At 69.0% G+C, this 48230-nt stretch carries 49 protein-coding genes and 2 pseudogenes; 12 read left to right on the forward strand and 39 right to left on the reverse strand.

All coding sequences use genetic code 11. The features are described from left to right. Positions 1–72: 72 nt before the first annotated feature. Positions 73–873: a BTAD domain-containing putative transcriptional regulator gene (locus ACFWX1_RS11185; RefSeq protein WP_378386191.1), complete on the reverse strand. Its 801-nt coding sequence runs from the start codon at positions 871–873 to the stop codon at positions 73–75. 662 nt (positions 874–1535) lie between these two features. On the opposite strand from ACFWX1_RS11185, the gene ACFWX1_RS11190 reads away from it, so the two are divergent. From ACFWX1_RS11190 to ACFWX1_RS11205, 4 genes are all read left to right on the forward strand, one after another. Then, positions 1536–2018 carry a MarR family winged helix-turn-helix transcriptional regulator gene (locus ACFWX1_RS11190; RefSeq protein ID WP_378386193.1) on the forward strand — a complete coding sequence of 161 codons (483 nt, stop codon included), beginning with the start codon at positions 1536–1538 and terminating at the stop codon, positions 2016–2018. A gap of 195 nt (positions 2019–2213) precedes the next feature. Further along, on the forward strand, positions 2214–2666 hold the full coding sequence (locus tag ACFWX1_RS11195) for a MarR family winged helix-turn-helix transcriptional regulator (protein ID WP_378386195.1): 453 nt from the start codon (positions 2214–2216) through the stop codon (positions 2664–2666). Between the two features lie 91 nt (positions 2667–2757). Beyond that, positions 2758–3312: a hypothetical protein gene (locus ACFWX1_RS11200; RefSeq protein ID WP_378386197.1), complete on the forward strand. Its 555-nt coding sequence runs from the start codon at positions 2758–2760 to the stop codon at positions 3310–3312. After that, complete coding sequence (locus ACFWX1_RS11205; RefSeq protein WP_378386198.1) at positions 3309–4406, forward strand: MAB_1171c family putative transporter; 1098 nt, start codon at positions 3309–3311, stop codon at positions 4404–4406. The genes ACFWX1_RS11200 and ACFWX1_RS11205 overlap by 4 nt, the downstream gene beginning before the upstream one ends. 6 nt (positions 4407–4412) lie before the next feature. Here the strand turns inward: ACFWX1_RS11205 and ACFWX1_RS11210 are convergent. The 6 genes and pseudogenes from ACFWX1_RS11210 to rlmN all read right to left on the reverse strand — a co-directional run. Beyond that, positions 4413–4769: pseudogene (locus ACFWX1_RS11210) on the reverse strand (23S rRNA (adenine(2503)-C(2))-methyltransferase RlmN); the annotation flags it as partial. Beyond that, positions 4766–7189 (reverse strand): hypothetical protein, encoded by a 2424-nt coding sequence (locus ACFWX1_RS11215; RefSeq protein ID WP_378386200.1) that lies wholly within the window; start codon positions 7187–7189, stop codon positions 4766–4768. The gene ACFWX1_RS11215 and the pseudogene ACFWX1_RS11210, both read right to left, overlap by 4 nt. Before the next feature lie 252 nt (positions 7190–7441). Then, positions 7442–7737 (reverse strand): annotated as a pseudogene (locus ACFWX1_RS11220) (transposase); the annotation flags it as partial. Between the two features lie 339 nt (positions 7738–8076). Beyond that, positions 8077–8295, reverse strand: coding sequence for a hypothetical protein (locus tag ACFWX1_RS11225; protein WP_378386202.1), 219 nt, complete (start codon positions 8293–8295; stop codon positions 8077–8079). A gap of 48 nt (positions 8296–8343) precedes the next feature. Further along, entirely contained in the window at positions 8344–11586 is a 3243-nt protein-coding gene (locus ACFWX1_RS11230) for a hypothetical protein (protein WP_378386204.1), read from the reverse strand. 92 nt (positions 11587–11678) lie between these two features. Further along, positions 11679–12785, reverse strand: coding sequence for a 23S rRNA (adenine(2503)-C(2))-methyltransferase RlmN (gene rlmN, locus ACFWX1_RS11235; RefSeq protein ID WP_378386206.1), 1107 nt, complete (start codon positions 12783–12785; stop codon positions 11679–11681). A 118-nt stretch (positions 12786–12903) separates the two neighbouring features. Here rlmN and ACFWX1_RS11240 point away from each other — a divergent pair, with 118 nt between their 5' ends. Next, on the forward strand, positions 12904–13506 hold the full coding sequence (locus tag ACFWX1_RS11240; RefSeq protein ID WP_378386208.1) for a PadR family transcriptional regulator: 603 nt from the start codon (positions 12904–12906) through the stop codon (positions 13504–13506). Here ACFWX1_RS11240 and ACFWX1_RS11245 read toward each other — a convergent pair. Beyond that, a complete protein-coding gene (locus tag ACFWX1_RS11245; protein ID WP_378386210.1) occupies positions 13446–14285 on the reverse strand; it encodes a class I SAM-dependent methyltransferase in 840 nt (279 codons plus the stop codon). The two genes, ACFWX1_RS11240 and ACFWX1_RS11245, sit on opposite strands and share 61 nt — an antisense overlap. 120 nt (positions 14286–14405) lie before the next feature. Here ACFWX1_RS11245 and ACFWX1_RS11250 point away from each other — a divergent pair, with 120 nt between their 5' ends. Then, on the forward strand, positions 14406–15251 hold the full coding sequence (locus ACFWX1_RS11250; protein ID WP_378386212.1) for a VOC family protein: 846 nt from the start codon (positions 14406–14408) through the stop codon (positions 15249–15251). Positions 15252–15280: 29 nt separating this feature from the next. Here ACFWX1_RS11250 and ACFWX1_RS11255 read toward each other — a convergent pair whose 3' ends face one another. From ACFWX1_RS11255 to rpsB, 6 genes are all read right to left on the reverse strand, one after another. Beyond that, positions 15281–16606: an MFS transporter gene (locus ACFWX1_RS11255; protein ID WP_378386214.1), complete on the reverse strand. Its 1326-nt coding sequence runs from the start codon at positions 16604–16606 to the stop codon at positions 15281–15283. Between the two features lie 71 nt (positions 16607–16677). Then, positions 16678–17574: a phosphatidate cytidylyltransferase gene (locus tag ACFWX1_RS11260; protein WP_378386215.1), complete on the reverse strand. Its 897-nt coding sequence runs from the start codon at positions 17572–17574 to the stop codon at positions 16678–16680. Beyond that, positions 17574–18131: a ribosome recycling factor gene (gene frr, locus ACFWX1_RS11265; protein WP_378327313.1), complete on the reverse strand. Its 558-nt coding sequence runs from the start codon at positions 18129–18131 to the stop codon at positions 17574–17576. The genes ACFWX1_RS11260 and frr overlap by 1 nt, the downstream gene beginning before the upstream one ends. Positions 18132–18182: 51 nt before the next feature. Then, entirely contained in the window at positions 18183–18926 is a 744-nt protein-coding gene (gene pyrH / locus ACFWX1_RS11270) for a UMP kinase (protein ID WP_378327367.1), read from the reverse strand. 164 nt (positions 18927–19090) lie between these two features. Beyond that, the gene (gene tsf / locus ACFWX1_RS11275; RefSeq protein ID WP_378386217.1) at positions 19091–19906 is read right to left on the reverse strand and encodes a translation elongation factor Ts; all 816 of its coding nucleotides are present in this window, start codon (positions 19904–19906) and stop codon (positions 19091–19093) included. A 97-nt stretch (positions 19907–20003) separates the two neighbouring features. Continuing rightward, positions 20004–20876, reverse strand: a complete 873-nt coding sequence (gene rpsB / locus ACFWX1_RS11280) for a 30S ribosomal protein S2 (RefSeq protein WP_378386219.1) — start codon at positions 20874–20876, stop codon at positions 20004–20006. Between the two features lie 371 nt (positions 20877–21247). Here rpsB and ACFWX1_RS11285 point away from each other — a divergent pair, with 371 nt between their 5' ends. After that, the gene (locus ACFWX1_RS11285; protein WP_378386220.1) at positions 21248–21826 is read left to right on the forward strand and encodes a murein hydrolase activator EnvC family protein; all 579 of its coding nucleotides are present in this window, start codon (positions 21248–21250) and stop codon (positions 21824–21826) included. On the opposite strand, the gene ACFWX1_RS11290 is transcribed toward ACFWX1_RS11285, so the two are convergent. The 18 genes from ACFWX1_RS11290 to ffh all read right to left on the reverse strand — a co-directional run bounded on the left by ACFWX1_RS11290 (position 21823) and on the right by ffh (position 37411). Next, entirely contained in the window at positions 21823–22671 is an 849-nt protein-coding gene (locus ACFWX1_RS11290; RefSeq protein ID WP_378386222.1) for a FliA/WhiG family RNA polymerase sigma factor, read from the reverse strand. The genes ACFWX1_RS11285 and ACFWX1_RS11290 overlap by 4 nt on opposite strands. A gap of 109 nt (positions 22672–22780) precedes the next feature. Further along, complete coding sequence (locus ACFWX1_RS11295; protein ID WP_378386224.1) at positions 22781–23779, reverse strand: tyrosine recombinase XerC; 999 nt, start codon at positions 23777–23779, stop codon at positions 22781–22783. Positions 23780–23869: 90 nt separating this feature from the next. After that, positions 23870–25012, reverse strand: coding sequence for a DNA-processing protein DprA (gene dprA / locus ACFWX1_RS11300; RefSeq protein ID WP_378386226.1), 1143 nt, complete (start codon positions 25010–25012; stop codon positions 23870–23872). Positions 25013–25304: 292 nt separating this feature from the next. Beyond that, on the reverse strand, positions 25305–26819 hold the full coding sequence (locus tag ACFWX1_RS11305; protein WP_378386227.1) for a YifB family Mg chelatase-like AAA ATPase: 1515 nt from the start codon (positions 26817–26819) through the stop codon (positions 25305–25307). Beyond that, a complete protein-coding gene (locus ACFWX1_RS11310) occupies positions 26820–27215 on the reverse strand; it encodes a YraN family protein (RefSeq protein WP_378386229.1) in 396 nt (131 codons plus the stop codon). 205 nt (positions 27216–27420) lie between these two features. Continuing rightward, entirely contained in the window at positions 27421–27744 is a 324-nt protein-coding gene (locus ACFWX1_RS11315; protein ID WP_003096226.1) for a DUF2469 domain-containing protein, read from the reverse strand. Continuing rightward, complete coding sequence (locus ACFWX1_RS11320; protein ID WP_378386281.1) at positions 27741–28520, reverse strand: ribonuclease HII; 780 nt, start codon at positions 28518–28520, stop codon at positions 27741–27743. Before ACFWX1_RS11320 ends, ACFWX1_RS11315 begins: the two co-directional genes overlap by 4 nt. A gap of 78 nt (positions 28521–28598) precedes the next feature. Beyond that, positions 28599–29549, reverse strand: coding sequence for a signal peptidase I (gene lepB, locus ACFWX1_RS11325; RefSeq protein WP_378386230.1), 951 nt, complete (start codon positions 29547–29549; stop codon positions 28599–28601). A 31-nt stretch (positions 29550–29580) separates the two neighbouring features. Continuing rightward, entirely contained in the window at positions 29581–29949 is a 369-nt protein-coding gene (gene rplS / locus ACFWX1_RS11330) for a 50S ribosomal protein L19 (RefSeq protein ID WP_378386232.1), read from the reverse strand. A gap of 175 nt (positions 29950–30124) precedes the next feature. Beyond that, positions 30125–30865, reverse strand: a complete 741-nt coding sequence (gene trmD / locus ACFWX1_RS11335) for a tRNA (guanosine(37)-N1)-methyltransferase TrmD (RefSeq protein ID WP_378327369.1) — start codon at positions 30863–30865, stop codon at positions 30125–30127. Between the two features lie 5 nt (positions 30866–30870). Next, a complete protein-coding gene (locus tag ACFWX1_RS11340; RefSeq protein WP_378386233.1) occupies positions 30871–31581 on the reverse strand; it encodes a hypothetical protein in 711 nt (236 codons plus the stop codon). Between the two features lie 80 nt (positions 31582–31661). After that, positions 31662–32177 (reverse strand): ribosome maturation factor RimM, encoded by a 516-nt coding sequence (rimM, locus tag ACFWX1_RS11345; RefSeq protein WP_378386283.1) that lies wholly within the window; start codon positions 32175–32177, stop codon positions 31662–31664. A gap of 19 nt (positions 32178–32196) precedes the next feature. Further along, positions 32197–32436, reverse strand: coding sequence for an RNA-binding protein (locus ACFWX1_RS11350; protein WP_003103110.1), 240 nt, complete (start codon positions 32434–32436; stop codon positions 32197–32199). Beyond that, a complete protein-coding gene (rpsP, locus tag ACFWX1_RS11355) occupies positions 32433–32873 on the reverse strand; it encodes a 30S ribosomal protein S16 (protein WP_378327326.1) in 441 nt (146 codons plus the stop codon). The genes ACFWX1_RS11350 and rpsP overlap by 4 nt, the downstream gene beginning before the upstream one ends. 171 nt (positions 32874–33044) lie before the next feature. After that, complete coding sequence (locus ACFWX1_RS11360) at positions 33045–33833, reverse strand: CPBP family intramembrane glutamic endopeptidase (protein ID WP_378386235.1); 789 nt, start codon at positions 33831–33833, stop codon at positions 33045–33047. A gap of 154 nt (positions 33834–33987) precedes the next feature. Further along, positions 33988–34758 carry a CPBP family intramembrane glutamic endopeptidase gene (locus ACFWX1_RS11365; RefSeq protein ID WP_378386236.1) on the reverse strand — a complete coding sequence of 257 codons (771 nt, stop codon included), beginning with the start codon at positions 34756–34758 and terminating at the stop codon, positions 33988–33990. A 43-nt stretch (positions 34759–34801) separates the two neighbouring features. Continuing rightward, the gene (locus ACFWX1_RS11370) at positions 34802–35875 is read right to left on the reverse strand and encodes an amidohydrolase family protein (protein ID WP_378386237.1); all 1074 of its coding nucleotides are present in this window, start codon (positions 35873–35875) and stop codon (positions 34802–34804) included. Then, positions 35876–37411 (reverse strand): signal recognition particle protein, encoded by a 1536-nt coding sequence (gene ffh, locus ACFWX1_RS11375; RefSeq protein WP_378386239.1) that lies wholly within the window; start codon positions 37409–37411, stop codon positions 35876–35878. It lies immediately after the preceding gene. 181 nt (positions 37412–37592) lie between these two features. Here ffh and ACFWX1_RS11380 point away from each other — a divergent pair, with 181 nt between their 5' ends. Beyond that, positions 37593–38792, forward strand: a complete 1200-nt coding sequence (locus ACFWX1_RS11380) for a nucleotide disphospho-sugar-binding domain-containing protein (RefSeq protein ID WP_378386241.1) — start codon at positions 37593–37595, stop codon at positions 38790–38792. A 250-nt stretch (positions 38793–39042) separates the two neighbouring features. On the opposite strand, the gene ACFWX1_RS11385 is transcribed toward ACFWX1_RS11380, so the two are convergent. From ACFWX1_RS11385 to ACFWX1_RS11395, 3 genes are all read right to left on the reverse strand, one after another. Continuing rightward, the gene (locus tag ACFWX1_RS11385; RefSeq protein WP_378386243.1) at positions 39043–39927 is read right to left on the reverse strand and encodes a Ku protein; all 885 of its coding nucleotides are present in this window, start codon (positions 39925–39927) and stop codon (positions 39043–39045) included. A 52-nt stretch (positions 39928–39979) separates the two neighbouring features. Next, positions 39980–40363 carry a hypothetical protein gene (locus ACFWX1_RS11390; RefSeq protein WP_378386245.1) on the reverse strand — a complete coding sequence of 128 codons (384 nt, stop codon included), beginning with the start codon at positions 40361–40363 and terminating at the stop codon, positions 39980–39982. 88 nt (positions 40364–40451) lie between these two features. Beyond that, on the reverse strand, positions 40452–40871 hold the full coding sequence (locus tag ACFWX1_RS11395) for a MarR family winged helix-turn-helix transcriptional regulator (RefSeq protein WP_378386247.1): 420 nt from the start codon (positions 40869–40871) through the stop codon (positions 40452–40454). A gap of 15 nt (positions 40872–40886) precedes the next feature. Between ACFWX1_RS11395 and ACFWX1_RS11400 the strand changes: the two genes are divergently transcribed. Both ACFWX1_RS11400 and ACFWX1_RS11405 read left to right on the forward strand, forming a co-directional pair. Continuing rightward, positions 40887–41222 carry an SDR family NAD(P)-dependent oxidoreductase gene (locus tag ACFWX1_RS11400; protein WP_378386249.1) on the forward strand — a complete coding sequence of 112 codons (336 nt, stop codon included), beginning with the start codon at positions 40887–40889 and terminating at the stop codon, positions 41220–41222. Next, positions 41119–41772, forward strand: coding sequence for an SDR family NAD(P)-dependent oxidoreductase (locus ACFWX1_RS11405; RefSeq protein ID WP_378386251.1), 654 nt, complete (start codon positions 41119–41121; stop codon positions 41770–41772). The genes ACFWX1_RS11400 and ACFWX1_RS11405 overlap by 104 nt, the downstream gene beginning before the upstream one ends. 7 nt (positions 41773–41779) lie before the next feature. Here ACFWX1_RS11405 and ACFWX1_RS11410 read toward each other — a convergent pair whose 3' ends face one another. The 4 genes from ACFWX1_RS11410 to ACFWX1_RS11425 are packed head-to-tail and all read right to left on the reverse strand — an operon-like array spanning position 41780 to position 46487. Next, positions 41780–42400 carry a maleylpyruvate isomerase family mycothiol-dependent enzyme gene (locus ACFWX1_RS11410; protein ID WP_378386253.1) on the reverse strand — a complete coding sequence of 207 codons (621 nt, stop codon included), beginning with the start codon at positions 42398–42400 and terminating at the stop codon, positions 41780–41782. Between the two features lie 44 nt (positions 42401–42444). Then, positions 42445–44757: a [protein-PII] uridylyltransferase gene (locus ACFWX1_RS11415; protein ID WP_378386255.1), complete on the reverse strand. Its 2313-nt coding sequence runs from the start codon at positions 44755–44757 to the stop codon at positions 42445–42447. Between the two features lie 9 nt (positions 44758–44766). Further along, positions 44767–45105 carry a P-II family nitrogen regulator gene (locus tag ACFWX1_RS11420; protein WP_378327340.1) on the reverse strand — a complete coding sequence of 113 codons (339 nt, stop codon included), beginning with the start codon at positions 45103–45105 and terminating at the stop codon, positions 44767–44769. Then, the gene (locus ACFWX1_RS11425; RefSeq protein WP_378386257.1) at positions 45102–46487 is read right to left on the reverse strand and encodes an ammonium transporter; all 1386 of its coding nucleotides are present in this window, start codon (positions 46485–46487) and stop codon (positions 45102–45104) included. Before ACFWX1_RS11425 ends, ACFWX1_RS11420 begins: the two co-directional genes overlap by 4 nt. 174 nt (positions 46488–46661) lie before the next feature. On the opposite strand from ACFWX1_RS11425, the gene ACFWX1_RS11430 reads away from it, so the two are divergent. Together ACFWX1_RS11430 and ACFWX1_RS11435 are read left to right on the forward strand one after the other, a co-directional pair. Then, positions 46662–47522: a putative RNA methyltransferase gene (locus tag ACFWX1_RS11430; protein WP_378386259.1), complete on the forward strand. Its 861-nt coding sequence runs from the start codon at positions 46662–46664 to the stop codon at positions 47520–47522. Then, positions 47519–48148 carry a (2Fe-2S)-binding protein gene (locus ACFWX1_RS11435; protein ID WP_378386261.1) on the forward strand — a complete coding sequence of 210 codons (630 nt, stop codon included), beginning with the start codon at positions 47519–47521 and terminating at the stop codon, positions 48146–48148. Before ACFWX1_RS11430 ends, ACFWX1_RS11435 begins: the two co-directional genes overlap by 4 nt. The last annotated feature ends 82 nt before the right edge of the window (positions 48149–48230 follow it).

A 48230-nucleotide genomic window follows, 5' to 3' on the forward strand; every position in this document is an offset into this window, starting at 1 on the left:
CGGGGGCGGTGTTTGTTTTTATGCCCCCGGGGGGTTGGGGGGGCGCGGCCGGTGGCGGGGGGTCGGAGATGCCTAGCCGCGCCCGGCCCCCCCCCCCCCGCCCCCCCCCCCGCGCCCCCCCCCCCCCGACAGCACCGCTTCGTGCAGCCGCTGCAACGACGGCGACGGCTCCAGGCCGAGTTCCTTCCGCATCCGGCGGCGCAGCTGGTGATAGACGTTGGACGCCTCGTAGCGGCGTTCACACCGGGAAAGCGACACGATGAGCTGGGTGTGAAACCCTTCGTGCAGGGGATAGGAGAGCACGAGCTCCTTCAGCTCGCTGACCAGCTCACGCTGCCTGCCGTGCCGCAGGTCCGCGTCGATCCGCGACTCGAGGGCGTTCAGCCGGATCTCCTCGAGCCGCGTCACGTGTGCCGACAACAGTTCCCCGGTCTGCAGACCGCTCAGCACCGACCCCCGCCACAAGGCCAGCGCTTCACGGAAGAGCGCGCTCGCCCGTTCGGCGGCCCCGTCGGCGAGCGCGACCCGGCCTCGCCGGGCGAGCTGTTCGAACCGGAACTGGTCGACCGCCTCCGGCGGAGCCGCCAGCAGGTAGCCGTGGCTGTGGGTGTGCAACAGCCGTTCGGTGCGCCCGGCCTCGGTGATCACGAGCAGTTTCCGCAGCTTGTGCACGTAGGTCTGCAAGGTGGCCTGGGCACTGCGCGGCGGACGCTCGCCCCACAGCTCGTCGATGAGATCGTTCGTGCTGGTCACCTGGTTGTGCCGAGCGACGAACAAGGCGAGGAGCTGACACAGCTTGGGCGCGCTCGGGGTGACCGCCTGCCCTTGCACCACCACTTCCAACGGGCCGAGTACGTTGATTTCTACCTGCACTTGTCCCCCAGCTATTGACGTCAGCGCTCTCAGCCGGTGGATCCGCTGTCCCGGGGTGTGGAACACCGGCGTCCGGGCATGTCCGGACGCCGCCGAAAACCGGGTGATCCCCAGCAGAATTCACCGCCTGATGAGCAAGAAAGGTACCGAGTTACCCCGAAACTCGACACTGAGAACTCACAGCGGGCTGCGCTCGATACAATTGGCGCCAATCATGCCGATAAGCAAGCAATAAGCACCCCTCGCCCCCCATGCGAGCGCGTCACATATGACGCACGTTACCAGCGCCCACCTGAGCGCGCAACAACATCAGCACAGGCGAGACATTCTTTACCGCTCCATTACTTATGCCGGATAATGCCTGGTCAGCACGATGACGACCGTAGATCATTAGCCCCTGCGGCACTCCGGAGCGCCCCAGAAGACGTGGCTGCGCCCCGGCGATTGATCACGATCGGTTTGTTCCGGCATCCCCACCGCCGGGAACTACACGTAACGTTTCACATCACTCCACCACGCGGCCCCACGACGAAACGGAAAGCCCCTTTCCGCTTGATCCCGGTTCGAGCGAGCCGCCAGCACGTCTTGAGCGCCGAGCTATTCGATGGGCGAGAAAAGGCGACACAGCCGAGACATATGGCGCAGCCGAGACGGAGGGGCCGATGGCGGACGCCGAGGGAAGAACCTACCCGATAGCCGAGCACGAGGTCCGCCGGTTCGTCGGGATGAGCCACGAGAGCAGCACCCTGACGGTGCTGCGGCACGCGAAGATCGCCGCGCGCATGGGCCTGTCGAGCACCGACCACCGGTCGCTCGACCTCATCGGGCAGGCAGGCGAGCCGCTTTCCGCGGGCCGGATCGCCGAATTGACCGGACTGTCGACCGGCACGATCACCGGAGTGGTCGACCGATTGGAAAAGGCCGGTCTCGTCAGCCGAATTCGTGACCCCGTCGACCGGAGAAGAGTATTGGTCACGGTTGTCGCGGACGCCGCCGACCGCTACGCGCCATTCGTCCAGGAAACCACCGATCTGGTCCGTGCGGTGATCGCGCAGTTCTCTCCCGAGGAAAGACGGGCGATCGAGCGATTCCAGCAGCTGATGCTGAAATCGCTGCACACGGAAATCACGAACCGCCGCCACTGAGTGTTCCGCGGCCTTTCCTCCGGCTCCCGCTTCACGACGGAATGGCCCAGCCGCCGGACGTCAGGCCACGCGAATCCAGAATCCGCGCCCAGTCCGGGGGAACGATGTGTTGATGGACGTCGATACGTGCGGGCCATCTTCGTTGCCTAACCAAAAGTTAGCTTGGCAAATATTGTACATGCTAGGCTGACACTCATGCGGAACACGGGCATCGAGGAACTGGCGCAGGCCGCCGACCGGCTGTTCTACGCGATGCGGCGGTCCAGGGCCTCGACCGTGGGCCAAGCGGGCGACGGGCTGTCCCTGGCCCAGCTGGCACTGCTCGACCCGCTGACCGAGGCACCGGACGGGCGGGGCTTGCCGGTCGGCAGGCTCGCTTCCGCCGCCGAGGTCAGCGTGTCGACCGCCACCCGCATGCTCAAGCAGCTGGAGGTCAAGGGCGTGGTCGTCCGGCGCCGCTCCCCCGAAGACGAGCGTCAGGTGCTGATCAGCCTCACCGAGAACGGCGTCCGCCGCCTCGGCGCGATGCGCGAAAGCCTGCGTGAGCGGCAAAGCCGGGCGCTGGGCCAGTTCACCGCGGCGGAACGTCGCGCACTCACCGCGCAACTGCGCCGGCTGGCCGACGTCATCCAGGAGAGCCGCCCCTGAAGGCCCCGCTCGCCGTCGTCTACCGTGACGAACGGACCGGGCGCGGCGATACGTCGAACGACCGAGCGCAGGATCGAGAGCGGGGTGACCGGTGAAGGAACGCGAACTACGGCGCCGCTGCCGGAAGCTGCTGAACGAACTGGACATCCAGCCACCGCTCGACGTCCTCGAGCTGTGCCGCAAGGTCGGGGACCAGCGCGGCCGCCCGATCCGGCTGATCGCGCACCGGATCCCGGTGCCGGGACCGTTCGGTGCCTGGATCGCCACCGGCAAGGCCGACTACATCGTGTACCAGCAGGACACGAGCAAGGCCCACCAGTGCCACATCATCCTGCACGAACTGGGTCACATGCTGGCCGGGCACAGCACCACCGCGGAGGACGACAGCCTGGTCGCCGAGCTGACCCCGGACACCGCCCCGCCCGGCGACCTGCGTGAACGCTACCCGGACCTGGAACCGCAGTCGGTCCGGCGCGCTCTGCGGCGTACCTCCTACGACACCGACCACGAGCGGGAAGCCGAGACGGTCGCGACGATCATCCTGGAGTGGGCGTCCGTGCTGGACCGCGTCGCCCCGAAGTCGTCGGACGAGGCCACCGCGCAACGGATCGAGACCGCGCTGGGCGAAAGGCTGGGCTGGCTGTGAACGCCCACATCACACTGACCGTGATCCAAGGGGTGATCCTCTACCCCGCCCTGTTGTGGAAGATCTACCAGCTCACCCGTGCGCCGAAGGACGTGGCGCGCTGGATGGTCACCGCCTGCCTGGCCTGCTTCGCGGCCTCCTACCCGTTCGGCCTCCTGGCTGGCAACGTGAACCAGCCGGACCCCGGGCCGATCGTGCCGCTGCTGTTCCAGCACATCCTCCTCTGCGGGCTGGTCTACACCCTCGCCTGCTTCTTCCTGTTCTCGGCGCTTCCGGCCGCCCAGGCGAAGCGGCGGGCCTGGCTGGAAGCGGTGCCGCTGGGCGCCGCGATCCTGGTGATGGCGGCCGTCACGGTGCTCATGCCCGGCGTCCCGCCGGAGAAATACCCCCTCTCCGGGGTCTCGATCTTCTACCTCACCGCCGATCTGTACCTCACCTACGGCATCGCGAGCGCGTGCTTGTTCGCCCGGCGCTACGCGCGGGGCGCCTCGCCCCGGCTGGCCCGTGGGCTGCTGGTGGCGTCCGTGGGGTTCGCCATCGGCGCGGTGGGCGGGGCGACGCTGATCGCGGTGGTGCTCGTGCACTGGGCGGGCGCGGCGATCCCCTGGCTGCTGGTGCAGGCCACGGTCTTCCTGGTGTTCCCGAGCGCGATCCTGCTCGTCGTCGGCCTGTCCTATCCCGGTGTCGCCACCCGGGTGGCCGCGGCCAGGGTGTGGTGGCAGCACCTGCGGATGTACCACCGCCTCGGTCCACTGTGGACACGACTGCACGAGGCTTTCCCGGAGGACGCGCTGAGCCGGGTGCGGCTCAACCCGTGGCGGGACGCGCTGAGCCTGCGTGGCGTGCATCGCCGGTACTACCGGCGGGTCATCGAATGCCGTGACGGGCTGGTCCGGATCAGCCCGTACCTCGCCCACCTCGGCGACGACGGCTCACTGGCCGACCGGCTCACCGAGGCGCTGCACGCCCACGCCCGCCACGACCCGGTGCCGCAGGAGGGAATGCCCGTCGCCCTGCCCGACGGCGACGGCCTGGACGACGACGTCCGCGAGCTGGTCACGCTCTCCGAGTCACTGAGGACCGCCGCCGCCTGAGCGAGGTCAGCCCTCGGCTGCCAGCTGGCCGCAGGCGGCCGCGATCTCCTGGCCGCGGGTGTCGCGGACCGTGCACGCCACTCCCCCGGCGTTGACCAACCGCACGAATTCGCGCTCCACCGGCTTCGGCGACGCGTCCCACTTCGAACCCGGCGTCGGGTTCAACGGAATCACGTTCACATGCACTACCCGCCGACCCGACGTATCCGCGTAATACCGCGCAGCCTCGAGAACCTCGTCCACCGAGCACCGGTTGTTCACCGGCACCAGCGTATCCCGCAGCTCGTCATCCGGCGTGTGCAAGGAAACAGGGCGCGCGTAAACCGCCTGTTGACGAACGAGGAGCCGCAGCCGCGCCATTAACTCGGATTGAGATCTTGATCACGGCGAAGATAAGCTAATGCAGCAGTGGTCTGACCACCCAAGAGCACCAGGAAACCGACCAACGATACCACCAATAATGCATTGCTTATGGCATTTTGATTGCGCACGTGCGCATTGAGAATGCGGAGAAATCTATGCTGATGCGGCCCTCCCAGCTTTCCACTCGCCGCTTGAACAATGACACGATTTCGACGCAGCAGGCCCCGTTCATAATCTACAGTCTTTCTCGTAACAGACTTAATCTCTGAACGGGACTCAATCTCGCGGTAAACATGTCCGAGATTAGTTTCCAGCTGCCACTTGTAAGGCCTTAGGAAGTAAGTCAAGAATGGTCCTACAATGGCAAATGTGGCCACAAATCTTGCCCAAATTCCAAGACTCGAGGGTAGATGAAGAAGAGTCGTTGCGGGAATTACCAAAACTATCACATAGAGCAGCAGTGCTAAGATCCAATCTTGGACAAGGTTGTGGGTTAGACCATGTCTGGTACCGCCGCGTTCTGACGTGACAAGATGGCCCACTACCACTGCTATAGCACCATTCACTGCGAGGATTCCAACTGCAGTTGATATCCCAGCAAACCACGTGTAGACATGCGCAGAATCGGCAGCGAGAGCTACCGATGCAGCAAAGAACCCGCTGACCAGGCTGCTTACCGCGACGGCTGCCACACACGCCCACAACGGACCGTCAACTCGAGTTCCTCGCAGCGTGCCGACATTATTGATCATTGTGTTGGCCGACCATAGTGCCAGCAATGATCCACCTGCTGCCGCCACGAGCGTAACAGGATCCACCCCGTGGATACCGACAACAATTATCGAGAGAATTGGCCAGGCCACCGCCAGAACCGGAGCCACGAAACGTAGTATGCTGACCGACCAACAACTACTGAACCAGAGCAGCACCACAGCGAGCAAAGCCAACCCCGCACCAGCCACGAGGAGGCTACCGGCCTGCGGCATCATCCCCGAGTCAGTGACATACTTGCGATCGATCGCGGCTGCAAGAGTGAAGTCGAGCAGCGAGACGACGCCTGCCAATCCGAACACAAGCAGCATGCCGACCGTCGCCGTCGCGCTCAGCTTGGTTGCACCGGCCAACCCGAACGAGCCGGTATCTTCATCAGGAGGCCCCTGCTCATCCCGGATCTCGATATGCATGCGGATCTTGAGAATCGGAAAGAGCAATGAAGATATCACGATCGCTACCAGCAAACTGCTGAAGGGGGCAGCGTCCGACGCCTGCCGCCACCGTGGCACAGTCAATGCCGCAAGTGAAATCACGCAGAACAAGAGGGAAACCACCGTGATGTCAACTGCTTGGCGCATCCAAGGAAGACGGAAGCATCGAACAACTGCTCCGCAGAGGACCACGATAGCAACCAGATACGCCAGAACCCAAAGCGCAGCTTGGAGCCATCTCGAGTTGAGAATATCCGCCGATGCATGTGCCCACAACGAAGGAAGCAGGGCGACGAGAACAAAACCAACCAACGGCACTTGAACAGGATTGGGACGGTACATCAAATAGCTGTCAGCATCGAGCGCACGGCCTGGCACGAGGGTGAGCAGCGCGATACCCACGCCGACTAGCCCAGAGCTGACCTCACCCAGAATCTGCGTCCGGTCCCCAGACCAGGGCGCGTCGATGGCTACCGTTACCGCAGTTGCCGCAGAAATTGCCAGGATCATGTGGGATCCAAGCATTCTGATCGATCGTCGCAACACGACCAGCGCGAGAACAATGAACACTGCAACCGCTAAGCCGAGACTGATGAGCGAAGTTCGCGAAGCAAACGTCGAAATCGAAGAGTCGCGCGTCACCAAAACGATGTAGATAAACAAGCAAGAAAGCGCCACCGAAGGGCCTGCTCCACTCAGTACGGCGATCACAGCATTGGGTCCCACGCCTCGCAGTGCCACTGAAGCTCGGTATGCAAAGAGCACGAGCGCAAGCATCAATACCGCGGCAGTTCCGACAAAATACACCGCATGCCAGATACCTGCCACATTAAATTGATGGGGTTGCGGAAACGTCCAATTGCCCTTGGGATGCCTGTCGACCAGCCAGAGAAATTGCACACCGGTTGCCAACAGGCCGGCAATCACGGCAAAGATGGCTGCGACCGTCCGATCACGTGGCACCCGCGGGAGATGACCCGCACCTAGCAGCATGAGCACGACTGCGATCGGAAGCAGAAAACTGTCACCAATGTAGGCACTCGGAAAGTCGAAGAGTCCAGGAAGATCGACCGGAGGAGCAGCCCACCAGATACCGCGAGTGAACCACAAAACCGCCAGTATCATGAATCCACTGAACTGAATGATTCCGACCAAAACCGGCAACCGGTAACGATGAACCGCCCGCTCACGCCCTGGCGCTGACGAAACCGACATTCACGCTCCTACTGAACGATGTGGTTGTATCTTCAAAATTTGGATCTCAGTCGGTGTTTACCTTGCCTACGTACTCGCCCCAGACACAGCGATCGTTACGCAGCCACACAGCTGTGTCAAACTCGTTACCACGCGTGGAACAAGGCCAGCGTCCCGCAACCCTCGAACATGCCGAGCGAGCGTCCCGAGCCATCGCCGAGGCGGCGGTCACGATCGACTCCTATCCGCAAACTACCCCGAACATCACGACCGCTTTGCGGCGATGCGGAATTTGATGCCGCGGTCGCGGACCCATATACGCAGATCGGGTTGCTCGTAGGCCGTGTCGGCATGCAGCTTAGCTGGCTTGTGACGCCGCGGGCCGCGATGGGAACGGATCGCTGGGATCGCCATCACCAGCAATTTGAGCACGTTGGAATCGTTCGTGTTCGCGTCGGAGACCGCGACTGTGAGCAACCCGGCGCGGTCGGCAGGGCATGGATCTTCGAGCCGGGATTGCCGCGGTCGACCGGGCTGGGGCCGGCCAGAGATCCCCTTTGGCCTTGCCGATCGTCGATGTACTGGATCAACGCGTACCCGGGTTCCGCAGCAGAGCAAGAGGATCAGACCTCTAACGTTTTCACGGTCTCCCAGTGCAACGCGATCGTTGCAAGAACCCTGCGTCACGCATCGCTATTGCACGGTGACTACCGCCACTGACCATCGTGCCGCCCTGACCGTCGTCTCCCACCTCGACGGGACTTCTGAACAAGGATTCAGCCGTATCGAGATTCCATGTGTCCACCTCCTCCAAGCCGACGCGATCTGGTTGAAGGAGCTTTTCAATCGAACGTGCAGCGAGATCACGGCAGTCTCTAGCAGCCGTGCTACGTCCTGGAAGATGCGGATCACAACATTGTTGATGATCTTCCAGTCACCTTGGTGATACCAGCAGTGACACCGGCGGATAGGAGGTGGCGCCAAGCGCCACAAGCGATGCCGCCATGGAAATTACGATGAGGCATGCAGAACGAAAAATTCCCGGCTTTCTTCGACTTTTCCTTATGGGCACGCAGGGCTGGCAAGGCGGCAAGTGGTGTCACGCGGAACCGCTGTACCGCTTCCATACCACTACTTTCCTGACGTAGGAACAGTCGCGGTCTTCGCGTTGCTGGTCACTCCGTCTCGCTCATAGGTCGAGGATCGACGTCTGCGGCTTCGTGGTAGCCGAGGTCGATGAGCCGGGTGCGGAGGTGCTGGAACGCCGGGTCGGCTCGCTCAGCGAGCGCTGGGAGGCTTTTGACCGCGGTCTGGGCGACGAAGTGCTGATCCCAGGGATCCCCGTGGCCGAGCAGGAGAAGCAGGATGCGGCCGCTAAAGCCGGCCGCGGTCGCCGCCTGGCAGCGATCGGCAATTTCTGCGGGGAGGTTGATGTCGCCGCCGGTGATACGGAGTATCTGCAGTGTGAGCTGCGACCAGACGTCGTCGGCCAGGCCGGTTACGAACGCCCAGCGCCCGGATGCGTGCAGGGCCTCGGCGCCGACGACCTTCCGGTCCGCGTAGACGAGTGCTTGCCAGAACTCCGCGGCGGTCGATAGACGTGGATCATCCGCCGCGCATCCCTGCGCCAGGAAGGCCATGCTGTCGTTGGCAATGGCCAAGGCGGCGTCGTTGCCTTGCAACGCCGTGATGACGGTGTCGATGGTGCACCCGTCCTGATCGTTCACGACTCCGACGAGCAACGACTTGATCGCACGGGGGCTTCCACCTGCGGCCGCGGCAACGAGCCGATCGCGCAGATGGGTGTACAGCCAAGGAGTGGGCTGTGCGTACTGGAGTGTGAAGTCGAAGATCACCGACCCGAGTTCGTCGTCGCCGAACAGCACAGCTGAGTTCTTCATGAGCCAGTCAGGAGCGAGGACCTCGAGAGCTGCCCTGCGGTAGGCGAGGATTGCGCGGCACTCGTGTCCTTTTCGACCTGGGGCCGCAAGGATGTCACCGAGCATGCGGGTGAAGTCCGAGCGAACGGTCTTCAGGTTGCGATGCTCCCACGCGGCGAACGCGATCAGAGCAAGGATCGCCCTGCCTTCGCGGCTGTTTGTGGCGCGCCGGAAGGTATCTGGGTCATCGGAGGGGGCTTGGTCGTCGGAGTTGTCGCGCGCCAAGTCGATGGACTGGCAAGCCCAGGTCCACATGGTGTCGAGATCTTCGGACAGCTCGCCATCCCAGTTTGCCAAGGCCGCGGCGAGTTCGATGGTCATGACATCGACGTTGCGCCAATCGAGCTCGAAGTCGACACCGTCACGGCCGAGGACAACCGGGTCCCAGCGGGTGTCTCGAGCCAATCGCGTAGCGGCGATGATCTGGCGAGTCCGCCCGACGGCTAAGCGGGCTTTTTCCGCGAGAGCCTGGAAATAGTTCAGCACGTACAGTGGTTCACGTAGCGTCGTGACAACCGCTATCGGGTCCTGAGTCCATGCGGCAATGTCGTTCTTGACGACGGTCTCAAGTACGCGAGCAAGCTGACGCGCACCAACGAACTCCCGAGCGCTCGCGTCCTCCAGCCGCCACTGAGAAACCCGTCGAGCCGCATCAAGTACCGGCAACGCAGCAAGATCATCCACTCCGTAGGGCGACCGTTCGCCCTCAAACTCGAACGGGGCGCTCCGGGCATCGAGGTCGGCCAGGTCGAGTCGGCCGTAGACCGACGTGACGTGCCGGATTGCAGCGTCCCAGCCGCTGAGGACCGACGCCGGCACCACCGGCGACCAACTCCAGGCTCTCATCCACGAGCGAGGGATCTGGCCGGGAGCTTCGTCAACGGCGCCCGGAGGGGCGCCCCAGGCATCGCGCCACGGTGCGAGCATCGTCTCGTCGGGTTCGTCCGCGAGCACGGCGTCGATCAGGTCCTTGTCGTCACCGGTGGCAGTCGAGGAGGCCAGCCGCTCCGTGACGTGATCGATCTTGCCCTGCAGCGTGACATCGTCGGCTTCGGCAAGGACCCGACACAGGATGCGCTCGCCGACCTCCCCCGGAATGTCGTCGACCCACGCACGCAGATCAGACGTCGGAACTCCCAGCTCGCGGCAACGAGACAGAGCGATTGCGAAGTCGTGCGTGATCAGGGAGACGAAGTCGTGACCATCGGTGAGGTCGCTGGTGAATCTCGCGATGTCCAGTGCCACGAACTTCATGTCGGGATGGCTGGCGAGCTTACGGACCTTGATCGCTAACAGCCGAGCCCGGCCTGCGGCGTTGCCCGCGGTCAGCCCGGTAACGAGACTGTCGAGAACCGTGCTGTAGTAGTACCGCTCCCGATCGAGCGGACGCCCGTTGAGCACACGGTCGGCGACGTGAACGACGATCGGCGCAGCAGGATCCGCATCTTTCAGAACTCCGACGGCCAACGCACGAACAGCACGGTCCTCGGGGTGGAGCGAAAATATCGACTCCACTAGCGGATGGCCCACGTCTCCGAGCTGTACGGCGATGCGGAGCAGATCGAAGCGTTGCCTCCAGCGCTCCCCTTGAGGTGATTCCCTGACGTCAGCCAGTAATCGATGGAGCACGTCGGCCACTGAAGCAGGAAAGGTCTTGCACAACCCGTCCAGTAGCCCGGCCACAGCCCACGGCGCGTTCGGCTCGGGCAGCTGGATCAGGTCGGCGGTGTATAGCGGCATCAGCCAGGCGGGGTCCACGAGCGTGGCAAGGAACAGCCGCACATGGTGTGCGGTGCTGGCCAGGGCGCGCAGGCGTTCCAGCTGCACCGGGCCCTGCCAGGGCTCGGCCGCAAGGTCCTGAAGTCCACGGACGACCTGATCGGGCGGGGTGAACATGCGAATGAACCACGCGACTGTACGGTCCAGCAGAACGACGGCCTCGGACAAACCTGCTTCGTCGTGCAGGCAACCGTTGGCCATTCCTCGCAACTCGTCGTACTCGACGCGAGGATCCAGCCCAGGCAGCGGGTCAACACCAGTCTGCGCCCGAATGAAACTCAACAGCCGCGACGCGTGAACAGAGCCGCGAACGTTCTGCGCAGCAAAGGCTGTCAACGCAGCCTTCAATGCCTCGAGTGCGAGGTCCTGGTCCGATCCTCCAGACGCCGTCCTCATATAGAGATCCCACGCATCCATCACAGCGCGCAGTTCCCCACCGCCGGCCGGTGTTCGGTGCGCGACGACCGCGTCGAGAGCTTCCCGCACGTTGTAGGCGGCACTCTCCGCCAGACGCAACCCGCGATCATCCACAATCGCTTCTTCGATGAGAGCGCCCGCGGTGCGAAGGCAGCCGAGGATCTTGCCAGCGCTCTCCGGCAACTCCTCAGTCAAACGTGCGCACACGTCGACCGGCAGCTCGAGCAGCGGCTGGCCTTCCATAGGATGCATGATCGAGTAGTCGTCAGGACGACGCTTCATGTTTCTGAACAGTCCCGACCCCGACGACGCTCGCCTGCTCTACCAACGCGCTATGGGGGAACAGTGCCGTCTCCGTCCCAAGGGCATGAAGATCAGCCTTCGGCAGCGAGCTGGCCGCAGGCCGCAGCGATCTCCTGGCCGCGGGTGTCGCGGACCGTGCACGCCACTCCCCCGGCGTTGACCAGACGGACGAACTCGCGCTCCACCGGCTTCGGCGACGCGTCCCACTTCGAACCCGGCGTCGGGTTCAGCGGGATGACGTTGACGTGGACCAGCTGGCCGAGGTGCTTCCGCAGCCGCTTCGCCAAAAGCTCGGCACGCCAAGGCTGATCGTTGATGTCCCGGATCAACGCGTACTCGATCGAAACGCGACGTCCAGAAGTGTCCGCGTAGTACCGCGCGGCCTCGAGAACCTCGTCCACCGACCACCGGTTGTTCACCGGCACCAGCGTGTCCCGCAGCTCATCGTCCGGAGTGTGCAAGGAAACCGCGAGACGCACCTGCATCTTCTCGTCCGCCAGCTTCCGGATCGCCGGAGCCAGGCCGACGGTCGACACCGTCACCGAACGCTGCGAAATCCCCAGCCCCGCCGGCGCCGGATCCGTGATCCGGCGCACCGCGGCCACCACCCGCTTGTAGTTCGCGAGCGGCTCACCCATGCCCATGAAGACGATGTTCGACAGCCGGCCGGGGCCGCCGGGCATGAGACCGTCCCGCATGACCGCGGCGGCGGAGCGGACCTGGTCGACGATCTCCGCCGTCGACAGGTTGCGGTCCAGACCACCCTGGCCGGTCGCGCAGAAGGGGCAGGCCATGCCGCAGCCGGCCTGGCTCGAGATGCACAGCGTCGCGCGGTCCGGATAGCGCATCAGGACGCTCTCCAGCAGCGTGCCGTCGTGTGCGCGCCAGAGGGTCTTGCGCGTGGTGCCCTCGTCGGTGGTGAGCGCGCGGACCTCGGTCAGCAGCGGCGGCATGAGCTCGTCGACGAGCCGTTGCCGGGCGGCGGCCGGGATGTCGGTCATCGCCTCGGGGTCGACGGTGAGGCGGGCGAAGTAGTGGTTGGAGAGCTGCTTGGCGCGGAACGGCTTCTCGCCGAGCGCGGCCACGGCTTCGGCGCGTTCGGTGGCCGAGAGGTCGGCGAGGTGGCGCGGCGGGAGGCCGCGCTTGGGCGCGTCGAAGACGAGGGGGAGGGCAGTCATAGCAGGTCAAGTGTCCCATGCCGGGCGTTGCGGGCCACATCACACCATCGATATTGCCAAACGACTGTTTCCGATATATCGTGAACGTGTCGGAATACTTCGAGAAAGGACTCAACTCATGAGACGACACCAACGATTCCCTCGCGAACGTGGCCGGGCGGACTTCGGGCCATGGGCCCGCGGCGGCTTCGGCGACTTCCCCCCGGGGCGCGGGCACGGCTCGCGTGGACGGCGGGGCGGCGGACGGCGCAGCAGGCGCGGCGACGTCCGGGCCGCGATCCTGGCGCTGCTCGCCGAGCAGCCCCGGCACGGCTACGAGATCATCCGCGAAATCGGCGAACGCAGCGGCGGCTTCTGGAAGCCGAGCCCCGGCTCGGTCTATCCGACGCTGCAGATGCTGGCCGACGAAGGGCTCGTCCTGAGCAAGGACGAGCACGGCAAGAAGCTCTTCGAGCTGACCGACGAGGGCCGCGCCGCCGCCGAGCGGCAGGACTCCACGCCGCCATGGGAGCACATCGCCCACGACGTCGACCCGAACGAGGTCGGGCTCCGCAAGGCGGGCGCCGGACTGGCCGCCGCGGTCGTCCAGGTGATGCGCGCCGGTTCCGAGAGCCAGCAGGCTCGCGCGGCGGACGTGCTGAACGAAGCGCGTCGCTCGATCTACGCCATTCTGGGTGAGGTCGAAGACGACGCGCCCGAGTCCCCGGCGGCGGCCGAGTGACCGGGCAGGGCGAGGCCGGTGGGCTTGACGCGCGTATGGACGCGATAGCCCACCGGCAGCGTCATTTCCGCGCTCCCGGCGTGGAATTCCTTGGCGTTGCGGCGATGCACCTCGGCGATCGCCCGCGCTGCGACCTTCGCGCTGAACTCGATCTTCAGCACTGACTCCATCGCGGCGGCGTCTTCGAACCGCCAGCGCGTCGCCACCCGGCGGCACCGGAACCCCGCCCGGTCGAAGAACCGCTCGACGGCGGGCGGGTCGTAGTCCGGCAGATCCTCGCGCATCCAGCTCCCGTACGGATCACTGGTGACGTCGAGGTCCACGATCAGGATCGCGCCACCCGGCCGCAGCACGCGTTCGGCTTCGCGGAGCCCTGGCTCACAGCCCGGCCCGAAGAAGTACGCGGTGCGCGCGTGCACCACGTCCACGCAGGCGTCGCCGACGGGAAGCCGTTGCGCCCGGCCTTGCCGGACCTCGGCGTTCGCCAGGTCCCGCACCCGCTCGGCGGCGTCGCGGGCGAGCGGTTCGTGGGGCTCGACGCCGAGCACGGAACGGGCGTCGCGGGCGAAGTACGGCAAATGGAAACCGTCGCCGCAGCCCACGTCGAGCACGTCGCGGCCGGCCCAGTCGTACTCCTCGCGCAGCACCCGCCAGATCTCGCCGTCGACGTCCTGCGCGCGGTTCTCCACCTCGTAAGCCCGCTGGTAGTACCAGATGTTCGGGCTCGGCACGACCTCGGACCGCCGGGACGGCGCCACGGACCGGGGCAACCACCGCACTTCGGATCTCTCCCTTTCCGGGTCGTCGGCAGGAGGATCCTCGATCTTCCGGCATCGAAACTTGGCGAAAAACTTATGTGGCCCCTCTAGACTCCACCGAAGCCCGGAGGGAGACCCAGTATGCCGTCAGGTCCGCCCAGCCCACCATCCCCGGTCGCGACCGGGCTTCCCTGCTGGATCGAGCTCGGCTGCCAGGACGAGGCCGCGGCACAACGGTTCTACGGCGGTCTCTTCGGCTGGCAGTACACGACCAAACGGGATCCGGCGACCCCGGACCGGCGCTACTCCATCGCGACTTCCGGCGGGGTCCAGGCCAGTGGCCTGTACCGCGCGAGCGCCCAGAGCCCGCAGGGCTGGGTCCCGCACCTGGCGGTGCCGCACACCGCGAGCGCCGCGGAGTGGGTCGTCCATCTCGGCGGCCGGGTGACGCTCGGGCCGCTCCCCATTCCCCACCGCGGCGCGATCCTGCACGTGATCGACGCCTGCGGCGCACCGCTGGTGCTGTGGGAGGTCCCGCCGGACTGGCAGTTCGCGACCGGGCGCCCCAACACCTTCAGCGGCGCCGACCTCAACACCCACGACGGCGCGTCCGCCGATCACTTCTACTGCAAGCTGTTCACCTACTCGAGCCATCAGATCGGCGACGGCGAGTCGATGGACTACGCGGAATGGATGGTAGAGCACGAGCCCGTGCTCTACCGCTACGTCATGGGCCCGGAATACCGTCGTGATACTCCCCCGCACTGGCTCGTCTACTTCGACGTCGATCCGGTCCGCGGAAGTGACGCCGCGGCCGCCGACGCGCTCGCCCTCGGCGGCGCCGTCGTCATCGAGCCCTACGACACCCCGTTCGGCCGAGTGGCGATCCTCGCCGACCCGGACGGTTCGGTGTTCGCGGTGATCGACCACTCGCGCGCGGCCGAGACCTGGGGCAGCGCCGAGGTCGACGACCCCTACGACGACTGAGCGCGCCCGGCGGGAGCAAGGGACCTTTGCTATCGCTCGACGCGGAGAGCGAGCAGCGCGATCGTGACGTACCCGGCCGCGACCAGCCACATGGCCGTGCCCGGCAGCAGCCCGCCGACGAGCGCGACGCCGAGGGCGCCGCCGGTCTGCCGCGACGCGTTGAGCACACCGGCGGCGAGTCCTGCCTTGTCCGGCAACGCGTTCATCGCCACCGACGTCATCGCGGGCATGGCCAGCGAGCAGCACCCGTAGATCACCGAGAAGACGATCAGCACGGGCACCGACCGGCCGTCGGGCAGCAGCGCGAACCCGATCGCACCGGCGAGCCCGGCCAGCGCACCGGCGACGATCGGGAGACGCGCGCCGAACCGGCTGATGAGCCTGCCGGAGAAGAACGCGTTGATCCCGACCACGGCGGTCAGCGGCACCAGCGCCAGCCCCGCGGGCAGCACACTCAGCGTCCACACCCGTTGCAGGAACAACGCGAGACAGAACAACGCGCCGTACATGCCGAAGTTGAACAACCCGCCGATCGCCGTCGCGACCGCGAAGTTCCGTACGCGCAGCACACCCGTCGGAAGCACCGGCGCGGACACGATCCGTTCCACGACAACGAAAAGCGCACCGCATACCACCCCGGCACCCAGCAACACGAGCGTCGGCGCGGCGAGCCAACCAGCGTGGCCCGATTCGATGAACCCGGCCACGAGGCACGCCAGCACGGCCGTGCCGGAAACCTGGCCCATCCCGTCGATGCGCGTGCGCGCCCGCAGCGGCGTCTCGGTCACCGCCCGGCGCGTCAGCACGATCGCGAGCAGCCCGACCGGGACGTTGACCGCGAACACCAGCCGCCAGTCGGCCAGCCCCACCGCGAGCCCGCCCAGCAACGGTCCCGCGGCGAGCCCGATCCCGCTCATCCCGCCCCACACGCCCAGTGCCCGCGCCCGCGCGCCGGCGTCGGGGAACTGATGCGCGATGAGAGCCAGCGACGAGGGCAGCAACGCGGCCGCGCCGGCACCCTGCACCGCGCGGGCGGCGATCAGCCAGGGCAGTGAACCCGCTGCGGCACAAGCGATCGAGGCGAGGACGAACACGGCCACGCCCGCCTCGAACACCCGCCGCGAACCCCAGCGGTCCCCCGCCGCTCCCCAGGTGAGCAGGAACGCGGCGAGCGTCACCGTGTAGGCGTCGACGACCCATTGCAACGCGGCCGTGGACGGTTCGGCGTAGTCCGCGCCGATCGCCGGGAGCGCGAGGTTCACGATCGTCGCGTCCAGCGTGATCATGAAGAAGCCGAGACAGACGGCGGTGAGCGCGAGCCGGGCCGGTGCCTTCGGGGATGCCGTGGTGACCATGGGAACGAGTCAACCGCCGGAACGGTTCGGCGGTCGCCGAACGATCCCCACGCCCGGCCCGCGGAACGGGCTCAGGGAGTGGGGACGAACGCCGAAAGCAGCAGCCAGGAAACGACGGCCGAGGGCAGCAGGGAGTCGAGGCGGTCCATCAGCCCGCCGTGACCGGGCAGCATCGTGCCCATGTCCTTGATCCCGAGGTCACGTTTGATGAGCGACTCGACGAGATCGCCGAGCGTCGCGGTCAGCACGACCGCCACCCCGAACAGCATCCCCTGCCAGGCGTGGCCGTTCAGCAGCAGGCTGAGCGACAGCGCACCGGCGACCAGGCCCGCGACCATCGACCCGGCGAAGCCCTCCCAGGTCTTCTTCGGGCTGATGGACGGCGCCATCGGGTGCTTCCCGCCGAGGACACCGGCGATGTAACCGCCGGTGTCGGAGGCGACGACGCAGATCATGAAGGTGAGGACCCGGCCGACGCCGTCGCCGGGGTCCACGAGCATCGCGGCGAACGCGCCGAACAACGGGAGGTACGCGGCGGCGAACACCGAGGCACCGATGTCCCGCAGGTAACCCTGCGCGCCGCCGGGCAGCCGCCACAGCAGGCAGGCCAGCACCGTCAGCACGAACGCGGTGATCATGCCCTCGCGGCCGAACGGCCAGGCGAGCCAGATCATCGCCTGCCCGCCGACGAGCACCGGGACGAGCGCGACCCGGATGTCCGCGGCCCGGCGCAGCGCCCCGGCGAGCTCGACCGTGCCGACCGCGATCGCGATCGCCACGATGCCGATGAACAGATGACGGACGGTGAGCAAGGAAACGATGATCGCCGCGCCCAGCACGACGCCGACGGCGATGGCCGCGGGGAGGTTGCGGCCTGCTTTGGAAACCTTCTTCGGCGGTTCCGGCTGCTCGACCGGTTCCGGCTCGGGTTCCGGGGTGTCCACCCGGTCCTCGCTCACCTGTGCCATCAGACCTCGAGCAGCTCGGCTTCCTTGTGTTTCACCAGGTCGTCGACCTGGTGCACGTAGGTGTCGGTGAGGTTCTGCAGCTCCTTCTCCGCGTGCACGACCTCGTCCTCACCCGCCTCGCCGTCCTTCTTGATACGGTCCAGCTCTTCCTTCGCCTTACGACGGATGCTGCGGATGGAGACGCGGGCGTCCTCACCCTTGCCCTTGGCGACCTTCACCATCTCCTTGCGCCGCTCCTCGGTGAGCTGCGGGATGACGATGCGGATCACGTTGCCGTCGTTGCTCGGGTTGACACCGAGGTCGGACTCGCGGATCGCCTTCTCGATCGCGGCCAGCTGGGTCGTGTCGTAAGGCTTGATCAGCGCCATCCGGGCCTCGGGGACGTTCACGCTGGCGAGCTGGTTCAGCGGGGTCGGCGCACCGTAGTACTCGACGACGATGCGCGAGAACATCGACGGGGTGGCCCGGCCGGTGCGTACCGACGTCAGGTCCTCCTTCGCGACGGACACCGCTTTTTCCATCTTCTCCTCGGCGTCGAGGAGGGTCTCGTCGATCACGGCTACTCCCGGTGGTTGTGATGGTGGGCGCTGCGATAGATCCCAGCAGGTCTAGGCCGATACCCCGTCGGCGGGGGTACTGACCAGGGTGCCGATCCTCTCACCACTGACCGCACGGGCGATGTTCCCCTCGGTGAGCAGGTTGAACACGATGATCGGCATGTTGTTGTCCATGCAGAGGCTGAACGCGGTGGCGTCGGCGACCTTGAGATCCCGTTCGAGCACCTCGCGGTGGCTGATCTCGTGGAACATCTTGGCACTCGGGTCACTCTTCGGGTCGGCGGTGTAGACCCCGTCGACGGCCTTCGCCATCAGAACCGCTTCGCAGCCGAGCTCGAGCGCACGCTGGGCGGCCGCCGTGTCGGTGGAGAAGTAGGGCATGCCGACCCCGGCGCCGAAGATGACGACGCGGCCCTTCTCCAGGTGCCGCTCCGCGCGGCGCGGGATGTAGGGCTCGGCGACCTGGCCCATGGTGATCGCGGTCTGCACGCGGGTGGGCAGGCCCTCCTTCTCGAGGAAGTCCTGCAGCGCCAAGCAGTTCATCACGGTGCCGAGCATCGCCATGTAGTCGGCGCGATCGCGGTCCATGCCACGCTGGGACAGCTCGGCGCCGCGGAAGTAGTTGCCGCCGCCGATGACCACGGCGATCTGGACCCCGGTCCGCGCGACCGCGGCGATCTGCCGGGCGACCGAGTGCACCACATCCGGGTCGACGCCGATGGAACCACCACCGAACATCTCGCCGCCCAGCTTCAGCAGCACCCGCCGATAGCCGCCCTCGACCCGGTCACCCATTCTCACGCGCCTCCTGTTGTGTGCTCATGGACCCGCCTCGCGAATCCCGCCAGACCCACCTGTGCCCCGTCCCCGATGAGCGGAGACGGGGCACAGTGGTGTCGAACTCCGCAGACGTGCTCTCTCCCGCGGAGGCGGCGTCAACCCTAGCCGTACGGCTTCGATCAGGCCTGGCCGACCTCGAACCGGGCGAACCGGGTCAGGGTCACGCCCGCCTCGTCCAGCAGCGCCTTCACGGTCTTCTTGTTGTCCTTGACCGACGGCTGCTCGAGCAGGACGTTGTCCTTGTAGTAGGCGTTGACCTTGCCCTCGACGATCTTCGGCAGCGCCTGCTCCGGCTTGCCTTCCTCGCGGGCGGTCTGGTCGGCGATGCGGCGCTCGTTCTCGATGATCTCGGCCGGCACCTCCTCGCGGGTCAGGTACTTCGCGCGCAGCGCGGCGACCTGCATGGCGGCGCCGCGGGCGGCGTCGACGTCGTCACCGGTGAACTCGACCAGCACGCCCACGGCGGGCGGCAGGTCCGAGCCGCGGCGGTGCAGGTAGGTCGCGGTCTGGCCCTCGAAGGCCACGACCCGGCGCAGCTCCAGCTTCTCGCCGATGCGGGCCGACAGCTCCTGCACGACCTCGTTGACCGGCTTGCCGTCCAGGTCGGCCGCCTTCAGCGCCTCGACGTCGCTGGTCTTGAGGCTCTTCGCGACCTCGACGATCCGGGCGGCCAGCTGCTGGAAGTCGTCGTTCTTCGCGACGAAGTCGGTCTCGGAGTCCAGCTCGATCAGCACGCCACCGTCACCGGTGACGAGGCCCTCGGCGGTGGCGCGCTCGGCGCGCTTGCCGACGTCCTTGGCACCCTTGATGCGCAGGAACTCGACAGCCTTGTCAAAGTCGCCCTCGTTCTCCTCGAGCGCCTTCTTGCAGTCCATCATGCCGGCGCCGGTCATCTCGCGCAGGCGCTTCACGTCAGCGGCGGTGTAGTTCGCCATCGTGCGTAATCCGTCCTTTTTCAGGTACGTGAAATCTTGTGCGGGGGTCGGAACCCGTGCGGCCGGGGGCGGCCGGCCGCACGGGCACGGTGGTGGATCAGGAGGAGGCGGTGGCCTGCTCGGCCTCGGCCTTGGCGGCCTCGGTCGTGTCCGCGGCGGCGGCAGCGTTGTCCGAGCCGGCGTTCTCAGCGCCGGCGAGCAGCTCCTTCTCCCACTCGGCCAGCGGCTCGTCGGAGGCGACACCCGGCTCCGGCTTCGCGCCGGCCGAAGCGCCGTTGCGGCTGGAACGGGCCATCAGACCGGCGGCCGCGGCCTCGGCAACGACCTTGGTCAGCAGCGCGGCGGACCGGATCGCGTCGTCGTTGCCCGGGATCGGGTAGTCGACCTCGTCCGGGTCGCAGTTGGTGTCGAGGATCGCGACGACCGGGATGTTGAGCTTGCGAGCCTCGCCGACGGCGATGTGCTCCTTCTTGGTGTCGACGATCCACACCGCGCTCGGCACCTTGGCCATGTCACGGATACCGCCGAGGGTCTTCTCCAGCTTTTCCTTCTCGCGGGTCAGCGTCAGGATCTCGCGCTTGGTGAGACCGGCGAAGCCACCGGTCTGCTCCTGGGCCTCGAGCTCCTTGAGGCGCAGGAGACGCTTGTGCACGGTCTGGAAGTTGGTCAGCATGCCGCCGAGCCAGCGCTGGTTCACGTACGGCATGCCGACGCGGGTGGCCTCGTTGGCGATGGCCTCCTGCGCCTGCTTCTTCGTGCCGACGAACATGATCGTGCCGCCGTGCGCGACGGTCTCCTTGATGAACTCGAAGGCACGGTCGATGTAGCTCAGCGTCTGCTGCAGGTCGATGATGTAGATGCCGTTGCGCTCGGTGAAGATGTAGCGCTTCATCTTCGGGTTCCACCGACGGGTCTGGTGCCCGAAGTGCACGCCGCTGTCGAGCAGCTGCTTCATGGTGACGACGGCCATTGCCGGAATCACACCTCTTCTGTGTCGTGCGCGCCGGTGGTCGTGCCGGCACGCTGCTCGGTTTTGTCGCGATCGGCCGGGTGGCCGTTCGCCCTGGTGCCGTGCCGGAACCCGGACCCCGTGGCGAAAACCCCAGGGACCGCCGGGTGCCGTGCGTCCTGATTCGTCCGGCTGAAGAGACTGCCGGTGGACGCGCACGTGCACGCGAAGTCAGTCCGCTCACGCGAACCGCTGAACTGATTCTACCCCCTGCCACCAGCCCTATCCCCACCGGCGGCCCGATCCGGCCCGGTTGTCCACAACGGGTCCGGTTGTCCACAGATTCCCGGACCCGCCGTCCGGCCGGCCGCGCACCCGGCAGCCTGGGAATCATGACCGTATCCACCTGCCCCCGCATCCGGCCACGGCCGGTGTTCGCCCTGCTCGCGGCCCTGTTCCTCGGGTTCGCCGGGCTCTCGGCGACTATCCCGGCCACGGCCGCCACCGCGGCCTCCAAACCCGAACCGCGGCTGTCCTGGCCGCTGTCCCCGGTCCCGAAGGTGACGAGGTACTTCGACGCGCCCGACACCCCGTTCGGCCCCGGCCACCGCGGCGTCGACCTCGCCGCCACACCCGGTCAGCAGGTACTCGCCGCGGCCGAGGGTGTCGTCGTCTTCGCGGGTGTGCTCGCCGGGCGGGGCGTCGTCTCCGTCGACCACGACGGCGGCCTCCGCACCACCTACGAACCCGTCACCCCATCGGTGTCGGCGGGCGACCAGGTCTATCGCGGCCAGCCACTGGGCGCCGTCGTCCCCGGGCATCCCAGGTGCACCGTGGCGGCGTGCCTGCACTGGGGTGTCCGCCGGGGCCACGACTATCTCGACCCGCTCACCCTCACCGGTGAACAAGGCGAAATCCGGCTGAAGCCGTACTTTTCCCGGGAAGACGCTCTGGTTCCGGGAGGACGCTAGGGATTCGACTGTTCGACGAGTTTGGCCCGCAGGCGCATGACGGCGCGGGTGTGCAGCTGGCTGACCCGCGACTCGGTCACGCCCAGCACTTTGCCGATCTCCGCGAGCGTCAGGCTTTCGAAGTAGTACAGGCTGACGACGATCTTGTCCCGCTCGGTCAGCTGCGCGATCGCCTGCGCGAGCTGCCGCCGGTTGTCCTGGTCCACGAGGACCGCCACCGGATCGACCGCGTCGTCGTCGGGCAGCGAGTCGACGAGCGAGCCGCTGTCCTTGCCCGCCGCGACGAGGTCTTCGAGCGCGACGACGCTGGTGAGCTGAAGCTGCCCGTAGAAATCACGCAGGTCGTCGACGGTGATGCCGAGTTCCGTGGCGAGTTCGGCGTCGGTCGGGGTGCGGTGCAGCCGCGCGCCGAGCCGCTCGAGGGCCCGCTCGGCCTCCTTCGCCTTGCTGCGCACCGCACGGGGCACCCAGTCCTGGGACCGCAGATCGTCCAGGATCGCGCCGCGGATCCGCTGCATCGCATACGTCTCGAACCGCAGGCCCCGGTCGGGATCGAACTTCTCGATCGCGTCGACCAGCCCGAAGATGCCCGACTGCACGAGATCACCGACGTCGACGTGGGTGGGCAGCCCGGTGCCCACCCGGCCCGCGACGTACTTGACCAGCGGCGCGTAGTGCAGCACCAGCCTGTCCCGCGACGCCTGGTCCGGGGTGTCGGCGAACTGCCGCCACAGAGCCTGGATGCCCGCGTCCACGTCATAGCCGGGACGGCCGTCTTCGACGACATCCCCGGCGCCGTGAGCGGTCACCCCGGCGGCTTCGGTGACATGAGATCCCGCGGTCATTGCACCGTCGTTCTCGACATGCGGCTCAGTATGGTCTCCGTGCTCGTGCGGATGCGCGTGCGCCGCCGGTTCCGGCGCCGACGGTCCGACCGAACCCCCGCCGGCCTTCTCAGGCCCGCGGATGTGCTCGATCATGGATCGCCTTCAACCGGTCGACGGTCACATGAGTGTAGAGCTGCGTCGTGGCAAGCGTAGCGTGACCGAGCAGTTCCTGAACGCTCCTGAGATCGGCGCCGCCTTCCAGCAGATGGGTGGCCGCCGAATGCCGCAGGCCGTGGGGGCCCATATCGAGTGCACCCGGCACCGACCCGACGGCGTCGTGCACCACCCGCCGGGCGGTCCGGGGATCCAGCCGCTTGCCCCGCACGCCCAGGAAGAGCGCCTCCTCCCCCGCCGTGGCGACGAGTTCGGGCCTGCCCTCGTCCAGCCAGACACGAACGGCTTCGGCCGCCGGTACCCCGAACGGCACCACACGTTCCTTCCCGCCCTTGCCCAGCACTGTCACGACACGGCGGGAGAAGTCGGCCGAGGCGACGTCGAGGCCGCACAGCTCGGAAACCCGGATCCCGGTGGCGTAGAGCAGCTCCAGCACCGCGCGATCCCGCAGCGCCACCGGATCCCGTTCGGCGGCGCCCGCCTCCGACGCCCGCATCACCTCGCCGGCCTGCTCGGCACGGAGCACCCCGGGCAGGGTCCGGTGCGCGCGCGGGGCCGCGAGCCGCCCGCCGGGATCGGCTGCCAGCTCGCCGCGCCGGTGCGCCCAAGCCGTGAACGTCCGTGCGGAGGCCGCACGACGAGCCAGCGTCGTCCGGCTCGCCCCCTCGGTGTGCTGCCGGGCGAGCCACCCCCGCAGCACACCGATGTCCAACGCCGCGAGCTCCCGGTCCGGCGCCTTCTCGTCGCCCGCGCCGGTGACGAACCCCAGCAAGGACACCGCGTCCCCGACGTACGCGCGCACCGTGTGCGCGGACAGGCCCCGCTCGAGGCTCAGATGCCGCTCGTAGGCGGTGACGACCTCCTGGACCGGCTCGGGCAGCGCGGCACGCAGCGCGCGCAGATCCGGCCGGCGGGCACGGCGGCGGTTCCCGGCGGGATTCGCGGACGGCATGGTGATCACGCTGCGCGATCAGCCGCGGCTGGTCAAGCATCGCCACACCCGATCGCCCCAGGTTCTGTTTCCTGCGCGCGAGGCCGATCCCTAGGAACGTCGCGGACATCGCCGCCACCCCGCTTCCCCACGGGCCGCGAAACCGTCGATCTCCAGTGCGGGCAGCAGCGCCCGCACCTTGCCCACGGGGACACCGGAGTCGGCCGCGACCTGATCCGCCGACCGGCCCGCTCGTGACGTGAGCGCGTCGTACACCCGCAACGCGTCCGGTGCGAGTCCGTCGGTGGCACGCCGTGGCCGCTCCGGTTCGGCCCCGGCACTCCCGAACCGGCCAACCGTCTCGACCACGTCGTCGACCGAAGCGACCAGGGTCGCCTGCGACTCGCGGATCAAGGTGTGGCAGCCCACCGACATCGCCGAGCTGACCGGCCCTGGCAGTGCCATCACGACCTTCCCGAGCGCCCCGGCCGTCCCCGCCGTGTTCCTGGCACCACTGCGCCGCCCCGCCTCGATCACCACCGTGCCCTCGGTGAGGGCCGCGATGAGCCTGTTCCGGACCAAGAAACGATGCCGCGCGGGCGGGGTGCCCGGTGGGTACTCGCTGACGACGGCGCCGCCATTGGCGGCGATCCGGTTCAGCAGGCTCACGTGCCCGGCCGGATATCCGGCGTCGAGCGCACAGCCCAGTACCGCCACGGTCGCTCCGCCCGCGGTCAGCGCCCCGCGATGGGCGGCGCCGTCCACTCCGTACGCGGCGCCGGAAAACACCGCCATGCCCCGGTTCGCCAAGCCGTAGGCCAGCTCCGTCGCCCAGTGCTCGCCATACGACGTGGCCGCCCGAGCGCCCACGATGGCGACGGCGCCACTGACGACGTCGGCGAGGGACACATCCCCGCATACCCACAACGCGAGTGGCGGTGAACTGCCTTGGACTCCGCGGCCCGCCGCGACCGACAGGGAATGCAGCGGCCAGGCAGGCCATTCCTCGTCCTCGGGAATGATCAGCCGCGCGCCGGTTCCAGCCGCCCACGCCAGATCACGTTCGACGAGGTCGTGCTCGCGCCGGGCGCTGGTCTCCTCCCGGATCTTCGGCGGGCAGTCGCCGCGGCGGACACGCTCGGCCGCCACCACCGGCCCGTGTGCGCCGACGAACTCGGCCAGACCCGGCGCCGGGGGTTCGGCTACCCGGAGCAAGTACGCCCTGGCTGCCCGCTCGGGCTCGACGGTACTCACATCGGCTCCCGGTTTCCGGCCGCGGGCGAGTGGAACGGCTTCTCCCGCAACGAAAACGTCAACCGCGCTCTGTCCTCAAGGGACAGTCCACCCGGTTCGGCCGCCACCCGGGACCGAACGCGTGGTTCCGGCGCCGGCGCCTGCTCGTGGTGACGCTCGGGGGCACGAATCCCGGTATGGGGCCGGTCGCGGGCGTCGTACCCTGGCTCGGGCCGACAGCACGCTTCGAGCCTGAAGGCCATCCCGGCTCGCCTGCGCCGAGCCGAACCACGGGAGTACCGGCGGAATTTCCTCATGCCGCGCTCCGTTCCCGGAAGCCGAGCGCCGCGGACACGTGATCGCCGCCGGGCCGGGCCACGCCGTCCAGATCGGCGAGGGTCCAAGCGATCCGCAGGCATCTGTCGGCGCCGCGTGCGGTGATGACGCCCCTGTCGAGCGCGCGATCGAGAACGGTGGTGGTGCCGCGGGGAAGGCTGAACTCCCGGCGCAAGGCCGGGCCCGGCACGTCGGAGTTCACCCGCCAGCCGTGCTCCCGCCAACGCCGCTCCGCCCGTTCCCTGGCGGAGAGGACCCGCTTCCGCACCGCCTCCGAGCCCTCCGGGGCCTCGACCTCGTGAGCGCTGATGGCCGTCAACGGACGGAGCCGCACCCGGAGATCGACCCGGTCCAGCAGCGGGCCGGAGAGCCTGCCGAGGTAACGCCGCCGCGCGGTGGCGGAGCAGGTGCAGTCGGTCTCCTTCGGTGGCGCGCAAGGACAGGGATTCGTCGCGAGGATCAGCTGGAACCGCGCGGGATAGGAAACCGCGCCCTTGACCCGCGCGATCCGCACTTCGCCCTCCTCCAGCACCGTGCGCAGGGACTCCAGGCGCTGCCCGCCGAACTCGCACACCTCGTCGAGGAACAGCACCCCGCGATGCGCGCGGCTGATCGCGCCGGGCGAGGCCAGCCCGCTGCCGCCGCCGATGAGCGCGGCGACCGTGATCGAGTGATGGGGTGCCACGAACGGCGGCACGGTGACCAGTGGCGCCGTCCGGGACAGCGAGCCGTCGACCGAGTGCACGGCCGTCACCTGGAGCGATTCCTCGGGCGACAACCGGGGCAGCAGACCGGGCAGCCGTTTCGCGAGCAGCGTCTTGCCGACCCCGGGCGGGCCGGTGAGCAGCAGGTGATGCCCGCCCGCCGCGGCAACTTCCAGCGCCCACCGGGCCTCGGGCTGCCCGACGACGTCGGCCAGATCCGGGACGGACGACGGCGCGGCCAGAGGTTCGGACGGGGCGGGCGGCTGGAGCTCGGCCTCGCCTTTCAGCCAGGCCACCAGATCGGCCAGCCGGGACGCGCCCGCGACCTCCACCCCGTCGACGAGCGCCGCTTCGAACAACGATTCCACCGGGACGACGGCGCGGGCGAAGCCCGCCGCGCGAGCGGCCAGCAACCCGGGCAGCACACCGCGCACCGGACGGATCCGGCCGTCGAGGGCCAGTTCGCCGAGCAGCACCGTCCCGAGCAGCCGCGTCGCCGGGACCGCGCCCAGCGCGGCCAGTACCGCGGCCGCGATCCCGAGGTCGTACCCGGAGCCGACCTTGGGCAGATTCGCCGGGGAGAGCCCGAGCGTGACCTTCCCGTCGGGCCACGGCTGACCGGAGTTCCGGACCGCGGACCGCACCCGGTCCTTGGCCTCGCGCAGCCCGGCGTCGGGCAGCCCGACCAGGGTCACCCGGCTCAGCCCGCCGCCGAGGTCCGCCTCAATCTCGATCATCTTGCCGTCGATGCCCAGCACCGCGACCGACCAGGCCTTCGCGATCGGCATCTAGAACGCCGCCTCGAGATGCCGGACGCTCGGGCGCTCACCGGGACGCGCGAGCACGGTGACCACGTCGTAGCGCGTCCGGCACCAGCCGAGGCGGAAGGCCCGCAGCCATTGCTCGGCCGCTCTCCGGACCCGCTCGGCCTTCTCCGGGGTCACGGTCTCCGACGGCAGGCCGTACTCGGTGCCCGATCGGGTCTTGACCTCGCAGAACACGACTCTCGCCCGGTCGGTGAGGACGAGATCCAGCTCCCCCTCGCGACAGCTCCAGTTCCGGCTGAGCAGGACCAGCCCGCTGCGTTGCAGATATCCGGCGGCCAGTTCCTCGCCCCATCGGCCGAAGCCGCGGCGCCAGTGCGCCCCGGCCTCGTACCCGGGAAGGCGTGCCAAACCCGTCATCGTGCCCCCTCGGCTTTCCCGTGATCACGGACGACCGGCGCGGTGGCCGGACCGTCACGGTGCGTGTGTGATCAACGGTGCCAGGGTGCGCGGCACGGGCACCAGGCCCGGCCCGCCGCCCTGTGGACAACCGGGGGGTTGTGGATGAACGGGCCCGTCACGGTGCCCGTGACAGCGAAACCGTCGGTGGGAGGTGCTAGGGGGCTCAGCCCGAGAAGGGGCCGTCCTCGGGCAGCCGCAGGTCGGGCTTGTCGAGTTCCTCGACGTTGACGTCCTTGAAGGTGATCACCCGGACGTGCTTGACGAACCGGGCCGGGCGGTACATGTCCCACACCCAGGCGTCCGACATCCGGACCTCGAAGTACACCTCGCCGCCGCCGTCCCTGACCTGCACGTCCACCGCGTTGGCCAGGTAGAACCGCCGCTCGGTCTCCACCACGTACGAGAACTGGCCGACGATGTCGCGGTACTCGCGGTACAGCGAGAGCTCCATCTCGGTCTCGTACTTCTCGAGATCCTCAGCGCTCATGAAACCCGCGCCCCTCCTCGCGATCGTCCTGCCGCGCGTGCGGCGGAGCGTTCATTGTTACCCACCTGGCGGGCCAGGGCACGGACCGGCACGCTCGGGTTTTCCAGCGCGGCGTAGGTGAGCACCACCTGATGCGGCGGAGTGAGGCCGTGGGCGGCGGCCGCGGTCGCCACATTCGTGTAGGACCAGCGGTGCGCCGCGCTCGGCCCGTGCTCGGTCAGCGCGGCGATGTGATCGGCCGTGCTGTAGCCCTTGTGCACGTCGAAGCCGTAGTGCGGCAGATCCTCGTGCAGGCCCGCCATGATCCGATCCCTGGTCACCTTCGCCAGCACGGAAGCCGCGGCGATGCTCGCGACGGACCGGTCGCCCTTGATCACCGCCACGCTCGGCGCGGGCATACCCGGCACGGGAAAACCGTCGATCAGCACATAGCCCGGGTTCTCACGCAGGCCCGCCACCGCGCGCCGCATGGCCTCGAGGTTCATCACCCGAATCCCGTGCAGGTCGACCTCGGTGGACGGGACGACGACGACCGTGTAGTCCAGCGCCCTGGCCAGTACCCGGTCGTAGACCCGGTCCCTGGCCTTGGCGGTGAGCATCTTCGAATCGGTCAGCTCGGGGAGGCGGGCCGCGTCACCCGGCTTCAGCACACAGGAGGCGACGACGAGCGGGCCCGCGCAGGCGCCCGCCCCCGCCTCGTCGACTCCGGCGACCGGGCCGAGACCCCGGCGTTCGAGGGCGCCCTGGAGGCCCCAGAAGAGTTCGCCGCGCACCACGGCGCGGGGTGGCCGCAGCGGCTCGGCCGCGGCGCGGGGAACGGGAACTGTCAAGGCTGGATTACCCCGTCCGGGAAGTCAGGTCCGGCGTTTCCGTCCGGCGGCCGCCTTGCGGACGCCCGCGGTCAGCTTCCTGCCCACGAACAGCGTGGGCCACGCGGCCGCGACGCCGGCGCCGAGCGGGAGACCGCTCTGCCACGCCGGGGCGCCCAAGGCCACCGCCTGCGCGTTCTCCTGCGGGTTGTGGTCGGTGATGCCACCCCAGCGGTTCGGCGGGAGCACGATGATCCGCGCCTTGCCGATGACATCGGCGACCGGGACCGCCCCCGCCGGCCCGCCGCCACCCTGGAACCGCGAGTCGTTGGAGTTGTTCCGGTTGTCGCCCATCACCCACAGGCTGCCGTCCGGCACCTTCACCGGCGGGAACGACGACTGGGTCTGCTGGCTCGGGTCGTCCCAGTGGACGTAGGGCTCGTCGAGCGCCTTGCCGTCCACGATGAGCCGGTTCTGCGCGTCGCAGCACTGCACGGTCTGGCCGCCGGTCGCGATCACCCGCTTGACGAAGTCGCGTTCGTCCGGCGGGGCGAACCCGACCAGCGAGCCGAGGCCGCGCAGCGCGCGCACCACGAAGTTGCTCGGCTCCTGCGGCGGGATCTCGTTCTGTGTCCAGGCGGGCGGGCCCTTGAAGACCACCACGTCACCCGGGGAGGGATCGGTGAAGTCGTAGGTCACCCTGTCGACCAGGATGCGGTCGCCGGTGCAGCCGGTGCACCCGTGCAGCGTGGCCTCCATCGATCCCGAGGGGATCATGAACACCTTCGCGAGGAACGTCTGGATCAGGATCGTGAGCACCAGGGCGATCACGAGCAGGATCGGCAGTTCCTTCCAGAACGACCGCTTCTTCTTCGAACGGGGCTTCGCCCGCCGGTGTGCCCCGTGGCGCTCCTCGGAGCGGGAACGCCACGGACGTTCCTCTTCCGGACGTTCGGGCTCATCCTCGGGCGCGTTCTGGGACACGGGTTCGACCACGGAGCCAGGCTACCGGTAACCGAGCGGCTGCTCAGGAAACAGACTTGGTCTCGCGGCTCTCGCGGCGCTCCTTGATCTTCGCGGCCTTGCCGCGCAGATCACGCAGGTAGTACAGCTTCGCCCGGCGGACGTCACCGCGCTTGAAGACCTCGACCTGAGCGAGGTTCGGCGAGTGCACCGGGAAGGTGCGCTCGACGCCGACGCCGAAGGAGACCTTGCGGACGGTGAAGGTCTCGCGGATGCCCGCGCCCTGGCGGCGGATGACGACGCCCTGGAAGATCTGATTCCGCTCGCGGTTGCCCTCGATGACGCGGACGTGGACCTTCAGCGTGTCGCCCGGGCGGAAAGCCGGGATGTCGGAACGCAGTGACTGCGCGTCCAGCGCGTCCAGGGTGTTCATCGGTGGTCCGTCCTCGTCGATTCGTATGGCTGGTGTTCACGGGTCCCGGGCGCGCGCGGTAGTACGACTGCGGCCGTTCCCGGGAGCTGTCGGCGGGCTCGTGGACGACGGGGTCCACTCACACCAACCGGTCAAGTATGACAGAGCCGTCGGCTCGCACTCGCCAGGGGGCGACCTAGTCCCCCGCCAGCCCGTCGAGCACGGCACGATCGTGCTGGTCCAGGCTGTCTTCCGGCAGCGCCGCGAGCAGATCGGGGCGGCGCCGGGCAGTCCGCTCCAGTGCCTGGTCGCGCCGCCAGCGGTCGATCAGCGCGTGGTTTCCCGAGCGCAGGACCTCCGGGACGGCGAGGTCGCGCCACACCTCCGGCCGGGTGTAACTGGGGCCTTCCAGCAGACCGTCGGAGAACGAGTCCTCGGCGGCCGAGCGCGCGTTGCCGAGTACCCCCGGCAGCAGGCGGACGACGGCCTCGACCATGACCAGCACCGCCGCTTCGCCGCCGACGAGCACGTAGTCGCCGATGGACACCTCGTCCACCGGCATGCGGCGGGCGGCGTCGTCGACGACCCGCTGGTCGATGCCCTCGTAGCGCCCGCACGCGAACACCAGGTGCTCCTCGGCCGCGTACGCGTGCGCGAGCTCCTGGGTGAACGGGCGGCCGGCCGGGGTCGGCACGACGAGCCTGCTCTTCTCGCCGCAGACCTCGTCCAGCGCGGGGCCCCAGATCTGCGGCTTCATCACCATGCCGGGCCCGCCGCCGTACGGCGCGTCGTCGACGGCGCGGTGCACGTCGTGCGTCCAGTTCCGCAAGTCGTGGACGCCGATCTCGATGAGCCCGCGGTCGATCGCCCTGCCGAGCAGCGCGGCCCGCAGCGGGTCGAGGTATTCGGGGAAGATGGTGACGACGTCGATACGCACGCGGGTCACCAGTTCCAGTACTGCGTCGCCTCGGCGTGCCACGGCGACGGGACCTGCTGGTCGATCCGGAAGGCCATGCCGAGTCCCTGCGCGATCTTGATGTCGCGCCGCAGCGTCTCGCGGCCCGGCGAACCCGCGGGCAGGCCGTTGTTGTCCGACCACGCCTCGCTCTGCGTGACGCAGGTCCGCGTGCCGAACCGTGCCGACGAGCACGGCGCGGGGGCGCCCCAGGTCTGCGTGTGCGTGAACTGGAAGGTCTTACCGGAGCTTTCCTCGGTGATGGTGCCCTCGGCACGCAGCTGGTAGTTCGCCGCGGGGACGTTCCAGAGGACGTAGTGCTGGCGGTCGCCGTCGGAAGGAAGGGCGACGCAGTTCGCGCCCGCGGCGTCGCATCGCGTTTCGCTGGTGACGCGCTGGCGGTAGTACGTCCCGTTGCCGCCCCAGCCGTCCAGGAGCACCCAGTCACCGGAGCGGACGAAGTGCTCGGCATAGGACGGCGGCCAGGTCTTCGGGTCACCCCAGGAGATGTGCGATTCGGTCGCCGACTGCGGCGACCACGCCCACTGGAACGCCTGCTCCCCCGGCGGCGCGTACTGCCCGGCGCTGCGCTGGAACATCATCGAAAAGTCGCCGTAGACCGGGCCCGCGGCCTGCGCGGCCGGAGTCAGCAGCGCGGCGAACACCAGCAGCACGGCACCGACAACGGCAGCTCGCATGATTCCCCTCAACATCCTGCGGGACACCCGCACCCGATCGGCATTCGTGAGCGGGCTCCGCCATTGTCGTTCACGATGCCTCAATCGGCGTCCAGCAAGCCTTCGGGCGGGTCGAGCACAACGCGCCCGCCCGCGACGTCGACCACCGGCACGATGGCCTTGACGAACGGAACCAGCACGGAGTCCCCGTCGCGGTCGAGTTCGAGCAGCTCACCGCCGGGCGAGTGCACGACCTCGACAACCTTCCCGACCACCGATCCGTCGGTCAGCTCGGCCCGCAGGCCAGCCAGCTCGTGGTCGTAGAACTCGTCGGGATCGTCGATCGCCGGCAGCTCGGCGGTGTCGGCGAGCAGCATCGCGCCCCGCAGCATCTCGGCGACGTCGCGGGTGAGGACCTCCTCGAAACGCACCAGCAGCCGCCCGCTGTGTTCGCGGGCGGCTGCCACGGTGAGTGCCCTGCTGCTGCCGTCACGCAGCTTCGTCGTCACGACCGCGCCGATCGCGAAACGCCGTTCCGGCGAATCGGTGCGCACGTCCACGGCGAGCTCGCCCCGGATACCGTGCGCCTTGGCGACGCGGCCGACCACGACGTCCATGTCGATCGTCCCGTGCTGGTCAGCGGTCGGTGTCGACGACGTCCACGCGGACGCCCCGGCCACCGATACCGCCCATCACGGTGCGCAGAGCGGTCGCGGTGCGACCACCCCGGCCAATCACCTTGCCCAGGTCGTCGGGGTGCACGTGCACCTCGAGCGTGCGGCCACGACGCGTGGTCAGCAGCTCGACCCGGACCTCGTCCGGGTTGTCGACGATGCCCCGGACCAGGTGCTCGAGGGAGTCGGCCAGGAAGCTCACGCCTCGCTCTTCTCGCCCTCAGCCTCGGCCTTGTCGGCGTCGGCCTTCTTCGAGGACTTCTTCTTGGCGGTGATGGCCTCGGTGGCGGGCTCCTCACCGGCCGCGGCGAGCGCCGCGTTGAACAGGTCCTGCTTGGACGGCTTCGGCTCCTTGACCTTCAGGGTGCCCTCGGCGCCCGGCAGGCCCTTGAACTTCTGCCAGTCGCCGGTGATCTCCAGGATGCGCTGCACCGGCTCGGTCGGCTGCGCGCCGACACCCAGCCAGTACTGGGCGCGCTCGGAGTCGACCTCGATGAAGCTGGGCTCTTCCTTCGGGTGGTACTTGCCGATCGTCTCGATGGCCTTGCCGTCCCGGCGGGTACGCGCGTCGGCGATGATGATGCGGTAGTACGGCGCACGGATCTTGCCGAGGCGCTGCAGCTTGATCTTGACGGCCACGGGTGTGGGTACTCCTCAGTTCTCTCGATGCAAGGGCGGGCACACGCGAACCGAGTGGGGATACGGACGCGGGCACCCGAAGGTCAGGAGCTCCCGCGCGGTGAGAGGGTCCGGCGGAAGCGGGCAAGCGAACATTCTGCCAGATCGGCCCTCCGGCCCCTGCAGCCGGGCTCAGAACGAGGCCAGCCCGAGCGACGAGACCAGGATCGCCACCGCGGGCAGGAAGTTGTTCATCTGGTGCGCCACGACGCTGCCGAGCAGCCGTCCGGTGCACAGCCTCGCCAGGCCGATCGGCACCGAGATGAGCAGCAGCAACGTGGTCCGCAGCGGTTCGAGGTGGCTGACCGCGAACACCGCAGTGGACAGCAGGAACGCCGCGACCCTGCCCCAGCGCTCGCTGCGCCACTGCAGCCGTTCGACCGCGCCCCAGAGCAGGCCGCGGTAGATGACCTCCTCGCAGATCGGGCCGATCAGCCAGAGGTAGACGAACATCACGATCGCGGCGGAGACCGCCATCTTCCGGTTCTCGACCAGCGCGCTGATCGCCGACGACGCGTTCGCGTTGCCGACGATCTGGGTCCAGACGTAGGCCCCCAAGGTCGTGCAGACCAGCCCGACGCAGCCGAACTTGAGCCCGACGCGCACGTCCGAGAGGTTCCACGAAAGCCGCAGGTCCACGCGCGGGCCGTTGCCGCGGACGTAGGTGATCAGCACCGCGGCCCCGGCCGCGATCATGGTCGGCAGCATCGTGCCGAGCAGGACGACCCGCATGGGCAGCGGCTGGCCCGGCGACTCGCCGACGATGGCGCTGATGAACGCCGCCGAAGCGATCAGGACGGCTTCCACGAGCAGGAAGGCGCCGAATCCCCAGCGGTGGGACGGGGGCGGGGCGACGCTCAGTACGTCCTCCGATAACGGCGCGGTACCCGGAAGGGATTCCCCGGATTGGGAAGTCGTCACGCCGGTCCTCCGGTGTTCTGTTCGGCTGCCGCGACGAGCCTAACCGTCTCCACGATCCCGTACAGTGCCGACCACGTTACCCACAGCTGATCAATTCGGCCACGCGTTCACGCTACGTCGCATCGCACGAGGTGCATGTCCCAAATGACACAGTTCAGTGGACGGCGAGCGGAAGACCACCCGTTCCGACGAACAGGAACACCGCGGGCGGCAGGTTGTTCGCCGCGTGCGCGACGACCGCGGCGCCCACGCGGCCGCTGAGATACCGCGCCAGCCCGATGGCCAGTCCCTGGCCGAACAACGCGAGCACGCGGGTCGGCTCGCCGTGCAGCTGGGCGAACACCAGCGCGGTCAGCACCAGCACCACCCAGGACGGGATCCGGTGGTGCGACAGCCCGTTCCACAGCGTGCCGCGCACGAGCAGTTCCTCGGTGACCGGGGCCCCGAGGACCACGATCACCGCGGCCAGCACCAGCCATACGGTGTCGCCACGGTAGGTGTCGGCGAGGTCGGTGAGCGGGCTGTCGCTGACGTCGGTGCCGTCCCCGGTGCCATACACCGCGATCGAGAGCAGGTTCAGCGCGAACCCGGCGACGAGCGCGAGCACCCCGCAGGCGAGGCCGATCCGGACGTCGCGCCAGGTGGGCACCAGCCCGAAATCCTCACGCAGCCCCGCGCCCCAGATCCGCGAACCGGCGACGGGGCCGAGGCCGAGCAGCAGGTTCGGCAGGAACGCCAGGAGCAGCAACGGGCCGATGTCGTGCAGCTCCAGCGGATCGAACTCGCCGAGATGGCGGTTCATGACCACGGTGATCGCCAGGTTGACCACGTGGTACCCGGCGATGCCCGCGAAGAACGCGAGAAACCCCCAATGGGCGCCGAGGACGAGACCCGCGCGCCGTCGCGCTCCCTCCGGACCATCCACGAACGTCACGCTAAAGGTGCTTGCCCCGCAAGGAAAACAGGGGTCAGGCGAAAACCGTGCCGCCCAGCACGATGTGTGCAGGATGCCGCAGCACACCGAGGTCCTCGCGCGGATCGGCCGGGTAGACGAGCAGATCGGCCGGGGCGCCGTCGGCGATGCCCGGGTGCCCGAGCCACTCTCGCGCCGCCCACGATGCCTGGCCCAGCGCCTGTTCCGCGGGCATCCCGGCCTTGTGCAGCGCCTCGATCTCGTCGACGAGCCTGCCGTGTTCGACCATGCCACCCGCGTCGCTGCCCGCGAAGACGCGTACGCCCGCTTCGACGGCGGAGGCGACCATCTCGCCGACACCGGCGTGCAGCGCGCGCATGTGCGCCGCGTACGTCGGGTACTTGCCCGCCTTGTCCGCGATCTCGGGGAAGTTCTCGATCTGGATCAGCGTCGGCACGAGCGCGATGTCCCGGCGCGCCAGCTCGTCCAGCTGCTCCGGGCTCAGCTCGGTGCCGTGTTCGAGGCAGTCGATCCCGGCCGCGATCAGGCCCGGCAGCGCTTCCTGGCCGAACACGTGCGCGGTGACGCGGGCGCCCTCGGCGTGCGCGGCCGCGATCGCCTCGGCCAGCACGTCGTCCGGCCACAGCGGCGCGAGGTCGCCGGCACCACGGTCGATCCAGTCCCCGACCAGCTTGACCCAGCCGTCGCCGTCGCGGGCCTGCTCGACCACCGCGGCGGGCAGCTGCGACGGGTCGTCCAGTTCCAGGCCGAACCCGGGGATGTACCGCTTGCGCAGCGCGAGGTGCTGCCCGGCGCGGATGATCGTCGGCAGGTCCGCGCGGGCCTGCAGCGGGCGGACGTCCAGCGGGAGGCCGCAGTCGCGGATCAGCAGCGTCCCCGCGTCGCGATCCGCGGTGGCCTGCTCGGCGGCTTCCTCCAGCGTCGCGGGGCCGTGCGCGGCGAGCCCGGGATGGCAATGCGCGTCGACCAGCCCCGGGACGAGAAAGCCTTCCCGCGTCAGGGTTTCCGCGCCCGGCACGCGGGTGAACGAGATCCGCCCGCCGTCGATCCACAGCTCGCCCGGTTCGCCGCCGGGCAGGATCACCCCGGCCAGGTGCAGCGCGGTCACTTACTTCTGCTTGGGGAGCTTGAACTTCGACGGGTCGAAGCCCGGGACGTCGTTCATGCCGCCGAGCTGCGAAAGGTCGGGCGCGCCACCGGGCATCCCGCCCCCGGGCGGCAGCATCGGCATGCCGCCAGGGAAACCGCCGCGCACCTTGGGCTGCGTCGGGCCGCGGCCCTTGCCCTTCTTCCCCTTCTTGCCCTTGCGCGACTTGCTGCCGCCGCCCCCACCGCCGAACCCGAACTTCCCGGCCATCTGCGCCATCATCTTGCGGGCCTCGAAGAAGCGGTTGACCAGGTCGTTGACCTCGCGCACGGTGACGCCGGAACCGTTGGCGATGCGCAGCCGCCGGGAACCGTTGATCAGCTTCGGATCGTCCCGCTCGGCCGGGGTCATGCCGCGGATGATCGCCTGGAGCTTGTCGAGGTGCTTGTCGTCGACCTGCGCGAGCTGGTCCTTCATCTGCCCGGCGCCGGGCAGCATGCCGAGCAGGTTGCCGATCGGGCCCATCTTGCGGACCGCGAGCATCTGCTCGAGGAAGTCCTCCAGGGTCAGCTGGCCGCTGGTCAGCTTCTGCGCCGCCTGCTCGGCCTGCTCCTGGTCGAAGGCCTGCTCGGCCTGCTCGATCAGGGTGAGCATGTCGCCCATGCCGAGGATCCGCGACGCCATCCTGTCCGGGTGGAAGGTGTCGAAGTCCTCGAGTTTCTCGCCGTTGGAGGCGAAGAGGATCGGCTGGCCGGTGACCTCGCGGACGGACAGCGCCGCACCACCGCGGGCGTCGCCGTCGAGCTTGGTGAGCACGACGCCGGTGAAGCCGACGCCGTCGCGGAACGCCTCCGCGGTGGTGACCGCGTCCTGGCCGATCATCGCGTCGACGACGAACAGGACCTCGTCCGGCTCGACCGCGTCGCGGATGTCCGCGGCCTGCTTCATGAGTTCTTCGTCGACACCGAGACGGCCGGCGGTGTCGACCACGACGACGTCGTGCTGCGCGTGGCGTGCCTCGGCGATCGCGCGGCGGGCGACGTCGACCGGGTCGCCGACGCCGTTGCCCGGCTCGGGCGCGAACGTGACGACCCCGGCCCGCTCGCCGACGACCTGGAGCTGGGTGACGGCGTTGGGGCGCTGGAGGTCGCAGGCGACGAGCATCGGCGCGTGGCCCTGCTTCTTCAGCCACAGCGCGAGCTTCCCGGCGAGCGTGGTCTTACCGGCACCCTGCAGACCCGCGAGCATGATCACCGACGGCGGGTTCTTCGCGAGGTTCAGCCGCCGCGTCTCGCCGCCGAGGATCCCGACGAGCTCCTCGTTGACGATCTTGATGACCTGCTGCGCGGGGTTCAGCGCGCCGTGCACCTCGGCACCCTTGGCCCGCTGCTTGACCTGCGCGATGAACGCCTTGACCACCGGCAGCGCGACGTCGGCCTCGAGCAGGGCGATGCGGATCTCGCGCGCGGTGGCGTCGATGTCGGCGTCGGACAGCCTGCCCTTGCGCGACAGGGTCTGCAGGGCCGCTGTGAGGCGGTCGGAGAGGGTGTCGAACACGGGTGTGCACGCTCCAGCTGAGTCGTCGTTGCGCGCCGGACCTGGCCCGGCATCTTCCGAGGGTAGTCGTTCCGGGGAGACGGCCTCGGAGGTACCGCGCCCCTTCGCCCGAATTATCCGGGTCGTCGCCGTGGCGGCGGCTGGCTAGGCTGCCCGGTGATCAAGGGGGTCGACAGCCGAAATGAAGATCATGTTCTGCGCGGCACCGGGCTACGGGCTCATGCTGCCGCTCGTCCCGCTCGTCTGGGCCGCCCGCGCGGCGGGCCACGAAATCCTGCTCGCGACGACCTCGGAGATGACCGAGGCCGGGGCCCGCGCCGGGCTCCCGGCCGTCGACGTCTTCCCGGACCGCGACGTCTGGGCCGAACTGATGGCGAAGGTCGGCCCCGGCAGTACGCCGCCCGCCGAGAAGGATCTCTCCGACGAGGAGAAGCTCGTCGCCGCCTCGGGGAATCCGTTCGGGGTCTTCACCCTGACGATGACCGAGGGCACGCTCGCCGCGGCCAGGGCGTTCGGGGCCGAGCTGATCGTCACCACGTCCGACCACGCCGCCGGTGCGCTGGCCGCCACCGCACTCGGCCTCCCGGTGCTCGAAGTGGGCAACCGCGTCTCGTGGTCGATGCGGGACGAGGAATGGCGGCGCGAGCACTCGACCTTCGCCACCGACGACCCGCTGTCGCAGCATCTCGCCGCGAAACTGGGCTTCGAGGCGGGCCCGGCGAAGGTGCTCGCGCGGATCGACCCGCGCGCCCCGAGCATGGGCGGGATGACCGGCGACGAGACGGACCCGCGTGACGGCGCGCCGTGGTGGCCGATGCGCTACGTGCCGTTCAACGGCGGCGCCGTTGCCCCGCCGTGGGTCTTCGAACGGCCCGGACGGCCACGCGTGTGCGTCACGCTGGGCACCGTCGTCCCGCTCCTGTCCGGCACCAGCAACCTGACCGTCGTGGTCGAGGCGCTCGGGGAGATGGACGTCGAGGTCGTCCTCGCCGCGGGGTCGGCGGATCTCTCCGCGCTCGGCACCCTGCCCGCCAACGTGCGGCCCGCCGGGTTCGTGCCGCTGTCGATGTTCCTGCCGACGTGCTCGCTGATCGTGCACCACGGCGGTTCCGGCACCACCGCCGCGCCGCTGTACTACGGCATCCCGCAGCTCGTGCTCCCGGCGTTCGCGGACAACTTCCTCTCCGCCGACCGGGTCGCCGACCGCGGGGTCGGGCTGCGCTGCGACGCCGCCACGACCGACGTCGCGACGATGCGGGGCCTGGTGGAACGGCTGCTCACCGAACCGGCGTTCGCCCAGGCCGCCGCGGAGGTCCGGGACGAGATGGCGAACCAGCCGAGCCCGGCGACGGTCATCCAGAAGGCCGTCGCACTGGTCTGAGCCTGATGGTCCGTGGGGGCCTCCTTGAGGGACTACAGGTCCCTCGGTGTGGCCCCCACGGACCGCTGTCCGGCCTCCCCGCCGGAAGACGCGGGTTCCGGAGCCGGGCCGCTCCCCACGGACCGGGCCCCGGAGCCCTGAGGGCGGAAGGCTCACCTCCCCGGGAACCGTCCGCGCGACAAGGAGTCTGCCGCGCACACCGGTACCCGGGGCAGCGTGAACTCCCCCATTCCGCGTTGAGTAGTCCTACTCAGCGCGTGGATTTCGCCCGCCCGTGTGCCTTGGCCGACGCCTTTTTCGCGCGCCCCTTGGCTTTCGCGGCCTTCTCCGCGGCGGCCTTGGCCCGCCCGACGGCGGCTTCCGGCGCCCGCGCGGACTCGACGACGTTCTGCTGCAACGCCGCCAGCAGCCGCGTGACGCCCTCGGCCTGCTCGGCGGCGGTCGGCTGGACGACGTCGGAGCCGTCGATCTTCGCCTGGATCAAGGCTTCCAGCGCTTCACGGTAGCGATCGGCGTAGCGGCCGGGGTCGAAATCGCCGGTCAGCTCCTCGATCAGGTTCACCGCGCGTCGCAGTTCCCCTTCGCGCAGCTCGACGTCCTCGTGCAGGAACGGGAAATCGGGCGTGCGGATCTCGTCGGGCCAGAACATGGTTTCGAGCACGATCACCTGGTCGCGCACCCGCAGCGCGCCGAGCGTCTCGCGCTGCCGCAGGGCCACCTTGACCACCGCGGCCCGCCCTGACTGCTGCAGGGCCTCGCTGAGCAGCACGTACGGCTTCGTGCCCGCCGGTTCCGGCTCCAGGTAGTAGCTCTTCGCGAAGTACACCGGGTCGATCGCCTCCAGCGGCGCGAACCCGCACACGTCGATCGACTGTGCCGTCGGCAGCGGCAGCCCGGCGAGTTCCTGCTCGGTCAGCAGGACGACGTCGCCGCCGGGGACGGGGAACCCCTTGACCATCTCCCCGGCCGGGACCTCGGCGCCGTCGACCTCGCAGACCCGCCGCACCCGGACCCGTCCGCCGTCCGGCTCGTGCACCTGGTGCAGCGCGACGCCGCGCTCCTCGGTAGCCCCGTAAGCCTTCACCGGAATGGCGTAACTGCCGAACCCGATCGTGCCTTTCCACACCGCCCGCATAGCGCCCACCTCCGCAGCTCCAGGCTAGACACGCGGGCGCGGCGCCGGACAGCTACAAACGGGTGTCAGGGCCCACGGATTCGCTCAGACATTCGAACGACGGGACCGCTTCACCGAGCGCGTCGGCCGAACAGCCGACCGCGGTGGCCGCCGCACGGAGTACCTCGGTGACCACCTCGACGTCCACCGGCGGTGCCGCCGCGAGGACGCCCGACCCGGCGTCGACCCGGCTCGCCAGCCCCGCGAGAGCGCTCGCGAGAGCCTGCTGCCCGGCGACCAGCTGGGTGACGACCTCGGCGAGTTCGGCGGCGGTGGCCGCGGAACCGGTGGTGCGCAGGGAATCCGCGAGTTCTTCGGCACAGGCGCGCAGATGGGAGGCGACGACGGTCGGCGGCAGCGAAAGCCGCGGGGGATTGTGCTCCAGCACCGCGTTCACCGCCCTTCCGCGTACCTCGTCCGAGCCGATCAGTCAGCCATCCTGCCATCGCCGCTCCCGGCGGCCCCGCCGACACCCCGAAGCGTGCTCAGTCAGCCGGGAGGACACGGTTCAGCAGGGTGACCAGCTGCCGCAGTTCGCCGTCGGCCAACGCTGCCAGCGGCGTCTCCGCCAGCGCGGCGCGGACCACCTCGTCGCGCACCCGGCGGCCCTTGGCGGTCACGACCAGCACGCGGGAGCGGCGGTCGGCCGGGTCCACGGCACGCTCCACCAGGCCCCGGCCGGCGAGCTGATTGCTCACGAAGGTCAGGTTCGGGGCGTTGCAGTGGAGGCGTTCGGCCAGCACCTTCATCGAGGGCGGCTGCTCGTCCGGATCGATCGCCCACAACGCCTGGAACGTCGCCGGGGTCAGGCGGTGCTCCGCCAGCACCGGCCCGATCCGGTCGACGGTCCGCATCCAGATGTCGTAGGTCGCGGCGATCGCGGTGACGAGATCGGACGCGGGCATGCCGCCATCCTACCTATGCTTCGAGCCTCGAAGTATTCTGCTACCGTCGATACTTCGAGTCTCGAACTAGTGGAGGATCCTGTGAAAGACGGCTATCGCGGCCTCACCGCGCTCGTCACCGGTGCGTCCAGGGGGCTGGGGCGGGCGTACGCCGAGGAGCTGGTTCGCCGGGGAGCGCGGGTGATCCTGCTGGCCCGTTCGGAACGGGATCTGCGGGAACTCGCCGGACAGCTGAACGAGCGGCACGGTGGCCGAGGTGATCGCCGCCGACCTCACCACCGAGGACGGCCCGGAGCGGGTCCTGCAGGCGCTGCGCGACCGCGGCCCGACCGTCGACCTGTTGCTCAATAACGCCGGCGCGGGCAGCGCGGGCCCGTTCCTCGGCCGCCCGCTCGCGCCGCAGCTGCGCTCGGTCGGGCTCAACGTCGGCGGCCTGCTCGCGCTCACCCACGCGCTCGGGGCCGAGATGGTCGCGCGCGGCCGTGGCGGCGTCATCAACGTGTCCTCCACCGCGGCCTTCCAGCCCATGCCGTACCAAGCCAGTTACGCCGCGACCAAGGCGTTCGTGCTCTCGTTCACCGAGGCGCTCGCCGAGGAACTGCGCGGCACCGGCGTCCACGTCATGGCCGCGCACCCCGGCCCGATCGCGACCGGTTTCTTCGACGGCACCTCGGCCACGATCAACCCGGCCGTCGCCGACACACCGGATACCGTCGCCGCGCGCACGCTCGACGACTACGCCCGGCGGCGCGCGGTGTCCTACCCGGGCCGGGCCGCGAGCCGGGCGCTGAACCGGACCCTGACCTGGCTCCCCCGGCTGGTGCCGCGCGCCGTCGTCACCCGGGCGGCCGGAGCGCTCAACCGCAAGCTGGGCCTGCACGAGGTCGTCGACCTCGCCTAGCGGAGCGTCAGCCGAGCCGGGCCGCGAGTTTCGCTTGTCCTGGCCCGGAAAGCTCGCCCGCGACGCCACGACGTCCGGCAAGGGCCATCAGGCAGGCTTCGGCGGGTCCCTGGACCACGGGCCCGGACCCCGCGGACCAGTCGAGGTCGGTGGCGACCAGCCGGACACCCCTGATCTGCCAGAACCCCCGGATGACGGGGGCGAACAGCGCGAGCCGCAGCGCGGGCAGCAGCCGCTCCCCCGGGATCGTCCTCGGCAGGCCGAGCGGGCGGCGGATGTCCTGCTGGTGGACGAGGCAGTCGGTCAGCGCGATCCCGCCGCCGAACCCGGCGGTCAGCCCGCGCGGTTCGGCGTACTTCCGCAGCAACGCCACCAGCTCGTCCGGGCCGCGCCGCACATACTCGGTCACGCCGACGCTGTTCACCTTGCCGGGCGTGAACCGGCCCTTGGCGAAGCGGCGGACCAGGTCGCGCGGGGTCAGTTCGTCGTAGCTGATCACGTGCGCGACGACGTCGCGGACGCTCCAGCCCTCGCACAGCGTCGGCGCGTCCCATTGCTCCGGTGTCAGCGTTTCGAGGAAGGCCGCGAAATCCAGCCGCTCGTCCCGCGCGAGGCGCTTGATGTCCATGGCAGTTGCCTAGTCTCTCGAAGCGCCCCGCGCAAGACACCGCATCAGGAAGCCGCGGCCAGCACCGCCTGTTCCACCTTCGCGCGCCACTCCGGGTTGACCCGGCCGGCGCGCGGGGTGACGGCGAACGAGTCGACCACCGCGCCGCCCAGCGTCGCGACCTTGGCCCAGCGGACCTCGGCCTCGCACCGGCGCAGCGCCCCGGCGATCCGGAACAGCAGGCCGATCCGGTCGGTCGCCCGCAGTTCCAGCACGACGGTGTCCGGCCCGCTCGTCTCGTCGTCGAACCACAGCACCTTCGGTTCGGCGACCGACACCGCGCCGCCGTAGTCGCGTTCCTTCGCCGCGAGCCGCTGGGTGAGCGGCAGCGTGCCCGCCACCGCCCGCGCGAACTGCTCACGCAGCAACGTGACGTCGGGCAGCGAGCCGAACTTCGGCGACGCCGTGAAGACGCCCGCGCGGCCGCCCTCGTGCGCCCGCAGCAACGCCGAGTGCACTTCCAGGGAGTTCAGCGCGAGGACCCCGGCCGCCGGCGCGAGCAGTTCGGCACGCGCGGGCACGGCGAGGATGACCGTGACGACCTTGCCGTGTGCGCTGATCCGCACCTCGCCCCTGCCCGACGCGACCGCCTCGGCGACCAGCTCCCGCTGTTCGTCGTCCATCGGCCCGGGTTCCGAGAAACCCTTGCCCCGCAAGACTTCCTCACAGCCGGACACGAGCTCGGCGAGCAGCCTGGCCTTCCAGTCGGTCCACACGCCCGGCCCGGTCGCGAGCGAATCGGCCTTGGTCAGCGCGTGCAGCAGCTCGATGAGCAGGGTGTCATTTTCCAACGTCTTGACCACGCGAGAAACCGTCGCCGGGTCGCCGATGTCCCGCCGCGTCGCGGTGTGCGGCAGGAGCAGATGGTGCCGCACCATCGCGGACACCGTCGCGGCGTCCTTTTCGGACAGTCCGAGCCTGGCCGCGACCTGCGCCGAGATCGCCGCGCCGAGCTCGGAGTGGTCCGCGTCGCGGCCCTTCCCGATGTCGTGCAGCAACGCGCCGATGAGCAGCAGGTCCGGCCGCGCCACCGTGGTGGTCAGCTTCGCCGCCTCGACACACGCCCGTACCAGGTGGCGGTCGACGGTCCAGGCGTGCACCGGCGAACGCGGCGGCAGGTCGCGCACCGCACCCCATTCCGGGAACAGCCGCGCCCAGAGGCCGGTCCGGTCCAGCGCCTCGACGGCGTCGACCATCCCCTCCCCCGCGCCCAGCAGTTCCACCAGCGCGTTCAGCGCGTCCTCCGGCCACGGCGCCCGCAGTTCCGGCGCCGACTCCGCGAGCGCCCGCAACGTCCCGTGGGCAATCGGTTTCCCGGTCCGCGCGGAAGCCGCGGCGACCCGCAGCAGCAACGCCGGATCACGCGCGGGAACGGCGTCCCGCGCGAGCGAGACCTCGTTCCCGTGCAGCACGACACCTTCCGCCAACGGCGTTCGCACCGGACGTCGCCCGAACCGTGACTTCGGTGCCTCCACAGTGGAACGCAACGCGACGTCCACCGCGTACGCGATCGTCCGTCCCGCCCCGGAAAGCTTGCGCGCCAAGGTGAATCGATCGCCGAAGCCGAGTTCGGCGGCGACGAGCTCGGCCTCCGGCGCGGCCAGCACGTCCCGCTCACGCCGCAGTTCGCGACGCAGCTCGGTGCGGACGTCGAGCAGAAGTTCCTTCGCCGCGAGGAGTTCTTCGCCGGGACGGGCCGTCAGCTGGGCCGCCGCCAGCGCTTCGAGCACCGCGAAGTCCCGCAGGCCACCCCTGCCGTGTTTGAGATCCGGCTCCGCGGACTGCGCGATCTCGCCGCTGCGCCGCCAGCGCAGCCGCACCGCCTCGGCCAGCTCGTCGAGCCGCTTACGCGCGGTGCGCCGCCACTGGTCTCGCGCCGCGACCCCGAGCCGCTCCGTGAGCCCGGCGTCCCCGGCGAGGTGCCGCGCGTCGAGCAGACCCATCGCGGTGCGCAGGTCCTCCGAGGCGACCTTGACCGCCTCGCCGGGTGTCCGCACCGAATGGTCGAGCCCGATTTTCGCGTCCCAGAGCGGATACCACAGCGCGTCCGCGATCTTCCCCACCTCGGGATTCCCGTTGTGCACCAGCACAAGGTCGAGATCGGAGAACGGCACCAGCTCGCGGCGGCCGAGGCCGCCGACGGCGACCAGCGCGACACCGGGATCGGCGGTGTCGACACCGGCCGCCGTGGCGCCCTTGCCGAGCCAGAATTCGTAGAGGTCGACCAGGGCGGCGCGCAGAGCCGCCGCGCCCAGCCGTCCGTGTCTGCCCTCGAGCAGCCGCTCGGTGGCCTTGACCAGCTCACCCCCGTCGGTCATCCGAATCGCCTATAGGGCGTCCGAGCCGCGTTCGCCGGTCCGTACCCGGATCACCGTGTCGACCGGGGTGACCCACACCTTCCCGTCGCCGATCTTGCCGGTGTGCGCGGCGGTGGTGATCGCCGTGAGCACCTTCTCGACGTTGGAATCGTCGGTGACGACCTCGATCTTCAGCTTGGCCACGAAGTCCACCGAATACTCCGCGCCGCGGTAGACCTCGGTGTGGCCCTTCTGGCGGCCGTAGCCCTGCACCTCGCTGACCGTCATGCCGAGCACGCCCAGCTGTTCCAGCGCGGACCGGACGTCGTCGAGCGTGAACGGTTTGACAATCGCGGTGATCAGCTTCATGCCTTGCTCTCCTCGAGTTTCGTGGCGGTCGCGGACTTCGCCGGGAAGGGGCTCGGATGGCCGAAGCCGCCGCCCATGCCCGTGAAGTCGTACGCGCTCTCCGCGTGCTGGGCCTCATCGATACCACTGACCTCGTCCTCGGTGCTGACGCGGAAGCCGCCCGCCTTCTTGATCACCCAGCCGATGACGAAGGACAGCACGAACGAGTAGACGAGCACCGCGCCCGCGGCGAGTGCCTGCTTGCCCAGCTGGCCGAGACCGCCGCCGTAGAACAGGCCGTCGGCGCCGGCGGAGTTGACGCTCTTGGTGGCGAAGAACCCGATCAGCAGCGTGCCGACGAGACCGCCGACGAGGTGGACGCCGACGACGTCGAGCGAGTCGTCGAAACCGAAGCGGTACTTGAGGCTGACGGCCAGCGCGCACAGCACGCCGGCGATGACGCCGATCGCGATCGCGCCCAGCGGGCTGACGAATCCGGCGGCCGGGGTGATCGCGACCAGGCCCGCGACGGCACCCGAGGCGGCGCCCAACGTGGTCGGCTTGCCGAACTTGAGCTGCTCGACCACCAGCCAGCCGAGGACGGCGGCCGCGGTGGCGACGGTCGTGTTGGTGAACGCGACGGCCGCGACGTCGTTGGCGGCCAGCGCCGAACCGGCGTTGAAGCCGTACCAGCCGAACCACAGCAGGCTCGCGCCGAGCAACACGAACGGGACGTTGTGCGGGCGCCCGGTGTCCTTCGGCCAGCCCTTGCGGCGGCCGAGCACGATCGCCAGCGCGAGGCCCGCGGCACCGGCGTTGATGTGGACCGCGGTGCCACCGGCGAAGTCGAGTGCCTTGAGCTTGTTGGCGATCCAGCCGCCGGCGTTCTCCGCACCCATGAAGCCGTCGAACGAGAACACCCAGTGCGCGACCGGGAAGTACACGACGGTCACCCAGATCGCGACGAACAGCGTCCAGCCCCAGAACTTGGCGCGGTCGGCGATGGCACCGGAGATCAGCGCGGGCGTGATGATCGCGAACATCAGCTGGAACATCACGAACGCGAGCACCGGCAGCGCGTCCGGCCCCGGCCAAGCGACGGCGGGCGCGGTGTCGGTCGCCGCGACGGCGAGACCGGCCAGCTTGCCGACCGTGTTGGACAGTCCCGCGAGGTCGAAGTTACCGAGCAGGCCTCCGAACGCGTCGTTACCGAAGGCCATCGAGAAGCCGTACAGCACCCACAGCACTCCGACGACGGCGAGTGCGATGAAGTTCATCATCAGCATGTTCAGCACGCTCTTCGCGCGGACCATGCCGCCGTAGAAGAACGCCAGTCCTGGGGTCATGAGCATGACCAGCGCGGCGCTGACCAGTACCCACGCTGTATCTCCTGCGTTCAGCACAATCTTCCTCCCGTGCCGTGGGTGTCTGACGGGGAAGTTTTGGTGCGCGGTGTTTCACCGGGCGCCGAATCAGGTTTCACGTGCGTGAACTGTGGTTGCCCGCTTGTTACGTCCAGGTTTCCCGTCACCTGTGGTGTGCTGTCCGATTGCGAAACGTCGTGGTCGAATATGTCCATGACTCACCCCGGGCAGGCCAATGACCCACTGCCACCCCGTGTCGTGGACGCGCTGCGCTGCTCGGTGTGCGGGACCCCGGTCGGGTTAGCCGATCGCACGCTGCGTTGCGCCGAACGTCACTCGTTCGACGTAGCGAAGCAGGGCTACGTGAACCTGTTGCACGCGCGAATCCCGGCCGGGACGGCCGACACCGCGCCGATGGTCGCCGCGCGCGTGGCGTTCCTCGAATCCGGCGTCTACCAGCCGCTCGCCGAAGTCCTCGCGCGGCTCGCCGCGACCCACGCCGGCGACGGGCTGATCGTCGACGCGGGCGCGGGCACCGGCTACTACCTCGCCCACGCGCTCGAGGCCGCGCCCAAGGCCGCCGGCCTCGCGCTCGACGTGTCCGCGATCGCGCTGCGCCGTGCCGCCCGCGCCCACGAACGCGCCGGAGCGGCGGTGTGGAACCTGTGGGAGCCGTGGCCGGTGGCCGACGACGTGGCGTCGATGGTGCTCAACGTCTTCGCGCCGCGTAACGCCGCGCAGTTCCACCGCGTGCTGGCGCCCGGTGGCCTGCTGGTGGTCGCGACGCCGACGGCGGGCCATCTGCGCGAACTCGGCGACCTCGTGCTCGATGTGGACGAACGGAAGGACGAACGACTGGAGCGCACCTTGCGCGAATACTTCACCCGGACGAGTCGGATCGAGGTCACCAATCGGGTGGAATTCTCGCCGGAGTTGATCCGCGAAGTCGTCGACATGGGCCCGACGGCGCATCACCTCACCGACGACCGGCGTGCCCGCCTCGAAGCGCTCGCCTCGCCTGTCGACGTCACGACGTCGTTCGCGGTGTCGGTCTATCGCGCGGTGACGGAATGAACCCGGACCTGACCGAGCCCGCCACCCTGCTCGCCGACCCCGCGTGGGTCCGCGCGCGGATCGGCGGCGCGGCGAAGCTCTACGGCTGCGCGCGGCCGGAAGTGCTCGGGACGATCTGGTGGTACTCGCTGTCGTCGGTGCTGGTGGCGCCGTCGCTGGAGTCGCTGGTCTCCACCGGTGTCGCGCTGGATCCCTCGCTGGACGCCGTTTCGCTGGACATGGTTTCGGACGGCCGCTTCCTCGGCGCGCGTTCGTCCCGGCCGTTGTCCGCAGATCTGGTCGAGTTGGGTACCGCGTTCTCGGAGGCGTTGGGAACCGCGATCCGTACCATCGCTTCCGTCTCGGGGGCGAATCCTCGGGCGCTGGGGGCGATCGCCACGGATTCCATCGGCAACCGTCTACTGTGGACGTCCGATCCGGAGCGCGCCATGACACTCGCTTCGCCGTTGGTGTCCGCGATCGGGCTCGGGATGCCGTCGCCGCGCTTCGTCCGGGTCGGCCGTTCGCCGGTCGTGCGGCGGGCTTCATGTTGCCTCATCTACGAAGCCGGGAACCCGAAGTGCACCAGCTGTCCGCGCCAGACCCCCGCCGAACGCGACCGAAGGCTCCGCGCCGCCCTGGGCTGAAGGGGACTTTCGTCTCGTAAGACGCGCTGAAGGGGGGGTGGCTACCCAGACAGCCGGGCAAAGTCGCCCAAAACCCCCCACC

The organism is Amycolatopsis sp. NPDC059021 (assembly GCF_042739895.1).
Taxonomy (GTDB): Bacteria; Actinomycetota; Actinomycetes; order Mycobacteriales; family Pseudonocardiaceae; genus Amycolatopsis.

What these genes read in the sequence shown, in the direction of transcription:
- ACFWX1_RS11195 (WP_378386195.1), top strand. Translation starts at nt 2,214, where the DNA reads ATGCGGAACACGGGCATCGAGGAACTGGCGCAGGCCGCCGACCGGCTG.
- ACFWX1_RS11255 (WP_378386214.1), bottom strand. Translation starts at nt 16,606, where the DNA reads ATGGTCACCACGGCATCCCCGAAGGCACCGGCCCGGCTCGCGCTCACC.
- ACFWX1_RS11420 (WP_378327340.1), bottom strand. Translation starts at nt 45,105, where the DNA reads ATGAAGCTGATCACCGCGATTGTCAAACCGTTCACGCTCGACGACGTC.
- ACFWX1_RS11240 (WP_378386208.1), top strand. Translation starts at nt 12,904, where the DNA reads ATGAGACGACACCAACGATTCCCTCGCGAACGTGGCCGGGCGGACTTC.
- ACFWX1_RS11190 (WP_378386193.1), top strand. Translation starts at nt 1,536, where the DNA reads ATGGCGGACGCCGAGGGAAGAACCTACCCGATAGCCGAGCACGAGGTC.
- ACFWX1_RS11285 (WP_378386220.1), top strand. Translation starts at nt 21,248, where the DNA reads ATGACCGTATCCACCTGCCCCCGCATCCGGCCACGGCCGGTGTTCGCC.
- ACFWX1_RS11305 (WP_378386227.1), bottom strand. Translation starts at nt 26,819, where the DNA reads ATGCCGATCGCGAAGGCCTGGTCGGTCGCGGTGCTGGGCATCGACGGC.
- ACFWX1_RS11290 (WP_378386222.1), bottom strand. Translation starts at nt 22,671, where the DNA reads ATGACCGCGGGATCTCATGTCACCGAAGCCGCCGGGGTGACCGCTCAC.
- ACFWX1_RS11340 (WP_378386233.1), bottom strand. Translation starts at nt 31,581, where the DNA reads ATGCGAGCTGCCGTTGTCGGTGCCGTGCTGCTGGTGTTCGCCGCGCTG.
- ACFWX1_RS11430 (WP_378386259.1), top strand. Translation starts at nt 46,662, where the DNA reads ATGACTCACCCCGGGCAGGCCAATGACCCACTGCCACCCCGTGTCGTG.
- rimM (WP_378386283.1), bottom strand. Translation starts at nt 32,177, where the DNA reads ATGGACGTCGTGGTCGGCCGCGTCGCCAAGGCGCACGGTATCCGGGGC.
- rplS (WP_378386232.1), bottom strand. Translation starts at nt 29,949, where the DNA reads ATGAACACCCTGGACGCGCTGGACGCGCAGTCACTGCGTTCCGACATC.
- ACFWX1_RS11295 (WP_378386224.1), bottom strand. Translation starts at nt 23,779, where the DNA reads ATGCCGTCCGCGAATCCCGCCGGGAACCGCCGCCGTGCCCGCCGGCCG.
- ACFWX1_RS11415 (WP_378386255.1), bottom strand. Translation starts at nt 44,757, where the DNA reads ATGACCGACGGGGGTGAGCTGGTCAAGGCCACCGAGCGGCTGCTCGAG.
- ACFWX1_RS11435 (WP_378386261.1), top strand. Translation starts at nt 47,519, where the DNA reads ATGAACCCGGACCTGACCGAGCCCGCCACCCTGCTCGCCGACCCCGCG.
- ACFWX1_RS11315 (WP_003096226.1), bottom strand. Translation starts at nt 27,744, where the DNA reads ATGAGCGCTGAGGATCTCGAGAAGTACGAGACCGAGATGGAGCTCTCG.
- ACFWX1_RS11380 (WP_378386241.1), top strand. Translation starts at nt 37,593, where the DNA reads ATGAAGATCATGTTCTGCGCGGCACCGGGCTACGGGCTCATGCTGCCG.
- ACFWX1_RS11385 (WP_378386243.1), bottom strand. Translation starts at nt 39,927, where the DNA reads ATGCGGGCGGTGTGGAAAGGCACGATCGGGTTCGGCAGTTACGCCATT.
- ACFWX1_RS11225 (WP_378386202.1), bottom strand. Translation starts at nt 8,295, where the DNA reads ATGGAAGCGGTACAGCGGTTCCGCGTGACACCACTTGCCGCCTTGCCA.
- ACFWX1_RS11395 (WP_378386247.1), bottom strand. Translation starts at nt 40,871, where the DNA reads ATGCCCGCGTCCGATCTCGTCACCGCGATCGCCGCGACCTACGACATC.
- ACFWX1_RS11260 (WP_378386215.1), bottom strand. Translation starts at nt 17,574, where the DNA reads ATGGCACAGGTGAGCGAGGACCGGGTGGACACCCCGGAACCCGAGCCG.
- tsf (WP_378386217.1), bottom strand. Translation starts at nt 19,906, where the DNA reads ATGGCGAACTACACCGCCGCTGACGTGAAGCGCCTGCGCGAGATGACC.
- rpsB (WP_378386219.1), bottom strand. Translation starts at nt 20,876, where the DNA reads ATGGCCGTCGTCACCATGAAGCAGCTGCTCGACAGCGGCGTGCACTTC.
- ACFWX1_RS11400 (WP_378386249.1), top strand. Translation starts at nt 40,887, where the DNA reads ATGCTTCGAGCCTCGAAGTATTCTGCTACCGTCGATACTTCGAGTCTC.
- ACFWX1_RS11250 (WP_378386212.1), top strand. Translation starts at nt 14,406, where the DNA reads ATGCCGTCAGGTCCGCCCAGCCCACCATCCCCGGTCGCGACCGGGCTT.
- rlmN (WP_378386206.1), bottom strand. Translation starts at nt 12,785, where the DNA reads ATGACTGCCCTCCCCCTCGTCTTCGACGCGCCCAAGCGCGGCCTCCCG.
- ACFWX1_RS11230 (WP_378386204.1), bottom strand. Translation starts at nt 11,586, where the DNA reads ATGAAGCGTCGTCCTGACGACTACTCGATCATGCATCCTATGGAAGGC.
- pyrH (WP_378327367.1), bottom strand. Translation starts at nt 18,926, where the DNA reads ATGGGTGACCGGGTCGAGGGCGGCTATCGGCGGGTGCTGCTGAAGCTG.
- ACFWX1_RS11410 (WP_378386253.1), bottom strand. Translation starts at nt 42,400, where the DNA reads ATGGACATCAAGCGCCTCGCGCGGGACGAGCGGCTGGATTTCGCGGCC.
- ACFWX1_RS11310 (WP_378386229.1), bottom strand. Translation starts at nt 27,215, where the DNA reads ATGACGGGTTTGGCACGCCTTCCCGGGTACGAGGCCGGGGCGCACTGG.
- ACFWX1_RS11215 (WP_378386200.1), bottom strand. Translation starts at nt 7,189, where the DNA reads ATGTCGGTTTCGTCAGCGCCAGGGCGTGAGCGGGCGGTTCATCGTTAC.